Consider the following 57,671-nt stretch of genomic DNA (forward strand, 5'->3'; position numbering starts at 1 on the left):
AGAGGCTCACGAGATGGTATGCCAAGAAAAGACAGCGTGCAAGATGGATGGGCTCGCTTCAAGAAGTAAGATTTCTGGCCAGTCAATGTGGACTTAAAACGCTCTTGTGATCTGCATGCACATGAATGACGAACATCGGAAAGCCGTATGAGGGAAAACCTCACGTACGGTTTGATGAGGAGGGGCAGATTTCTCTGCCCTTTACTCTAGTAAGAGAGCCGTTTATCCTGGGTTGATAAGAATTTATAAATTATAAGTTTTCACAACTTACAGCTTCGCATCAACCTTGATAAACGCGCTGGTTCTTGTAAGACAAGGACGGCGTAGCCGTTTATCCTGTGCGGCAGTCAAGCGCTTTACCCTTTGAGCAAAAACTCGTTTCCGTCGTTATCCTTGAACTTCGCATAGGTACCCCACGACATCACGTTCGGCTTGTCCACAAACTCCACGCCGCCGGCGCTCATGCGCTCGTAGGTCCCTTGAATATCGTCGCACTCGAATACAATGGACGGCTTCAGCTCGTTCCAGTTCGGCATCATCGTCTTCGGGTAGAGGACCAGACGGGATTCGGCTCCTTGCGGACGCACTTCGATCCAGCGGGCGTTCGGGCCCATCGGATGATCCGCCGCCACCTCGAATCCCGCCTTTTCCGTCCAGAACGTCAAGGCGGCCTGCTGATCCTCGACATAGATTGCTACCGTTGCCATTTGCTTGATCATGATTCGGTCCCCTTTGCCAAAGTATTGAACAAATTGAATATAGCATATTGCCGCTGCCATTGTCATAGGTTCCCCGATCGTGCCGGATCCATGCGGAATGGAAGCAACGCGGGCATGGAGCGGGCGTTCGGGATACTTTTTTGGCGTGTTCATCGGAGGCATAATCTGCTATAATGGCAGGTGATACATATGTTCGCTTTCTTGGGGGACGGATGGGAAACCGGGAAGCCCCGAGGAATGGAAATGGGGAAGAAACGTGCGGATTTTGGGGATCGATCCGGGGTATGCCATTGTCGGCTTCGGCTTTATAGATAAACAAGGGCACAAGCTGGTGCCCGTTCAGTACGGCTGCATTCAAACCGAAGCCCATACGGAGGATGCGGTTCGGCTCAAGCTGATTTATGACGCCGTCGTGCAATTAATCGAAAAATACAAGCCCGACGCGGTGGCGATCGAGAAGCTGTTCTTCAACCGGAATGTCACGACGGCGCTGTCCGTCGGCCAGGCCAGAGGCGTGCTGATGCTGGCCGCCATCCAGCAAGGGCTGCCGATCGCGGAATATACGCCGCTTCAAGTGAAGCAGGCGATCGTGGGCTACGGCAAAGCGGAGAAGAAGCAGGTGCAGGAGATGGTGAAGATGTTCCTGCATTTGTCGGCGGTGCCGAAGCCGGATGACGTGGCGGATGCGCTGGCCGTGGCGATATGTCACGCGCATTCCTCCACCTTGCACAATAAATTGAACGGAGCGCTGAAGCGATGATCGACTTTTTGAGAGGTGCGGTGGCGCACCGGGAGATGGACTATGTGGTGCTGGACGTCCGGGGCGTAGGCTACCGGGTATTCTGCGCGAATCCGTTCGCGGTGCAGCCGAAGGACGGGGAAGAGACGACGCTGTACATCCATTACCACGTGCGCGAGGACGCGCATTTGCTGTACGGCTTTACGACGCGGGAGGAGCAGGCGTTATTCCGGCTGCTGCTTGATGTAAGCGGGATCGGACCGAAGGTGGCGATCGGGGTACTCGCCGGAGGCCGGCCGGAAGTGATCGCCGCCGCGATCCGGCAGGAGAATCTGGCCTTCCTGACGAAGCTGCCGGGCATCGGCAAGAAGACGGCGCAGCGGATGGTGCTCGACCTGAAGGACAAGCTGGGGGCGCTGCCTTCCTCGGATGATGGCGGGCTGAGCGGCTTTGAAGCGGCGGCCGGATGGGCCGCTCCGGGAGAGGACGCCTGGTCGGAAGCGAAGGCGGCGCTGATGGCGCTCGGCTACACGGAAGCGGAGGCGGACCGCGCCGGACAGGCGATCAAGCCGAAGCTCGCCGGGGGCGAGACCGTCGATGCGGTGACGAAGCTGGCGCTGCAGGCGCTTTTTGCGCAGTCGATGAGATAATACCGACAGGAAGGGGGAGCACGGCATCATGGACGACCGCATTATATCCGCTCAATTGATGATGGAGGACGAGGTGATCGAATTCAGCCTCCGTCCGCGGTATTTGGCCGAATACATCGGTCAGGCGCAGGCGAAGGAGAATCTCAAAATTTATATCGAAGCGGCCAAGATGCGCAAGGAAGCGCTGGATCATGTGCTGCTGTACGGGCCTCCGGGTCTCGGCAAAACGACGCTGTCGAACATTATCGCCAATGAGCTCGGCGTGAATTTGAGGACGACGTCGGGTCCGGCGATCGAACGGCCGGGAGACCTGGCCGCGATTCTGACGAATCTGCAGGAAGGCGACGTCCTGTTCATCGACGAGATACATCGCCTGCACCGGACGGTGGAGGAAGTGCTGTATCCGGCGATGGAGGACTACGCCCTCGATATTATTATCGGCAAAGGTCCAAGCGCCCGTTCGGTGCGCCTGGACCTGCCGCCGTTCACGCTGGTGGGCGCCACAACGCGCGTAGGGCTGTTGTCCGCGCCGCTGCGGGACCGGTTCGGCGTCGTCAGCCGGCTGGAGTATTATACGGTCGACGAGCTGTCTTATATCGTCAGCCGGACGGCCGATTTGTTGAATGTGCAGATCGTCGGCGAAGCGGCGCACGAGATCGGCCTTCGCTCGCGGGGAACGCCGCGCATCGCGAACCGGCTGCTGAAGCGTGTTCGCGATTTTGCCCAGGTGAAGGGCGACGGCGTCATCACGCTCGATATCGCGCGCATGGCGCTGGTCAGCATTCAGGTCGATCCGCTGGGCCTTGACGAGATCGACCATAAGATGCTGCGGGCGATCATCCAGAGTTTCCAGGGTGGACCGGTGGGTCTCGATACGATCGCCGCTTCCATCGGGGAAGAGAGCCAGACGATCGAGGACGTATACGAGCCGTACCTGCTGCAGATCGGTTTCCTGCAGCGGACGCCGCGAGGGCGGATGGCCACGCCGCAGGCGTACAAGCATTTGGGACTGCCTATGCCTCAGCGTCCATAAGGGGCGCCTGGGTCAGGCGTGCCGTTGACACCGCTATATGGACGTGGGCAGGGTGAAGCCATGTGGAAGAACCCTGCCGGCACTTGCTCATTAGAGCCATGAGGCGGCACATGCAGACGATTGCTCGGAGAGATAAACAGGGAGAAACATGCAGGCGATTGCCCGGAATAAAGATGAATCGACATCGCTAACTGGGAGCAAGCAGGGAAAGCCGCATCCCGCCATCCAACCGGATGCGGGCGGGATAAGCTGTTCGCTCCAGCGGACAACGGATATCTATACCGGGAGAGGGGACTCAAGGTTATGAACGATTTGACGAATCCGCCGGGACGGGGCGGCTGGAAGCTGATGGCCGCGCTCGGAGCGGCGCTGCTCGGCAGCAGCGTAACCGGGATCGCAGCCGGACCGGCATACGCCGCGGAAGCGGCGGTGCCGAAGCTGGATACGATCCGGGTGGCGCTGTTTCTCGAGACGGCCAAATACAGCGCGCCGGCAACGTCGGTGACGCTGTCGGCTGAGGCCGGTCTGGCCCTTGGGCTGCGCGAAGCGGGAGGCGTGAAGCCCGTTTACGCCGCAGGGCCGCAGGAGGCCGTCCGCGCTTATGCGGACGGCTATCAGGCGCTGCTGCTCGAAACGGGCGACGCTGCCGAAGCGAAGGCGCTCGCTCAGAAGCGGACGGCCGGCGGGGATGATGTTGCTGTCGTGCAGCGTACGAGGGCGGGCAAGCCGGCCTATCAAGTGCTCCTTGGTCCGTTCGCGACCAAGGAAGCGGCTGCCGCCAAGGCGGGAGCCGCGGCGGCTGTGCAGGGCCCGCTGCACCTGCTGGCGGGCCAATATGTGACCGCCGCGGAGGCGCAGACGCAGGCGGCCGCCATCGGCGCGGCCGGCTTCGACGCCGACGCGGCGGTGCTGGGCGGCGACGCAGGCGGCTACGCCGTGCTCGTCGGCGCCGCCGCCGACAGCGCCGCGCTGCAGGCGCTGCAGGGCCAGCTCGCCGCCGCGCTGCCGGCCACCGCGCCCCAGCCGCTCGCGGCCGCGCAGCCTTACGCGCTGCTGCGCTCGGAGCTGGCCGTCGCCGCCGACGGCAAGGCATCGCCGCAGCAGGCGGCTGCCTTTGGCGGCGGAACGGCGGCCAAGCTGTGGGCCGCCTCCGCAGGGGCGCGGGGCACGGTGACGGTGCAGGAGCGCTTCGGGCGCGCCTACCGCGGCGGCATCGAGCTGTCGACGCTCGGCGGCAAGCTGGCCGTCGTGAACGAGCTGCCGTTCGAGCAGTATCTCGTCTCGGTGCTCGGCTCCGAGCTGAGCAAGGAATGGCCGATGGAGGCGCTGAAGGCGCAGGCCGTGGCGGCCCGAACGTTCGCGCTGAAGCAGAGCGCATCCAAATATACGATCGCCCAGGTAACGGATACGACACTCGACCAAGCCTATAAAGGGATCGCCGTAGAATTCCCTCAAGCCCTGCAGGCGGTGCAGGCGACGGAAGGCGAAGTGCTGACGAACAAGGGCAGCCTGATCGATCCGTTGTTTTACTCGAATGCAGGAGGTGTGACCGCCGATTCCGCCGAAGTATGGGGCAATGACGTCCCTTATTTGAAAAGCATCGCCTCTCCTGATGACGGCGCGGCCGCCGGGAAGAAGCTTTGGTACCGGATCGTACTGCCGAACGGGAATACGGGGTTTATCCATTCCGATTACGCCCGCGATACGGGACAGAAAAATCCGGCCGGTCTTCCTTATTACGAATCGACCGGGACGGGCATCGCCGTCCGTTCCGCGCCCTATGTAGACAATGCGGCGAATCCGGCCTTATTCAAGGTCGATATCGGCGACCGGTTCGTGGTAATCGGCCGGGAAACGGAATCCAACGCTTACTCCTGGTACCGGGGACCCTTTGACGCGGCGAAGCTGAAAGACAAGATCACGGCCTCCCTTCCGGGCGCTCTTCCGGGGGGGCTCGATTCGCTCGAGGTGACGAAGCGGGGCCCTTCCGGCCGGGTTCTTGAGCTGAAGGCCGGCGGCCAGCCGCTGAAGACCGCTTACCCGGATTCCCTGCGTTCTTTGCTGGGAGGATTACCCAGCACCCGGTTTGAAATCGAAGATACGGGACGGTATACTATACTGGGAGCGGACGGGACGACCCGCAGCCAATCGGCCGGCTCTCCCGCCGTATACGTCACGGCGGCCGGCGCGACCCCCGGCCCGCAGGGCGGCGGCGCGCAATATGTGCTGGACGGAAGCGGGCAAGTGAGGCAAGTGACGAAGACGCCGCAGTTTATTTTCAGAGGCAAGGGCAACGGACACGGCGTAGGAATGTCCCAATGGGGCGCCAAAGGCTACGCCGAGCTCGGCTACGATTACAAGAAAATTTTGCTGACATACTATCAGGGGGTAACGATTACCTCTAAATAAAGGAATGAAGCCATAGCCATGCAAGTGGATTTGTTCGATTACCATCTGCCCGAGTCGCTGATCGCGCAGACGCCGCTGCCGGATCGTACGGCTTCGCGGCTTCTGACGCTGGACAAGCGCAGCGGGACCGTCCGCCATCATCAATTCGAACAGCTGGCGGATTATTTACAAGCCGGGGATGTGCTCGTGCTCAACGACACGCGCGTCATTCCAGCCCGGCTTTTTGGCGTGAAGGCGGACACGGGCGCCAAGGCCGAAGTGCTGCTGCTGAAGCAGCTTGAGTCCGACCGCTGGGAAGCGCTGGTTCGCCCCGGCAAGAAGCTGAAAGCAGGGGCCGTGCTGCATTTCGGCGAAGAAGGGCAGCCTCCGCTGCTCACCGCCACAGTCGAAACGGAAGGCGAGATGGGGGGCCGGACGCTGCGCTTTCATTATGAGGGCATCTTTAATGAAATTCTCGACCGGTTGGGCCATATGCCCCTGCCTCCTTACATCAAGGAGCAGCTGCCGGAGCGGGAGCGGTACCAGACGGTGTACGCGCGGCACGAAGGATCGGCTGCGGCGCCGACGGCCGGCCTTCATTTTACGAAGGAATATTTGCATAAGCTGGAACAAAAAGGTATACAATTAGCGTATGTTACCCTTCATGTCGGTCTCGGCACGTTCCGCCCGGTTTCGGCCGAAACGGTCGAAGCGCACGAGATGCATGAGGAATACTATGAGGTGCCGCAGGAAACCGCGGACAAAATTAATGAAACCCACCGCCGCGGAGGCCGTATTATAGCGGTGGGCACCACCTCGTGCCGGACGCTGGAGACGGCGGCCGGAGAAGACGGAACGCTGCATGCGGGGAGCGGCTGGACCGGCATTTTCATTTACCCGGGCTACCGTTTCCGTATCGTGGATTCGCTGCTGACAAACTTCCATCTGCCGAAATCGACGCTGCTCATGCTGATCAGCGCGCTGGCCTCGCGGGAGTATGTTCTCGCCGCTTATAAAGAAGCGGTGGAGAAGGAATACCGGTTCTTCAGCTTCGGCGACGCGATGTTCATTTACTGACGACCCACAAGACATACAACCGATTGTTTGGATAGAAAAGAGGAATTCTATTGGCTATCACCTATGAATATATTAAGACGTGCAAGCAATCCGGAGCGAGGCTCGGACGCGTACACACGCCGCACGGTACGATCGAGACACCGGCCTTCATGCCGGTAGGCACGCAGGCGACCGTGAAGACGATGAGCCCCGAGGAATTGAAGGCGATGGATGCGCATATCATCCTGAGTAACACCTACCATTTGTTCCTTCGTCCGGGTCATGATATCGTCAAGGGCGCCGGCGGCCTGCACAAGTTCATGAACTGGGACCGGCCGATTCTGACGGACAGCGGCGGCTTCCAAGTGTTCTCTCTGAGCGAGATGCGCAAAATTACGGAGGAAGGCGTGGAATTCCGCTCGCATTTGAACGGGGACAAGCTGTTCATCTCACCGGAAAAGTCGATCGAGATCCAGAATGCGCTGGGCGCCGATATCATTATGGCGTTCGACGAATGCCCGCCTTACCCGGCGGAGCACAGCTACGCGAAGCACTCACTGGAGCGGACGACCCGCTGGGCGGAACGGTGCCTGAAGGCGCATGCGCGTCCGGAAGAGCAGGGGCTCTTCGCGATCGTGCAAGGCGGCATGTATGAAGACCTGCGCAAGCAGAGCGCCGCTGAATTGACTTCCATGAATTTCCCGGGGTATGCTATTGGGGGACTCAGCGTAGGCGAACCGAAGCCTCTTATGTTCGAGGTGCTCGATTATACGGTACCGCTGCTTCCGGCGGACAAGCCGCGCTATTTGATGGGCGTAGGCTCTCCGGATGCACTGGTTGAAGGCGCTATCCGCGGCATCGATATGTTCGACTGCGTTCTGCCGACCCGGATCGCCCGCAACGGCACGGTCATGACCAGCCAAGGAAGAATGATCGCCCGCAACGCGAAGTATGCCGACGATTACGGCCCGCTGGATCCGGAATGCTCCTGTTATACATGCAGCAACTATTCCCGGGCGTATATCCGTCATCTGCTGAAGGCCGATGAAACCTTCGGCATCCGGCTTACGACTTATCATAACCTGCATTTCCTGCTGGAGCTCATGCGTCAGGTAAGGGAAGCGATCCGTCAGGACCGGCTGCTTGATTTCCGGGACGAGTTCTTCGAGCGCTACGGCATCGACGAGAACAGCAAAGGGTTCTAATGCATTAAGCAATAGATAACCGATTCATGATAAGGGGGAAGAATCCGATGTTTTTGGCCCAAGACGCAGCTGCGGCTGCACCGGCGGGAATCGAGAGCTATCTTGTCACCTACGGCCCGCTCGTATTAATGTTTGTCGTATTGTACTTCTTACTTATTCGTCCCCAGCAGAGGCGTCAGAAAACCCGCAACATGATGCTCGGCAACTTGAAAAAAGGGGATAAGGTCGTTACGATCGGCGGCCTGCACGGCACGATTCTCGAACTGAACGACGATACGGTTATTCTGCGCGTGAACGACGTAACGAAGCTGACCTTCGACCGCTCTGCCGTGAATACCGCAACTACCTCGGCACCGGCACCGGCGGAAGAGAAGAAATAAGCTGAAGTCTCCTAAAGACCAGGCGAACAGAGAGCAGCGCAAGCTCCTTCATGAAGAAGCTTGCGCTGCTCTTTCGTTTTCGAGGTCCTCATTTTTTCAAATTAACCCCGATGATCCCGCCCAGGGCGCCCATCACGAAAGCCAGACCCGCCAGCACGAGCATCTCCTTCGTGAACCCGTTGTCAAATGCGAGGAACCCGATCATCCAAATCGCGCCGGTGTACACGAGCCCGAGAAGCCCTCCGTGATACCAGCCTCGGCTGCTGCTCCGCTTGCCTGACATGATCCCGCCGAGAAGCATTGCGATGCCGTGGATGGTGAGCGTAGCCCCAAGCCAGGAGCTCTCGGGCCAGCTTGTGCCCAGCAGCAGCAGGGAAACGGCCAGCGTTCCGACCAGCGTGGACAGCCCCGCCGCGGCAAATCCGGACCATAGGGGAGATTGTTTCATCGAATCCACCTCCGAGCCAACCTTGGTATACCTCATTGTATGGGCCCGTACAAGAAAATAGTACAGGTTGCTCCCAACAATTCACCCGAATGACATTCGATCCCTATGGCCACAATAGAGGAGCGAACCATTCCCGGGGAGGACAATAACGATGGATATGGTCACCCTCTTTTTCCGTACCCTGTTGATTTATGCCGTCGTCTTCATCACGATGCGCGTCATGGGCAAACGGGAAATCGGCAAGCTGTCTGTCTTCGACCTGGTCATCTCGATCATGATCGCCGAAATCGCGGTTTTTGTGCTCGAAGATACGGGCAAGCCGCTGATGGAAGGTATTTTACCCATGTTCACGCTGGTGGGCATCCAGCTGCTCATTGCTTATATTTCACTGAAAAGCGAGCGCCTCCGCCGTTTCATCGAGGGCAGGCCCTCACCGCTCATCGAGAACGGCAAGCTGAACCGGGAGGAAATGAAGCGTCAGCGGTACAATCTCGACGATTTGCTTCTTCAGCTGAGAGAGAACCGGGTGCTGAATGTGGCCGACGTGGAATTCGCCATTCTGGAGCCTTCGGGGAAGCTGACGGTGGCCGAGCGCAAGCCGGTTAAAGAGCCGCCTGCGAAGGCGGCCGGGTTTCGGTATGAAGAGCTGCCGCTCCCCTTGATTATGGACGGCAAAGTACAGGATGAGAGCCTGCAGAAGCTGGGCAAGACCCGCTTCTGGCTCAAAAGCCAGCTGCAAGCCCACGGCATTAAGGACTTCAAGGAAGTGTTCTTCTGTTCCGTGGATCATCGGGGCAAGTGGTTTATCGATAAGAAGCGGTAGCTTCAGACGGCCGCCGGGTCATTTGACCAGGCTCTTGCCGAGCCAGAGCAGCCGGAACAGGTCGTTCTTGTCGAACAGCTTGAATAGGAGCGCCAGCGCCAAATAGACGGCCATGCCACCGACACACGAGGTCGCGAATCGCACCCAATCGCTGTCGATCCATACGTTAGAAATCAGGAGGCGGCTCATGATGCCGGTTCCCGCCATGCACAGGCCGACCTTGGCAAAATCGGACAGCTGCATGTGAAACTGAAGCAGCCGGACGATGCTGGTCCAGTGCAGCACGGTCACAAGCATAATATTGACGCTGATCGCCATGACCGCGCCGAGGATGCCGAACTCGGGACGGCTTGCCAGCAGCCAAATGAGCGTCAGCTTGACGCACGACCCGGCCAGCGTATTGACAAGGGCGCTGCCGGGTCTTTCGAGCGCCTGGAGGGCGGCCTGCAGCGGGGCCTGCAAATAAATAAACATGGCGGCCGGGGCCAACATGCGGAGCATGCTGCCGACGCCCGGCTGACCGTACAGATACCGGCAAATCGGCTCGGCCAGGACGAACATCAAGACGGCGAACGGCGCGCCCGTTACGAGCGCCAATTTCAAGGACTGATGCAGGCGGGCGTGAATCGTCTTGAGATCGTTCTTGGCAGCCGCTTCCGACAGCGACGGCACAAGAGATACGGCAAGCGAATAGGTGAGTGCGCCCGGCAAAAGGAGCACCGGTATGACCATGCCTTGAAGGGCGCCGTATTGCGCCGTCGCCAGGCCGGTGGCAATTCCCGCGGCGGCCAGGCTCTGTACGACTAGAATGGCCTCGAAGAAATAGGAAAACGAACCGACGAGCTTGCTGCCGGTAACCGGCAAAGCCAGGCCTAGCAGCTGCTTCAGCCCGCCGCCGTAAGCTAAACGGCCCGCGCCTCCTGTCTTTGCCGGTTTCCGGCGCGCAAGGCGATGGCGGTCCTGGCCGTAGAGCGAGACCAGAACGGCCATGGCTGCAATTTCGCCGATCAGGACCCCGACCATCGCCCCCGCCGCCGCGTATTCCAGCCCGTAAGGCAGCATCAGGTAAGCGAACGATAGCATCGTGAAGATGCGTACGATCGTCTCCAATACTTGGGAAACAGCGGTTGGGATCATGTTATGCCTGCCTTGGAAGTAACCACGGAAGACCGATGATACTCCGACGATCAGAATGATGGGGGTCATGCACACAATGGTCAGATAAACCCGCTGGTCGGTATACAACAGCTGAGTGATCCACCGGGCGCCGAGCAGGATGACGGCGGTGAATGCGAGGCTGAGCGAAGCCGACAAAGCCATGGCGATCCGGAAAATGCCGCGCACCCGCGCCTCGTTGCCCTCCGCTTCAGCGGCGGCCACGAGCTTCGCTACCGCGATGGGAATGCCTCCGGTGATCAGTGTAAGAATCACGATGAGGAACGGGTAGCCCATCTGGTATAACCCGACGCCTTCCGCCCCGATGATGCGGGGCAGGGTAATCCGCGGAATAAAGCCGAGAATGCGGTTGACGATGCCTGCGGCCAGCAGGATCAGCGTCCCCTTGATAAACGATTGTTTGGTCATTAGGGTTACCCTCTTTCCTTAAGAAAGCTCCGAGACTAAGGCGCGTACAAGTCCTATTCCATGGATATGCGGAACCTGTCCGAATGCATGCAATATTTTTGCGGCAGCAGGAAATAGGAGAGAAACAGCGAAATGATTAAGTGCGGAAAGCGCCAGACCGGAGGGATGAAGCATGGATCAAGAGGAGAAGAAGCAGCCGGAGCACCAGGGGCCCTTGGAGGAGCGGGAACAGCAGCCTCGGGAAACCTTCCGGCAGGACGGAATCAAGACAGCGGAGAGCGTGCCTTATATGGAGCGGTTTTACGAGTCTTCTTCCGAAGAGGCGATGGCGGTGGAAGCGAAGGACCTCGTTGCCCTGCCCGCGCCTGAATTGGAAATACCAGAAGCCCGGGAGACCGGGGAAGAAGGTCTTGTGGAGCTGAATCTGGGAGAGCTGGCCGCGGCTGCCGTACAAGACGAAGCGCCCCTGGAGCAGGAGGAGTCTCCGGAGAGTGCGTTGTCTGATGAAGAGCTGAGCGGGGTGCTCGAGGAACTTTGCCGGAGCAAGGCGGAGGAATTCCGGATGCTCGGCTATGAGCAAGTCATAGGCAAAGATATATGGGATTGCGTCAGCGATAAGTACAAAAAAACCGGAATTCCGCCGCTGCACCGGATCGTAAACGACATTTTGTCGCTGAAGGTGACGGGATTTATGAATTGGATGACGATGAGCATATACAAGGATGCCCGTTAGACGCTTCAAGTCGGACGGGCTCTTTTTTTTGTCTAAAAAGACCGGATTCTCCAAAAAGTCGCAAATTGACTCGATTTTCACAGGTGAGTATAATAGGAATATTGAGTATGGAAGGAGATCGTTATGGACATCAAAAGAATTGTCGCTTTTTTCGGCATCGTTGTGATTGTGTTCGCTTCGATCGCAGTGACAAGTCCGAACTTGGTTAAGAACATGAGACTCGGGCTCGATCTGAAAGGCGGCTTCGAAATCCTCTATGTGGCGACGCCGATCGAGGCCGGGAAGACGGTCACGAAGGATTCGCTAAAACAAACGGCAACCAGTCTGGAAGCTCGGGCCAACAAGCTCGGGATTGCCGAGCCCGACGTCACGACGGAGGGAACGGATCGCATCCGCGTAAGACTGGCGGGGGTCAGTAATGAAGAGGAAGTCAGGAAAGTCATCAGCAAGCCGGCGGAGCTCTCCTTCCGCGGACCTGACGGAACGAAAGAAATGATCGGCAGCGATTTCGTAGAGAATGCGGCCAAGGTTGGCTTCGACCAATCGAACCGGCCGATGATTTCCATCGAAGTAAAGGATAAGGAGAAGTTCAAGAATGTGACGCAGAAGCTGCTTCAGCAGCCGCTTGCGATTTACTTGGACGAGACCCAATTGTCCGCCCCGATTGTACAGCAGGTGCTGACAGACGGCAAAGCGACGATTACAGGCAATTATTCTTACGATGAAGCCAAGAAATTGGCCGATACGATCAACCTGGGCGCACTGCCGCTCAATTTGACCGAGAAATATGTACAAAGCGTTGGAGCTACGCTAGGTCAACTGTCTTTGCAGGAAACGGTGAAAGCCGGTCTGATCGGTTCGATCCTGATCCTGATCTTTATGCTGGCTTTGTACCGTATTCCGGGCGTTGTCGCTTCCATTACGATTATCACGTACGGCTGGCTGCTCCTGGTCGTATTCGATTGGATTCATGCGGCGCTGACCCTTCCGGGGATCGCGGCGTTTATTCTCGGGATCGGGATGGCGGTCGACGCCAATATCATTACCTATGAACGGATCAAGGAAGAGATCCGCAGCGGCAAGAGCATTCTCTCCTCCCTGCGTTCGGGGTCCAAGCACTCGTTCCGTACGATCATGGACGCCAATATAACGAACGTTATTGCGGGCTTCGTACTCTACTATATCGGCAACGGCGCGATTCGCGGCTTTGCCCTGATCAATATGCTCAGCATCGGACTCAGTATCATTACCAACGTATTCCTGGCTCGCCTGCTCATTCACTTGCTCGTTCGCGGCAACCTGTTTAAGAAGCCGGCTTATTTCGGAGTGAAGGAGGCGGAAATCCGTGAGCTCTAAGCCGCGTTTCGATTTCATTAAGCATCGTAAGAAATTTTACTTGGGTTCTTTGATCATCCTGGTTCTTGGCCTCGTCATGCTGCTCATCAGCGGCATGAATTACGGCGTCGACTTCAGAGCCGGCACCTCGATGGATATTACCGTCGGACAAGCGATCGACAAGGCGAAGGCCGACCAGGTCTTCAAAAGCGTCAATGCGGAGCCGGCCGTTATGACGATTGGCGGGACGAACAATGACCGGCTGTCCGTCCGGTTCAATGATATTTTGAAGGACGATTCCATCAAGAAAATCAAAGATGGCTTCGTCGCGGCCTACGGGGACAAAGTATCTCAAGAAGTTAACACGGTCACGCCGGATATGGCCATCGAGCAGAGGAACAAAGCGATTCTTGCCATCGGCATCGCGAGCCTTGCGATTTGCCTCTATGTCACGATCCGTTTTGAATGGCGTTATGCCGTGGCTTCGATCGTTGCCATTCTGCACGACGCTTTTATGGTTATCGCCTTCTTCACGATCTTCCGGTTCGAAGTGAACCTGCCGTTTATGGCGGCGATCCTGACCACGATCGGTTATTCGATCAACGATAAGATCGTTATCTTCGACCGCGTACGTGAAAATATGCGGTTTGCGAAGCTGAAGACGCCGGAGGATCTGGCCAAGCTGCTGAACGACAGTATCTGGCAGACGATGCATCGGAACATCAATACCGTGCTCACGGTCTTGATTGCGGCACTCTGTCTTCTGATCTTCGGCAGCCAGTCCATCAAGCTGTTCGCCCTGGCGAAGCTGATCGGTTTGTCCAGCGGCGCGTACTCTTCCATCTGTATCGCTGCGGGACTGTTCTACTTCTTCAAACGCAAGTCGCTTCAAGCGGCCAAGAAGAAAGCAGCCGCGTAAAGTTCATAGCATCCGGCCGCGCGAAACGGCAGTTTCCGCGGCCTTTCTCAATTGATAAAACTACCTTGATAAACGTGCCGGTTACTGGTCCGTGAAAGGACCTGGGCCCGTTTATTCCGGGTTCACTAGGGGTTGCTTATGTTAAGCCATCCTGATCTCATGGAGGAGTGGCCTCATGACGGATAGCCACCGTTACAAGAAAGCGGAATTTGCCGCCAGGATCGGTATTGCGGGAAACCTCGCATTGGCTTTGCTGAAAGGAATCATCGGCTATGCTGCCGGAAGTAAGGCGCTGCTCGCGGACAGCCTTCATACGGCATCAGAGGCGGCTGCCTCACTTGCCGGAGGAGCGGGTCACCGGGAGCTGAAGGTGCAGCCGGGCCGCATTCCGGGTAACCCGGAGTTAACCAAGGCGATCGTTCTTTCAACGATATGGCTTGTTCTCGGCCTGGAGATCGGCTTGTCTTCCGTTAAGTCCATCGTGTACGGCGTAACGGCGCCCCCAGTAAAGGCGGCATTCATTGCTGTTATCCTATCGATCGTATTGAAGGAAGCACTGTTCAGAGCCTTATACCGTAACCGGGATATGGCTTCGAGCGGCAGCTCCGCGGAGCGTCGTTCGGGCATCTATTCTTCCTTGACGGCATTAGCCGGTACGGGAGGAGCTATGCTGGGGGACTACCTCCATATGCCTTTCCTGTATTATCTGGATCCGATAGCCGGCGCGGTCGTTTCGCTCCTCGTCTTGAGATGGGGCTATCGACTTATCTCGGAATCGATACATAGCCCTGCGAACCGTCCGCTGCACCAAAAGGAGTCGGACGATTTGCTGGACACCGTACAGCGGATTAAAGGCGTTATTGCCGTGGATGAGCTCCGGGCGCGTGAGCAGGGCCATTATGTGATCGTGGATATCAAGCTCAGCGTCAATCCGCGGATTAGCGTACAGGATGGCCATGATATTGCCAAGACGGTCAAACAAACGCTTATGAAAAGGTTTACCCATGTATCGGACGTATTCATCCACGTTCATCCTTACGATCCGGGCTATCCTTACAAGAGCGAGGATCCGGAGCACGACGACCTGCCTACGGTGCTCCATTAATGAAGGGAAGGAAGTGCTGGCATGCTTCAAGCAAAGGCAAGATGGAACATCGGCCAGCCGGACGAGCAAGCGGCTAATCGGCTGGCGGAGGCGTTAAGCCTTCCTCCGCTGCTCGCCCGGCTGCTGGTTGCCCGGGGCATCACCGACATCGAACATGCCGCCAGTTTTTTACACGGAGGAACGGATCAAACCCACGATCCGTTCCTTTTAGATGGAATGGACCGGGCGGTTGAACGCATCCGGCGTGCGCTTGAGCACGGGGAGCGAATCCGCGTATATGGAGATTACGACGCCGACGGCGTCAGCAGTACGACGTTGATGGTTCATCTGCTCAGGATGCTCGGCGCATCATTCGACTATTACATACCGCACCGGGTGCATGAAGGGTACGGGCTTAACTGCCCGGCGCTCGATGCAGCCCGGGAACGGAACGTTTCTCTGATCATCACCGTCGATACCGGAATCAGCGCAGTGGATGAAATCGCGTATGCGAACTCGCTTGGCCTGGATGTCATCGTGACCGACCACCATGAGCCTCCGGAGTCGCTGCCAGGCGCTTATGCCCTCATCAATCCCAAGAAGCCCGGCTGTCCTTATCCGTACAAGCATTTGGCCGGCGTCGGCGTCGCTTTGAAGCTTGCTCAAGCGCTTCTGGGCCGCTGGCCGGATGAGCTGCTCGAGTTCGCCGCGATCGGAACCGTAGCCGATTTGATGCTGCTGACGGGAGAGAACCGCCTGATTGTGAAGCAAGGGCTGGAGCGGATGCGTTCGACCTCCAATGAGGGCATCAAGGCGCTTCTGGAAGTATCCGGCATAGCCGTGAAGGAAGTGAATGCTTCGCATATCGGTTTTTCCCTCGCTCCCAGGATCAATGCGAGCGGAAGGCTGCTTAGCGCGGATTCGGCGGTTCGTCTGCTGACAACGGACAGCGGGCAGGAAGCCGAGCAGCTCGCATCCGAGCTCGACTTGCTGAATAAAGAGCGGCAGCGGATCGTCGAGGAGATGACGAAGCAGGCGACGGCGATGGTCGAAGCCCGCATGGAGGACGGAGGCCTGCCGGAAGCGATCGTCTTGGCTCACGAAGAGTGGAATGTCGGCGTGATCGGAATCGTCGCTTCCAAGCTCGTCGACCGCTTCTACAGGCCGACCGTTATCCTTGGGATCGATAAAGAAACGAACATGGCCAAAGGGTCGGCGAGGTCCATCAACGGCTTCGACATGTATAAGGCCTTGTGCCACTGTCAAGACCTGATGGATCATTACGGAGGCCATCAGATGGCGGCGGGAATGTCGCTGCACCGGGATCGACTTGCCGAGCTGCAGGAGCGGATGTGCAGGCTGGCGGCGGAGTGGCTCGGACCGGAAGACTGGATTCCGATGATCCAAGCCGACATGCGATGCGATTGGGGCGATGTCGGTCTGGAAAGCATCCGGCAGCTTGAGCTGCTGGGGCCGTTCGGGTCGGGCAATCCCTCGCCGAAATTCGTATTCAGCGGCTTGTCCCTGAAGGAGCTGCGAACGATGGGCAAGGAGCAGCAGCATCTCAAGCTGAGCTTGAAAGGCGGAGCCGACGAAGCCGCGGCTGCAGTGGATGCTGTTGGCTTCAATAAGGGAGCCTTGGCCGAATGGATCTCGCCTCATGCCGCCCTCGATGTGCTGGGCGAGCTGTCCCTTAATGAATGGAACGGGGTTAGACGCCCGCAAATTATGATGCAGGATTTGAAAATATCGGAGATTCAGCTGTTCGATTGGCGCGGCACCCCGCGGCCGGACCGGAAGCTGCTGGAGCTTGCGGGCCGTCTTGCAGACCATGCGGGAGCCTCAGCCGAGCCTGCCGCGGTGATGTTCTTCTCGGGAGACGAGCCTAAGGCCCTCGCGAATCCGGCGATGCCCGTCGGCTTGTGGCGTTCGGATCCCTTGGGAATGCCGCAGCCGCTGAATGCGTGGGCCCGGGAGCATGCGTGGGAGAAGGCCAGAACGGTGTTCATGTATTACCTTCCCGACAGCTTCACTCAGCTCGACGGCGTCATGGCGCAAGCGGCCGGAGTCGAGCGGATCTACGCTGCGTTTGGCGGTACGGAAGTAGACAAGATGGCCGGCCGGCTGCCGGACCGCGATCAATTTAAGAGCGTATACGGCCTGATTGCCGCTTTGCGGCAGGGCGCAATGCCATTTGAAGGTCCCGAGGGCTTCCTCGGGTGGGTCGTCCGGCGTACGGGGCTTGATCCGGTCTCGGCCGCTTTTATCGTACGCGTGTTTGAGGAGCTTGGCTTTATCCGGCGTCATGACCCAGGTTATGTGCTTGTCCCGGATGCGCCGAAGAAGGATTTGGCGGTCTCCGCTTTGTACCAGGCCCGCAAAGGAAGGCCCGGGGTAGAGCAGGAGCTTCTGTATTCCACAGCCAAGGAATTGGCCAAGAGACTTATTGAACCGAAACATCGGAATCTATCATTTTTGGAGGAAATCCTATGAATTTCAAAGAACATATCCGTGTGATTGAGGATTTTCCTGGGCCGGGCATCAGCTTTAAAGATATTACGACTTTGCTGAAGGACGGACCGGCCTACAAGGCTGTTATTCAAGAACTGGCCAAACGCCTGGCGGGCAAAAAGATCGATTGCATCGCAGGTCCCGAAGCCCGCGGTTTTGTTATCGGTGCGCCGCTTGCCTATGAGCTCGGCGTCGGGTTTATCCCGATCCGCAAGAGCGGCAAACTGCCCGGCGAGACGATTGAAGCCGACTACGCGCTAGAGTATGGCAAGGATAAGCTTGCGATGCACAAGGACGCCATCCAACCCGGCCAAAAGGTGCTGATCGCCGACGACCTGCTCGCTACGGGCGGGACGATCTCGACCTCGATCCATTTGGTCGAGCAGCTGGGCGGGGAAGTGGTGGGCGCGGCCTTCCTGATCGAGCTGCTGGAGCTCAACGGACGGGAGAAGCTCGGCGGAGCCGAGGTCATCTCGCTGGTCCAATACTGATATCGAAAGAACGCCCTCCCCACTGTCGGCTGACGGTGGAGAGGGCGTTTTTTTACGGGCGATGAACGGTTTTGACATGGTCGATGTGCATGAAAGAGGATGCGCCGGTAGAATTCACGATTTCGATCAGCGGGGAATCCGCGGTCTTCAGCAGTCCGATCGTTTCTGCGTTCTCGCCGAGGTTTAAAACGACAAACTCGCCTTCAAGCTTTTTGAGCTGCTGCTCCATATTGCGTGCCAGCGAAATCGGGTTCGGATAGAGGGGGAAAGCACTTGGATTCATGGAATACGGGGTCGTATTCGGTTCGTAAGGAATCAGGTATTTGAGATGGCGCATGGACACAAGCAGGAAATGATGGAGCGGGGAATGGAATACGAAGAAATCGTTCATGATACTGGCAACATAACCATGAATGGATTTATTTCCCGTTATGAATAGCTCCGTGAACATGCCTTTGGCGTTCATTAACACCTTGCGGTAGGAAAGATCCGACTTCGGCTCCCATACTGCGGCAGCGGCAGCCTCCGATTCGGCTTCGGGCTTCTTGGAAATGGAAATCTGCTGCAGATGGAGAATCGGAATGTAAATGAACTGCAGATCGTCTTGGATGACGAGGATGTCGCTGCCGAGCTCAAGAAGCTTTCCGCGCAAAGGGTCTTTTTTTCCCGAAACGGTGAGCTCGACTTGTTGGTTCAGAAAGGCTTGGATCGTTTTCAAGGGGTTCACCTCCTCAAAGTTTTCCGGAGGAAAACTTCTTCGTAAGCATAAACTTGGGTTTTGCATAGAGTTTTCCGAATGACAGCATCTTTGTAAGCGTTTTACCAATAACATCCGTTATAAAAATAACCGTCATCAAAAGACGGTTAAGGTTAAGCTCCCGGGCCTGCGTGGATTGGCATGACCCGGTTGCTCAAGCGGTGAGGAGACCGCATGTATACTTGAGGGTAGCTGGAAGCAGCAGGAGACGCGGAACGAAAGCTAAGCGGGAGTCTGCCGGTGCAGCGGATCACTCTTATCGGTTGCGTGTGCCGCGGGCGGAGTTCGAGTTCCGGGTATTCGTCCGGTTGTTAGCTCCCGATTTCTTCGTGTTGCGATTGCCCCTGGTAGCGTTCGTGTTTTGCATGCCGCTGCGATTGCCGCGGGAAGCGTTTGATCGGTTGTTTTTATTCGAACGGTTATTTTTGTTCGATCGGTTGTTTTTGTTCGATTTATTATTTTGGTTCGACCGATTGTTTTTATTGGACCGGTTGCTGCCGCTTTTGTTGTTGTCATTGTTGCCGCGGCTGCCGTTGTTGTTGCCCTTGCTGCCATTGTTGTTGTTGCCCTTGCTGCCGTTGTTGTTATTGTTGTTGCCGCCGCTTTTATTGCCCTTGCTGCCCGAGGTTATGGATATGCTCTTGATGTGGAACAGCGGAATGCGGACCACTTGATTTTTGACGACGAGAAGGACAAAAGCGTTGTTGGTGTCGGAGATGACGCCCTCCAATTTTTCCGGGCCCCCGCGGTTGATTTGCACGAATGTGTGACGAAGCTCCTGCAGTACTCCGTTAAAGGTAGTTGCCGCAACCGGAACCATCATTCCTGTGGAAACGGAGCTTCTTTGTCCCTGCAGTTCGGTGATGCTTTTGATGTGAGCCGCTACGACGAAGATCAGGGTACCGCTGCTTCTCAGCACCAGAAAGTCGGAACGAATAGCAACGAGCGTACCGGTGATCGAATCCGGTCCTCCGCGGTTGATTCTTACCTGAGTACCGATTAGGTTTTGAAGCTGGCCATTTTGAGACACTGAACATTCTCCTCTCTTAGATAGGTAACGTGTGTTTCTAGCAATTACAAACCGCGGCAGCGATGAATGCCGGACCCGAAATTTTTCATCTCTTTATAGCAAACGCTGGCTTGAAATGAGGCTTAGGCTTTTTCCCCCTTTCATTTGCGGTGAGTGGCGGTTTGTAATAGTAGGATATGTGGTAGCTAGCAAAACGTATGGATTGGAATCTAGTGATCTCTTAAATTCCACGCTTGTCTCGGCGGAAGACGTGAACAGGCGGAGGCCGAAGTTCACGGTCCTTTTCCCCTAGCAGGGCGGAGCTTGCTTCTACTAGAAAACGATGCGGCGCATGCCATGGAGCGGCAGACGCCGTGTCCGCTCATTGCCCCCGGACATAAGGTAAAGTAGCACAAGAAGCCTGATCTTGACGGATAGGCTTCTTACGTTTTCCGGGAGATGATAGGGAGGGGATCGGCTTGGCGGAGCTGCCGGTAAGGCATATCGTGATAGGAACGGAAGCGCTGCGAACGCTTCAGAACAATGTATGGAGCGAACGGTACGTCCAGGCATGGCTGGCGGGAAGCGGGGGCGGACGCGTGCCGGTCCGGATCCGTTACAGGGGAGGGCATACGCGGGAATACCCGAAGAAATCGTACGAAGTCGTCCGGGGAGGCAGGACCTATCATTACAACGCCGAATACGACGATCCGTCGATGATCCGCAACGCGCTGTCCTTTCAATTCTTCCGGTGGATCGGCGTTCCGAGCCCTCGGACTAAGCATTGTCTCCTGTATCTGAACGGTGAAAGCCTGGGGGTTTATCTTGAAATCGAAGGCGTGGAGGACGCCTTCTTCCGCAAGAGAGGCATCGGCGCCGGCCCGCTGTTCTATGCTGTAAACGACGATGCCAATTTCAGCCTGGTTAAGGGAGATTCGAATCGGCGCAAGGCATCCCTGCTGGCCGGCTACCAGCAAATGAAAGGGACGGTAAAGGACCGCGAACGGCTGAGGCTGTTCATCAGCCGGATCAATACGCTGCGTTCCAAGCAGCTCGGGATGTACATCCGGCAACAGCTCGATGTCGACAACTACCTGCGCTGGCTGGCGGGGGCGGTGCTCACGGGCAACTACGACGGCTTCGATCAGAACTACGCCATTTACCGGCATAAGACGAAGCTGAAATACCGCATGATTCCATGGGATTACGAAGGAACGTGGGGGCGGAACTGCTACGGCAAGCCTTGCGGGAGCGACCTGGTAAGGATTCAGGGCTATAACAAGCTGACCTCTAAGGTTCTCGCATTCAAGGTCGCACGGAGCCGGTATAAAACGCTGCTGATGCAGTTTCTGGGGACGTCGTTTACCGTGGAGCGGATCGTCCCGGTGGCGGAGAGGATGCACGAATCGATTCGTCCGCATATCATCCGAGACGGCGCCCGCAAGTGGTCCGTATCGGACTTTGACGGGGAGACCCGTTTTATCCGGAATTATATTCAGGAACGCAGACAGCTGGTGCAGGAGGCCCTCCGCAATCTGTAAAGTGCCAGCAAATGGATCGGCTTCCATCCCGAAGCTCGTTTCGTGTCGGTTTGTCCCGTATATTCTTGACGTATGGCACGATTCAAGGGCATAATGGATTAAAATCGATTTAAGGGAATGGATGGACGGATGGAGATCGAGCAGCTTCTTGAGAAGGCATCCAAATATATAAAAGAAAGCGACCTCGGCCGGATCAAGGAAGCTTACGATTTTGCGGACCGGGCCCATTACGGTCAAGTCCGGAAGTCCGGCGAGCCTTATATCCTGCATCCGCTTGCGGTCGCGGACATTCTCGTCAACATGCAGATGGATACGACGTCCATCATTGCGGCGCTGCTCCACGACGTCGTTGAGGATACGACGGTATCCCTCGATACTGTGAAGGAGAAATTCGGTCCGACTTGCGCGATGATCGTGGACGGCCTCACCAAGCTCGAGAAGATCAAGTTCAAGAGCAAGGAAGAGCACCAGAACGAGAACTACCGCAAAATGTTCGTCGCTATGGCTCAGGACATCCGCGTCATTCTGATCAAGCTCGCGGACCGGCTGCACAACATGCGCACGCTCAAGCACCAGTCCGAGGAGGCGCAGCGCCGCATCGCGGACGAAACGCTGGAGATTTTCTGTCCGATCGCCCACCGGCTCGGGATCTCGGCCATCAAATGGGAGATGGAAGACATCGCCCTGCGCTATCTCAATCCGCAGCAGTATTACCGCATCGTGAACCTGATGCAGAAGAAGCGGACGGAACGGGAGCAGTATATTAACGACGTCATTGCGACCGTCCGCGAGAAGCTCCAGGAGATGGGCATCGACGGGGACATCTCCGGCCGGCCCAAGCACATTTACAGCATTTATAAGAAGATGACGGTGAAGAGCAAGCAGTTCAATGAAATATACGATCTGCTCGCTCTGCGCATCATTGTCGATAATATTAAGGACTGTTACGCCACGCTGGGCATCATTCACACGCTGTGGAAGCCGATGCCGGGACGGTTCAAGGATTACATCGCCATGCCGAAGCCGAACATGTACCAGTCGCTCCATACGACGGTCATCGGCCCCAAGGGCGAGCCGCTCGAGGTGCAGATCCGCACGTTCGACATGCACCGCACATCCGAGTACGGGGTGGCGGCGCATTGGGCGTATAAGGACGGCACGGGAACGCCGTCCGGCATGTACGATGACAAGATGCAGTTTATCCGCGAAATTCTGGAGCTTCAGAACGAAGCGCAGAACGCGCAGGAATTCGTGGAATCGCTCAAGATGGATTTCTTCGCCGACCTTGTCTTCGTCTTTACGCCCAAAGGAGAAGTTATCGAGCTGCCGGCAGGCTCCGTGCCGCTGGACTTCGCCTACCGCATTCACACCGAGGTGGGCAACCGGACGATCGGCGCCAAGGTCAACGGCCGGATCGTGCCGCTCGACCATAAGCTGAAGACGGGCGATATCGTCGAGATCCTGACCTCCAAGCATTCTTACGGTCCGAGCCAGGACTGGGTCAAGATCGCGCAGTCCTCGCATGCCCGAACGAAGATCCGGCAATGGTTCAAGAAGGAGAAGCGCGAAGAGAACGTCCTGAAGGGCCGCGAGGGGATTGAGCGCGAGCTGAAGCGTCTCGGCTATGACGCCTCTTCCCTTATGAAGGACGACGAGATGCTTGAGGTTGCGCGGAAATTCAACTTCAACGAGATCGAGGATATGCTGTCGGCCGTCGGTTTCGGCGGCATTACGGCGGCGCAGATCGTTACGCGTCTGACGGAGAAGCTTCGAAGGGAAGCGGAGGAGGCGCAGCAGCAAGCGCTTCAGCTGACGAACGAAGTCAAGGAAATGAAATCGGCGTCCGCCGATAAGGACCGCAAGGGCCGTCCGACAAACGGTGTACGCGTGAAGGGCGTGGATAACCTGCTTGTCCGCTTCGCCCGCTGCTGCAATCCGGTCCCCGGCGATACGATCGTCGGCTATATTACGCGGGGGCGGGGCGTATCCGTCCACCGCGCGGACTGTACGAACATTCCTTCTCCGGAATGCAGCGAAGAAGGAAACCGCGTGATCGAAGTGGAATGGGCGGACAACGTGGAAGCCAATTACAACGTCGAAATCGAAATTACGGGACACGACCGTCACGGGCTGCTGAACGAAGTGCTCCAGGCGGTCTCCGAGAGCAAGACGATCATTTCGACCGTATCGGGCCGTTCGGACAAGAACAAGCTGGCGATGATTCACATGACGATCCTGATCCGCAACATCGATCATTTGCATTCGGTGGTGGAGAGGATCAAGCGAGTCAAGGACGTTTATTCGGTGCAGCGGATCATGCAGACGTAAAACGGCAACGCACGGGAATTTGTTAATTAGTTTGTATAGAAACGGGGTTAATAGGAATCCGATGAAGGTTGTGCTTCAGCGCAGCAAATCAGCGCAGGTTACGGTAGATGGCGTGACAGTAGGCAGAATTGAGCACGGTTTCGTTCTCTTCGTCGGCGTAACGCACGAGGATACGGAGCAGGATGCACGGTATTTGGCGGATAAGATCGCGGGACTGCGTGTGTTCGAGGATGACCAGGGCAAAATGAACTTGTCCATCCTTGAGACCGGCGGACAAGTTCTGTCCGTATCGCAGTTCACGCTGTACGGAGACTGCCGCAAGGGCAAGCGGCCGAACTTTATGGCTGCGGCGCGGCCGGAGCAGGCCGAACCGCTCTACGAGCGGTTCAATGCGATGCTGCGGGAGCAGGGGCTCCGCGTCGAAACGGGCCGGTTCGGCGCCATGATGGACGTCTCGCTCGTCAACGACGGGCCGGTGACGCTCATTCTGGAGAGCCGCGGCAGCGGCAGCTAAGGTTTCAGGGATACAGGCGCCGCTTCCTGGGAAAACTGTGGATAACGACCCCATGGTTTCGACCAGAAAAAGGAGCCTTGTCCTGCATGTACCGATCGCCTAAAGAGCAGTATGTAACGCTTCCGGAGCAGCAGCTCCTCGGCAGCAGCGTGGCGGAGGCCGCCGCATTCGTACCGCCCGCATGGGAGGACGGCGAGTGGACCTCCTCCTATTCATCGGCCAGCGAGCAGTTCAAGCGAACGCCGCGGAAGCCGTCCCGATAACCGGAACAGACCGTTCTCGATAGCAAGCGAGAGCGGTCTGTTTGTTTCTTCGGGAGGGGAAATGTGCTACACTATTGCTAGTTTTGAAGTCATTGCGAAGGGTGGAGGGAAAGAAATCCGATGAGAATCGCCGTGGAACGAGCCGGCTTTGAGGCGCAGGCCAATGAGCTGTTTCATATAGTGAAGTTGTTTTTTGAAGAGGTTGAGCTGCTGGATGAGCCCGCCGTAGAGGCGGAGCTTCGGGTACGTGCCGAGGTTCGGGACCTTGAAGACGGACAGCGTCTGGAGTCGCATGTTCGTCTGACCGTGCAGGAGACGGGGGAAGTGTACGAGAGCCGTCACGACCGGGCGATGGATCTGAAGGAGGGCGGACGCAAACGTACCGTGAAACGCGGCGTCGAGTTCGGTTTGCTGCAGGTGCTGCGCGAATATACCGGCATGGAGCAGGCGTGGGGGATTCTGACCGGCGTGCGCCCGACGAAGCTGATGCACAACATGATGATGAAGCGGGATCTGGAGAGCTGCAAGCAGGTGCTGCGCGACGAGTATCTGGTGACGGAGCCGAAGGTGGAGCTTCTTGCGGGGATTGCGGAGCGCCAGCTGCGGGTCATTCCGGATTTGTTTCATCTGGACCGCGAGGTCAGCGTTTATATCGGCATTCCATTCTGTCCGACCAAGTGCGCTTACTGCACGTTTCCCGCTTACGACATCCGGGGCAACGGAGCGGTGGACGGGTTCCTTGAGGGGCTGCATTACGAGATCCGGGAAATGGGCCGTTGGATGCGGGAGACCGGCGTCAGCATTACTACCATTTATTGGGGTGGGGGCACGCCGACGAGCATCACCGCAGAGCAAATGGAGGCGCTGTTCGTTACGTTGCACGAGTCGTTCCCGGCGATGGACCGGGTGCGCGAGCTGACGGTGGAGGCGGGACGGCCGGATACGATTACGGAAGACAAAATCCGCGTCATGCAGCGCTGGAACGTAGACCGCATCAGCATCAACCCGCAGAGCTTCACGCAAGCGACGCTGGACACGATCGGGCGCCATCATACGGTGACGGAGACGCTGGAGAAGTTCAAGCTTGCGCGCGAGATGGGCATGAATAACATCAATATGGACCTCATCATCGGGCTGCCGAACGAGGGTATGAAGGAGCTGCAGCTGACGCTGGATCGGACGGCGGAGCTGATGCCCGAATCGCTGACCGTACACACGCTTTCCTTTAAACGGGCCTCGCGTATGACCAAGAACAAGGATGATTACGAGGTGGCGGAGCGCGAAGAAATAATGGAGATGATCCGGACGGCGGCCGATTGGACGGAGAAGATGGGCTACGTGCCCTATTACATGTACCGCCAGAAAAACATTCTCGGCAATCAGGAAAATGTCGGCTACTCGCTCGAAGGCTATGAGAGCTTGTATAACATCCTCATGATGGAAGAGCGCCAGACGATTATCGGGCTCGGCTGCGGCGCCGTCAGTAAGATCAATTATCCGAAGGTGGAGCAGGAGGACGGCTACGAGCAGCGAATCGAGCGGTTCCCGAACCCGAAGGACCCGGCGCTGTACAATCAGTCGTACAAGGAATACATCGATAAGAAAATCCGGCTCCTGAACGAGGCCTATCTGGCTCCGGCCGAAGCTTAACTATTCATTCGTTTATATTATTCATGGGGCAAGAGGTGCAGCAAATGGCTTACGGTCGTTCCCGGAACGGGAAAGGATACTTGGTACTGATTTTACTGGCGGTGCTGGTCGTTATCGTCGCCGGAGGGCTTTACGTATGGAAAAAAGGGAAGATCGCCGCACCCGGCGCCGCCGGTCCTGCCGCGCTTAAGCCGCTGGAGAAGGTGGCGACGGTGCAGACACCGAAGGACCGTTACGACGTGATCGTGGTCGGAACTGATCCCGAAGGCGTAGCCGCCGCCGTATCGGCTGCAAGGAACGGCCAGAAGACGCTGCTCGTCGACGGACGCGGACGCGAGATCCTGGGCGGTCTCATGACGCTCGGCTGGCTGAACAGCCTGGACATGAATTATGAGCCTGACCGCGGGCAGCCGAAGCGGGAGGTTCTCAACAAAGGCATCTTCAGCGAATGGCACGGCAAGATCGAGGGCGACTCGTTCGACGTGACGACGGCGGCCAATGCGTTCAACGAGATGGTCGCGAAGGAAAAGAACATCGATGTGCTGTTGAAGACAAGCTCCATGGCCCCGCTTGTAGAGAAAGCGGGGGACCTCTCGGCGGTGACCGGCTTAAAGGTCACATTGGCGGACGGAAGCTCGAGGACGATTGCGGCAGGGGCCGTCATCGACGCGACGCAGGATGCGGACATCGCGGCTGCGGCCGGCGTGCCTTATACGACCGGAAGGGAAGACATCGGCGACAAGAAGGCGCGGATGGCGGTCACGCTCGTTTTTCGCCTGAAGAATGTGACGCCGGACGTCTGGAAGCAGATCCAGCAGCGGCTGGAGAACGACAATGACGACAGCACCGGCTCCAACGCTATGAGCGCCTGGGGCTACAAGGACATGAAGGATTACCCGCCGGTGAACAAAGAGCGGGTCGCGATGCGGGGGCTGAATATCGGGCGCCAGAACGACAATTCGATTCTGATCAATGCGCTGCAAATCTTCGGCGTGGACGGGCTCGACGAGAAGTCCCGGGAGGAAGCGTTCCAGCTGGGCAAGGCCGAGCTTCCGCATATCGTCGATTACATGAAGAAGAAATATCCGGAGTTCGCGGGGGTCGAGCTGGATGCCACCGCGCCTGAGCTCTATGTGCGGGAAACGCGCCACATCCAGGGCGAATACCGCCTCAGCATCCTCGATGTGCTGGAGAACCGCGACCAGTGGGACCGCATCGCCTTCGGCGAATATCCGGTCGATATCCAGCGGCTGTCTCCGGCGGATACGGGCGCAGTCGTGACCGATCCGGAGCAGTATGCGGTTCCGTTCCGCAGCCTCGTTCCGGTGAAGACGGACGGTCTGCTCGTGGTAGGGCGCGCGGCCAGCTACGATACGCTTCCGCACGGGTCGGCGCGAGTCATTCCCGTTGGCATGGCCGAGGGGGAAGCGGCGGGCGCTGCGGTGAAGCTGGCGGCGGAGAAGCATATGAGCCTGCGGGAGCTGTCCGCATCGAAGGAGCAAATCGCGGTGCTGCAGGAACGGCTGAACAAACAGGGCATGGTGCTGAAGCCGTTCAGCCTGGATCCGCAGCCGTTCATGAAGCATCCGGCGTACGAAGGGCTGAAGACGGCCGTATCGCTTGGTTTGGCCTCGGGAGGCTACAAAAACGATTTCAGCCTGGATGCCAAATCGAACCAGCAGCGCGTGATCAATTTGCTGGAGGGCTTCCGCAAGTTTAATCCGGATGCGATGCCGGGGAAGCCTGCGGACGCGCTGGCGAAGGGCGGAGCCGATCCGAAGACGCAGCCGGTTACACTGGAGCAGGCGGCGGCCATGACGTGCAAGCTGCTGAACGTTCCCGCCGGGGAAGGCGGCGCCGCAGCGGCGCTCACGGGCGGAGGCTACTGGAAGCAGGAGACGCTTGGCAAGCTGAAGAATCAACAGGAGCTGACCAACGGCGATACGTATTTGCTGCTGAACGATGTGGTCCAGAAGCTGAAGGCTGTGTCCGTTTCGCATCAACCTTGATAAACGTGCTGGTCCTTGTAAGACAAGGACGGCGCAGCCGTTCAGACTGACGAGAAACCCGGATATGCAGGAAAAATGCAAAGTATAGGTGGGGTATCCCCTGTAGGAGCGATAGCGTCCGCCTTTGTTATCGGGAAATTACCGCTGAATAGCGAATACATTGAATATTTTCCGATAACAACAGCGGCCGGAAGGGGATACCCCACCAGGGTACCAAAGCAAATTTCTCTACTTCATGGGTTTCTCTACTGCCTGGACGGCGCAGCCGTTTATCCTGGAAATGATGCAACCGCTCGAAATATAGGCTTTTTTTGCTTGACTTTGGTAAAGTAGCAGTTTAGAATGGTGAATAATTGGTTACATTAGTTGACAATGATCCGAAGATGGGACAAAGTACTTCGAACCTTGCATAATCAGAGAGGGAAGCCACGGGCTGCAAGCTTCCTATGCGAATCGGACGAACAGACCTCCCGGAGGACGAACGGGGAACGCCGGCATGGCCGGATCAGTAGCCGTTACGCGCGTTGCGGGCGTTATTCGCGGAGTGTGATGGAAGAGCATCGTCAAGTTCGGCGGGAAACAAAGCCGGGCGGGACAGCCGACTCCTCCATCGAATCGTGGGTGGTACCGCGGGAATCCGGATATGGATCTCTCGTCCCTGAGCTTGGCTCTGGGGCGGGAGATTTTTTAGTTGATAAGACTTTATAAGTTTCCGTAACTTTGCTTCGCATCAACCTTGGTAAACGCGCTGGTCCTCGTATTACAAGGACGGCGCAGCCGTTTATCTTGGGCTTTACCTTAGTCAACGAAGGATGCAGAAAGGAGCTTGATTTATACATGAGTATTCAAAAGCCGAAGGGCACGCAGGACCTGCTGCCCGGCGAGATCGAGAAATGGCAGTACCTTGAAGGCAAGGCCAGGGAGCTGTGCCGCCGCTTCAATTACCGCGAAATCCGCACGCCGATCTTCGAGCACACGGAGCTGTTCCAGCGGGGCGTCGGCGAGACGACCGATATCGTGGAGAAGGAAATGTACACGTTCCTCGACAAAGGCGACCGCAGCATCTCCTTGCGGCCGGAGGGCACCGCAGGCGTTGTCCGCGCTTACGTGGAGAATAAGCTGTACGGCGAGCCCGACGTCAGCAAGCTGTACTACATCGGACCGATGTTCCGGTACGAGCAGCCGCAGGCGGGGCGCTACCGCCAGTTCCACCAATTCGGCATCGAAGCGTTCGGCGCCGTCGATCCGAGCCTGGACGCGGAGGTAATCGCTCTAGGGTATACGTTCTATAAGGAGATCGGCCTGCGGGACGTGACCGTCGAGGTAAACTCCGTAGGCAATCCAGCGGTACGGGCGGCTTACCGCGAGCAGATCCAGGCATTCTTCGCCCCTGTGAAAGATAAGCTGTGCAAGGACTGCCAATCCCGGTTCGACCGGAATCCGATGCGGATTCTCGATTGCAAGATCGATCAGAAGTACGGGGAAGGCGCTCCGACCATTCTGGAGTTTCTGGATGAAGAGTGCTCGACCCACTTCGCGGCGGTGCAGCAGCACCTCGAAGCGATGGGCATTCCATACCGCATCAATCCCCGGCTTGTCCGCGGACTGGACTATTATACGCATACCGCTTTCGAATACAAAGCGGCAGGCATCGGCGCCATCGATACGATCGGCGGCGGGGGCAGGTATAACGGGTTAGTCGGCCAAATCGGAGGCAACGACCAGCCGGGCGTCGGCCTTGGCCTCGGCCTCGAGCGCATTCTTCTCGTGCTGCAGGCGCAGGGCGTGGAGATTCCGGCAGCGAAGCCGCTGGACGTGTATTTGATCGGGCTCGGCGAAGCGGCGGAGAAGGAATGCGTCAGGCTGCTGCAGGAGCTTCGCGCCCAGGGGCTTTCCGCGGAGAAGGATTACCAGGGCCGCAAGATCAAGGCCCAGATGAAGTCGGCCGACCGCTTCAACGCGGCTTATGTCGCGATTCTCGGCGACGACGAGCTCGCCCGCGGCGAAATTACCGTGAAAGCGATGGCCACCGGGGATCAAGAAACCGTCCCGCTCGCCGCGTTCGCCGATACGCTGCGCAGCCGGGTTCAATAATTTCACGAAAATAAATTTATTCATAGTGGAGGTAGTCATATCATGCTGTTGAAAACTCATCCTTGCGGATCCCTGACGAAAGCAAACGTAGGCGAGACCGTCACCCTGAACGGCTGGGTACAGCGCCGCCGCGACCTCGGGGGCGTGCTCTTCATCGATCTGCGCGACCGCAGCGGTCTGGTGCAAATCGTATTCAACCCGGAATTTTCTCAAGAAGCGCATGCGATCGCCGATCGTGCCCGCAACGAGTACGTGCTTGCCGTTAAAGGCAAAGTGGTTGAGCGCGACGCGGAAACCGTGAACCCGAACCTCGCCACCGGCGAGATCGAGGTGCGCATCACCGAGATCGAAATCATGAACGCCGCCAAGAACCCGCCGTTCTTCATCGAAGACGGCATCGAAATCGACGAATCGCTGCGTCTGAAATACCGTTATCTGGACCTTCGCCGTCCGGAAATGCAGCGTACGTTGATGCTGCGCTCCAAAGCCGCGAAAGTATTCCGCGACTACCTCGACGAGAACGGCTTCATCGATGTGGAGACGCCGATCCTGACCAAGAGCACGCCGGAAGGCGCGCGCGATTACCTCGTGCCGAGCCGCGTGCATCCGGGCGAATTTTTCGCGCTGCCGCAGTCGCCGCAAATCTTCAAGCAGCTGCTGATGGTCAGCGGGCTTGAGCGTTACTACCAAATCGCCCGCTGCTTCCGCGACGAGGACCTGCGCGCCGACCGTCAGCCGGAGTTCACTCAAGTCGACATCGAGACGTCGTTCCTCTCCCAAGATCAGCTGCTGGACCTGATGGAGAAGCTGGTAGTCCGCTTGTTCAAGGAAACGGCCGGTGCGGACATTCCTACGCCGTTCCAACGCATCAGCTATGCCGACGCGATGGGCAAATACGGCTCCGATAAGCCGGACCTACGCTTCGGCCTCGAGCTGAAGGACGTATCCGACATCGTATCGGAGTCCGGCGTGCAGGTGTTCGCGAGCGTGATCAAGAAAGGCGGCCAAGTCAAGGCGCTGAACGCCAAAGGCTGCGCCGCATGGAGCCGCAAGGAGATCGACGACCTCGGCGTGTTCGCCGCCCGTTACGGCGCGAAGGGCCTCGCCTGGATCACCTACAAGGAAGGCGAGCTGAAAGGGCCGATCGTCAAGTTCTTCAACGAGCAGGAGCTGGAGGCGCTCAAAGTGCGTCTGGAAGCTGAAGAAGGCGACTTGGTGCTGTTTTCTGCCGACACCAAGAAGGTCGTGGCGGACGTGCTCGGCAACCTGCGCCTGAAGATCGGCCGCGACCTGGGCCTGATCGACGAGAGCCAGTTCAAATTCGCTTGGGTCGTTGACTTCCCGCTGCTCAGCTACGACGAGGAAGAGAAGCGCTATGTGGCGGAGCACCATCCTTTCACCCGTCCGAAGGAAGAGGACCTGCACTTCTTCGATACCGATCCGGGCCAAATCCGCGCCCAAGCGTATGACCTCGTGCTGAACGGCTACGAAGTGGGCGGCGGCTCGATGCGAATTTACAAGCGTGAGGTGCAGGAGAAAATGTTCTCCGCACTCGGTTTCTCTCCGGAAGAAGCTAACGATAAATTCGGCTTCCTGCTGGAAGCCTTCGAATACGGCACGCCTCCGCACGGCGGGATTGCGTTCGGCTTCGACCGTTTGGTCATGCTGATCGCGGGACGTACGAACCTGCGCGAGACCATCGCGTTCCCTAAGACGGCGAGCGCAACCGACCTGCTCATGGACGCTCCGGGTACCGTGGACGACAAGCAGCTGGAGCAGCTGTCCATCCGTATCGCGCTGAAGCAGCCGGCCAAATCTTAAGCGAGCGAGGAGACGTTTCATCATGCTGAACCAGTTTTCCCGAACGGAGCTGGCGATCGGACCGGAAGGCCTCGAGGTGATGAAGAACAGCACGGTAGCCGTGCTGGGCATCGGCGGGGTCGGTTCGATCGCCGCCGAGGCGCTAGCGCGTACGGGCGTCGGCCGCATCGTGATGATCGACAAGGACGTCGTCGACATTACGAACGTGAACCGGCAGATTCACGCCCTGACCACGACGGTCGGGCAGCCGAAGGCCGAGCTGATGCGCGACCGCATCCTGCAGATCAATCCCGAGTGCGACGCGATCGCGCTGCGGATGTTCTATACCGAGGAGACGTACGAGCAGCTGTTCGAGTATCCGCTGGATTACGTGCTCGACGCTTCGGATACGATTTCGTACAAGATTCATCTGATCAAGGAATGCCGCCGCCGTAAAATTCCGCTCATCTCAAGCATGGGCGCGGCCAACAAGATGGACCCGACGCGGTTCCAGGTGGCGGACATCTCTAAGACGTCGGTCGATCCGCTGGCCCGCGTCATCCGGCAAAAGCTGCGGAAGGAAGGCATTACGAAGGGCGTGAAGGTCGTCTTCTCCACGGAGGAGCCGGCCAAGCCGAGAGCCGACGTCACGCAGAAGATCGTGCCGGAGAATGCTCCGGAGATCCGCAAGGCGCAGCAGCCGCCGGCCAGCAACGCCTTCGTTCCGCCGGTGGCGGGGCTCATTGCGGTCAGCGTCGTCGTCAAGGACCTGCTGAAGAAAGCCGGGCTCCCATAAAGAGCGCAGGAAGCATCCGGGGAGGCCTCCCTCTCCGGATGCTTTTCTATTTCCCCGCGGTTGTTTTATAATAGAACACATCAACTTTCAAGTAGAATGCGAGGCCCTGTGATGGACTTATTTTCAATGGCGGCCGAGCGCAGCCCGGAAGGCAAGCTGCTGGCCGACCGGATGCGCCCGGTCACGCTGGATGAATATATCGGACAAGAACAAATCGTAGGCCCCGGCAAGCTGCTGCGCCGCGCGATCGAAGCGGACCAGGTCACGTCGATCCTGTTGTACGGTCCTCCGGGGACAGGGAAGACGACGCTCGCCAATATCATCTCGCACCGGACCTCCGGCATTTTCGTGAAGCTGAACGCCGTCGACGCGAGCGTGAAGGATGTGCGGGACGTCATTGAGCAGGCGAAGCAGAACCGCGCGCTGTACGGCAAGAAGACGATTCTGTTCCTCGACGAGGTGCACCGCTTCAACACGTCAAGACAGGACGCGCTGCTGCCTGCGGTCGAGCAGGGCATCATCATCTTCATCGGCGCAACGACGGAAAATCCGTTTCACCATGTGAACGGAGCCCTCTTGTCGCGCTCGACGCTGTTCCAGCTGCAGCCGCTGACGTACGAGCATTCGCTGATCGCGATGCATCGCGCGCTGGCGGACAAGGAGCGCGGGCTAGGCTTCCTGCCGCTCGAGGTGGAGGCGGCGGCGCTGGAGCATCTGGCGCGCATGGCCGGAGGCGACATCCGCCGGGCGCTGAACGCACTGGAGCTTGCCGCCCTGACGACGCCGCCGGAGCGGGACGGGACCGTGCGCATTACGATGGAGGTAGCGGAGGAGTCGATCCGCCGTCCCATTGTAAAAGCGGACGAGTCCACTCAGTACGACGTGCTGTCGGCGTTTCACAAGAGTCTGCGGGGCTCGAGCGATGCGGCGCTCTTTTGGTTCATCTATGCCGTGGAGAAGCTCGGCATGGACCCGATGACGTTCCTGCGGCGGCTGATCGTCATGTGCAGCGAAGATATCGGTCTTGCCAACCCGCAGGCGATGGTGCAGGCGGTCACCGCCATGGACGCTTACCACAAGATCGGCTGGCCCGAGGCGCAGTACGGCATCGCCCAGGCGATCCTGTTCGCGGTCGAGAGCCCCAAATCGAACGCCATTCCCCTGGCGCTCGGCCGGGTGTCGGAGACGATCGAACGGCTGCGTTCGGCCGAGGTGCCCTTGCACCTGCGGGATACCCATTATAAAGGGGCGGAGCAGCTAGGCCACAAGGGATATTTGTATCCGCACAATTTTCCGGGCCATTATGTGGAGCAGCAGTATTTGCCTGACCCGGTGCGGCACGCTCACTTCTATGACGCCTCCGAGCAGGGGATGGAGGACAAGATCCGGCAGAACCAGGAACGGCGTCGCCGGAAGCCCTAAGGCTGGGGGGATAGCCGTGCCTTTAGGGCTCCGTAAAGGAATAAAGGATCATGTGACGGAAGGGCATTGATGATCCTTGCCCAAACCCATCTTCGATGAAAGATGGGCTTCTTTTTTATGTCGCGATTCGCCGGGAAGGATAGACATTATTCGCATGGTAGCATATGATCTTTATATGAGTATGTGTTCATATATAGTAAGCGGGGGATAAGATGAAACCGACGGACCACGTGTTTTTGCCGGAGGAGACTGTAGAGCAGGTTTCCCTTATTTTCAAGGCGGTGTCCGATCCGTCCCGAATTAAAATCCTGTTTCTTTTATCGCAGGAGGAATGCTCCGTCAATCATCTGGCGGAGGTGCTGGACATCTCGCAGTCGGCGGTCTCCCATCAGCTGGGATATCTTCGCCAGCTGAGGCTTGTCAAATTTCGCAGGGAGGGACAAACCTTGATCTATTCCTGCAGCGACGATCATGTCATAACGCTTCTGCTGCAGGCGATCGCCCATGCGAAGCATGAAGGAGGCCGACCCCGATGAGCTGCGGGAAGGATTGCAATCACCGGCACGAGCACGCGAACGAACATGAGCGTAATGACGGCGGTCACCGTTCGCACGAACGGGGTCACGATCGCCATGACGGCTCTATGACATCAAATCAGCAAAGCCACCATCACCACCATCAGCATGACCATCATCACGGACATCATCATGGGCACCATCACCACCATGGCCATGCCCACGGGCATGACGGCAACAAGAAGGGACTGACGATCGCACTAGCGATTACGATGGGAATCCTGCTTGTCGAGTTCTTTGGTGGCCTGTGGACCGATAGTCTGGCGTTACTGTCCGACAGCGGCCATATGCTGAGTGACGCGGGCTCCCTGGCCCTAAGCCTCGCAGCCTTCTGGTTTGCGGCGAGGCCTGCATCTCCCGGCAAGACGTACGGATTCCACCGCTTCGAGATTTTGGCGGCGCTGTTTAACGGCGCGCTGCTGTTCGTCGTAGCGGGCTGGATCGTGTGGGAGGCGGCGCAGCGGCTGATGGCCCCTCCGGAGGTGCACAGCGGGCCGATGATGGTCATTGCCTTCATCGGCTTAGCCGCCAATCTCCTCAGCGCCTGGTCTTTAATGAAGCAAGGCGACGTTCACGGCAACCTGAATCTCCGCAGCGCTTACCTGCACGTGATTGGAGACGCACTCGGATCGGTAGGGGCGATTGCGGCGGGGCTGGTCATGTATTTCTTCGGCTGGTATGCAGCCGATCCGATCATCAGCGTGATCGTCGCGTTACTGATTCTGAGAAGCGCCTGGGGCGTTCTGTCTCACTCGATCCACATTCTGATGGAGGGAACCCCTTCCGCTGTCGATCAGCTTGAGGTCAAATCGGTCATGGAGCAAATCTCGGGCGTCATCGACGTGCACGATTTGCATATTTGGACGATTACCTCGGGCATGGACTCGCTTAGCTGCCACCTGCTGGTGGAAGAAGATCAGGACGGGCAGCGTATTCTGCAGGAGGCGATTCAGCGGATCGAGGAACGCTTCCGGATCCGGCATTCGACCATCCAGATTGAGACTTCCGCCATCCGGCATGCTGAACTTCATTAAGAAAAACGGCTAGCGGCCTCTCCTTCAGGAAGGGCCGTTCTTTTTTTTCGGGCGCTCCAGGGTGCCCATATTAACGACAAAATGAAAAAGTTGCCCTTGACAAAACTTTTTGCAGATATACAATAAAAGTAGGCACAAATTCGGCCATCATGCATACATTTAAGGTTATAAGGAGATAAACCGGGTTATTCAAGAGAAAGTCTCTCTTTTTTTACCCAAAAGTTGACTTAGGGCAAAATTTTTTGCTTGACCCATCTATAAAAAATAATGTTATCAAGAGGTGAATTCCTATGAGTGATCAAGCTACTTCCCTTGCTGCGGAACAAGGGTGGCGCAATACCAGCAAGCAGCCTTCATTGCCTGAGGTGTACGGCTCGCTGCGCGTGCCCAAGAAGGGCTCCTGGATCAAGAAATTTCTGGCCTTTGCCGGCCCCGGCTATCTCGTGGCGGTTGGTTATATGGACCCCGGGAACTGGGCTACGGATTTGGCGGGCGGCTCTAGGTTCGGCTACACCTTGCTGTCCGTGATCCTGTTCTCCAACTTGATGGCTATGCTGCTTCAAGCGCTTGCGGGCAAGCTCGGAATCGTAACCGGACGCGATCTCGCGCAGGCCTGCCGGGACCATTACAGCAAGCCCGTCGTCATCGGGCTGTGGGTGCTCTGCGAGCTCGCGATCGCCGCGTGCGACTTGGCCGAGGTGATCGGATCGGCCATTGCGCTGAAATTACTGTTCGGCATCCCCCTGATTTACGGGGTCATCATTACGGCGCTCGACGTGCTGGTTGTGCTGCTGCTTCAAAACCGCGGCTTCCGCTTCATCGAAGCGCTCGTCATTACGCTCATCGGGACGATTGGCGTTTGCTTCTTTATCGACATCATTTTGGCGAAGCCGGAGATCGGCGGCGTACTCAAGGGCTTCATTCCGAGACCGGAAATTGTGACGAACCCGGAAATGCTCTACATTTCCATCGGCATTCTCGGCGCAACGGTGATGCCTCACAATCTGTACCTGCACTCGTCTATCGTGCAGACCCGTCAAATCGAGCAAACTGAGCTCGGCAAACGGCAGGCGATCAAATACGCCACCTGGGACTCTTCGATCGCTTTATTCTTCGCGATGTTCATCAACGCGGCTATTCTCATCATCGCTTCCGCTACATTCCATCAAGCGGGCTACACGGAAGTCGCCGAGATCGAGGATGCCTTCCATCTGCTCGCCCCGCTGCTCGGTACGACCGCAGCCAGCGTATTGTTCGGCGTAGCGCTTCTGGCTTCAGGGCAGAACTCGACATTGACCGGCACACTGGCAGGCCAGATCGTGATGGAAGGTTTCCTGAACATCCGGCTCGCTCCTTGGCTCCGAAGATTAATTACACGGCTGATCGCCATCGTCCCTGCCGTGATCGTAACCGCGGTTTCGGGGGAAAAGGGTACCGCCGAGCTGCTCATTCTGAGCCAGGTGGTCCTGTCGCTGCAGCTGTCCTTTGCGGTGATTCCGCTGGTGAAATTCACAAGCGACAAGAACAAAATGGGCGAATTCGCCAATTCCCGCTTGATGAAAAATTCAGCCTGGACTGTGGCGGTAATCATTGCAGTCTTGAATGCCTATTTATTATTCCAAACTTTTACGGAGTGGATTCACTAAAGCTTCATGGGCACCCTGTTTCGCGGCCTACCGGCCGGGCAGGGTGTTTTTTTTGCGTTGCTAAGAATTTATAAGTTTTCGCAACTTATAGCTTCGCATCAACCTTGGTAAACGCGCCGGTCCTTGTAAAGACAAAGACGGCGTAGCCGTTTATCCTGGGCTGTCAACCGGAAACAAGCCGGAGCATAAGATGGAATAAGCTGCGGGGATTTGTCGTTCTACCGCCCCGCCCGGCTGTATAGTTTAATAATAAACCACCGGGCGTCCCCTCGGCAGCTGTGGCTGCCGGTTGCCCAATTGCAGGCTTAAGGGAGGTGTACCTGTTCATCCCACTCCGGTGAGCAGGTAATGCATTTGAGTAGTGATCCGCTGGCGCTCGCTCTATATATCGGTTTGGTACTGCTGCTTGTGTTTTTGAACGGGTTCTTCGTGGCGGCCGAATTCGCCATAGTGAAGGTGCAGCGCGCCCGCATCGATCTTCTCGTGAAGGAAGGAAAAAGGAACGCCCGCTTGGCGGTATCAATCGTAAGCCATCTGGATGCCTACTTGTCGGCTTGCCAGTTGGGCATTACCCTGGCCTCCTTGGGGCTGGGCTGGATTGGCGAACCGGCGGTGGCGCTGTTCTTGCACCCGCTGCTCGCGCCGCTCGGCCTGCCGGCGGCTGCGGTCGACGCGCTGGCGTTCACGGCGGCTTTTACAATCATCACGATGCTTCATATCACGCTAGGCGAGCAGTTCCCGAAGACTTACGCCATCCGCAAATCGGAGCAAGTGACGCTGCTGTCGTCGGGACCTCTGGTATGGTTTTATAAAGGCATGTATCCGCTCATCCTGCTTCTTAACGGGATGTCGGGTGCGCTCCTCCGTTTGACGGGGATCGAGCCTACGGCTGAGCACCGGTCCGCCCATACGGAGGATGAGATCCGGGTGCTGATGAAGGAAAGCAACCGCAGCGGGCTCATCGACAGCACGGAGCTGGCTCTCGTGGATAATATTTTCGATTTCACCGAAACGCATGCCCGCGAAATTATGATCCCCCGGACCGAGATGGTCTGCCTCTATACCCAAATGAGCTTTGAGGATAACAAAACGATTGCCATCAGCGAGATGCATACCCGGTACCCCGTATGCGACCCGGACAAAGACCGGATCATCGGCTTCGTACACATTAAGGATTTGCTGCGGTCCGATGAAGCGAACGATATCCGAAGCTACATCCGTCCGATCACGAAGGTACCGGAGTCCATGCAGATCAGCGCGCTGCTCAAGCTGATGCAAAAGAAAAGGGCGCAGATGGCGCTCCTCATCGACGAATACGGCGGCACCTCGGGGCTCGTCACGTTCGAGGATATTATCGAGGAGATCGTTGGAGAAATTCAGGACGAATTCGACGAGGAACGGCCCCGGATCGAGAAGCGTGAGGACGGCACCCATTCGATTGACGGCCGCCTCCTGATCGAAGAAGTGAACAGCTTCTTCGGAATGGATATCGCGTCGGACGATTACGATACGATCGGGGGATGGATCTACTCCCAGGCTGAGATTCCGCCGAAGAAGCATCAGCGGGTCCCCTATAACGACCTTTGCGAATTCGTGATCGAGGAGACGGACCAGCTGCGCATCACGAGGGTAACCGTCCGTCCGTTAAGCGACGGGGATAAGAAGCCGGCAGACGGCCTGGACGGGATGGAAGGGAGCTGACGGCAACGGTTCGTTCATAGAGTCCTGGCGGCAGGAAGCTGCGCCGGGGCTTATTTGCATTGCAGTGCAACACTGTTACGTAATACTGTCGATATATAGGCTTGCCAGTCAACGCTGCTTAACGTAACAATGTGCCATGAAAGACAAGCTTCTGGCGCTTATATGCCGGCATTGGGCATCTTCTCACTGGATCGTTGCATAAAAATAGCGAAACAAAGTTCGAGAATCACCCTTTACAACGTAACAGTGTTATGTTACACTGTGAAACAAGGGGGTGCAGGAATGGAGCAGCAGTTGATTTCCAAGAAAGATTTGCTGGAGCTGACCGGCATATCTTACGGACAATTGTATCGTTGGAAGCGGAAGAATCTCATTCCGGAGGAATGGTTTATCCGCAAGTCGACGTTTACCGGACAGGAGACCTTTTTTCCAAAGGAGCAGATTCTGGCCCGGATCGATAAGATTTTGAACATGAAGGACGATTTGTCGCTCGACGAGCTGGCGGATGTTTTCTCGCCCAATCTTGTAGAAGCGTCCATTCCGCGCGGCGATCTGGAGAAGCGGGGGCTGATCTCGCCGCAGTCGCTGCAGCTGTTCGAACAATACTACGGGGATACGGACGTTTATACCTTTGACATGATTCTTCACGTGTATCTGCTCGACAAGCTGCTGCGCACCGGCGAAATTACTCTGGAAGAAGGCAGAATTCTGCTGGAAACGCTGCAGGAGCATTATCCTAAGTTCAAGGGCATGCCGTGCGAGCTTGTTTTTTTTCGCAAGATGGGCGTCTCAGGCTTTCTGCTTAGCGGAAGTCCGAACGAGTTATATTTCGAGAAGCTGGTGCGCATGGTGGCACGGATTCCGATTGCGGCAAGCGTTGAAGAATTGAAAATGAAGCTATCTTAAACTGTATGGGAGGGAACAATATGGACAACAATAATCGCGGAGATTTGGTCATCTCGGGAAGCGGGAGCGCCTCGGGCGGACTGTATGCCAATGTGAAAATTAACGGAGAGGGCAAGGTTTACGGCGATCTACAGTGCAATCAGATGAAAACCAACGGGGCGAGCGAGGTTCGCGGAACCGTATCGTCCGAATCGATCATTGTAAACGGGACCGTCAAGATTCAGGGCAGGGTGGAGTCCGGTAAGATCAACATTCATGGGGAGCTGCGCAGCGGCGGTGATTTAACTTGCCGGGACGTGAAATGCCACGGATCGGCGCATGTGAAGGGACGTTTGACAGGAGAGCTGGTCGATCTGGAGGGAGAGCTCATCGTTCAGGACGACTGCGAGACGGAAACGTTCGCGGGAAAAGGCGCCTTCAAGATCGGAGGTCTGCTCAACGCGGGCGAGATCGACCTGATCTTGTACGGCCCGTCCCGGGCCCGGGATATCGGAGGTGAGCGCATTACCGTCCGCAAACGCGGATTATCCGCCATGCTGAACCCGTTTATCGCGCGCCTCGTACCGCATTTGGACGTGGATACGATTGAGGGGGATGAAATTCACCTCGAGAACACGAAGGCCAAGATTGTCCGCGGCAGCCGGGTGACGATCGGCGTCGGTTGCGAGATCGATCTGGTGGAATACAAAGAATCGTTCACGCCGCTTAAAGGAGGCAAGGTGCATGACAGCAGGCAAATCTAGCCGGAGCCGGCTCGGGTTCGTGGTGGCCGGGCTTCTGCTGGGGATTCTGATGTCCTCGATGGACAATACGATCGTCGCGACGGCGATGGGGACGATCGTAGCCGATCTGGGAGGGCTCGACAAGTTCGTCTGGGTTACCTCGGCTTACATGGTGGCGGAGATGGCCTCCATGCCGATCTTCGGCAAGCTGTCCGATATGTACGGGCGCAAGCGTTTCTTCATCTTCGGCATCCTGGTGTTTCTCATCGGCTCCGCCCTGTGCGGTACGGCTCACAGCATCACCCAGCTGAGCATATACCGGGCGATCCAGGGAATCGGCGGCGGCGCGCTTATGCCGATCGCCTTCACGATCATCTTCGACGTGTTCCCTCCCGAGACCCGCGGCAAGATGTCCGGTCTGTTCGGCGCCGTATTCGGCTTGTCGAGCATTTTCGGACCGCTGCTGGGAGCTTATATCACCGATTATATCGGCTGGCACTGGGTGTTCTACATCAATCTGCCGCTCGGCGTCGTGGCGCTCGGCTTGATTCTGTTCTTCTACAGCGAATCGATCCAGCACTCGCGTCAAAAGATCGACTGGACCGGTGCGTTCACGCTCGTCGGCGCCATCATCTGTCTCATGTTCGCCCTGGAGCTGGGAGGCAACAAATACGACTGGGGCTCCTCCGTTATTCTCGCTCTGTTCGCAGGCTTCGCGGTGCTGTTCGCGCTGTTCCTGTTCGCCGAAACGCGGGCGGAGGAACCCGTCGTCTCGTTCTCGATGTTTAAGAACCGGCTGTTTGCTTCCAGCACGCTGATCGGCTTCTTCTATGGTGCGGGGTTTATTGTAGCAACCGTGTATATTCCGATCTACATCCAAGGCGTGCTGGGCGGAACCGCCACGAACTCCGGCCTCATTCTTCTGCCGATGATGCTGGGAACGGTCGTATCGGCGCAAATCGGCGGCTTCCTGGCGGGCTCGGGCAAAATGAACTACCGCAGCATCATGATCATTTTCTCGCTGATTTTCCTCGCCGGAATGGCGCTGCTTACAACGCTAACGCCGGCGACGCCGCACTGGCTTGTGACGATGTACATGATTCTCGCGGGGCTTGGCGTGGGCGCTTCGTTCTCCGTGCTCGGCATGGCCTCCATTCAAAACTTCGATGTCCGCCAGCGCGGCTCGGCCAGTTCGACTTCGGCCTTCCTCCGGTCGCTTGGCATGACGCTCGGGATTACCATCTTCGGCATTATTCAGCGCAACCTGATGACGGGCAAGCTGGACAGCGTCTTCGCAGGTTTAAGCGGAGCGGGGCAAGGAATGAAGAACGCCGACCCGCGCGAGCTGCTATCGCCGGAAGCGCGGAAGGCGATCCCGGCGCCGGTATTGGATAAGATTACGGCGGCGCTGTCCTCCTCCATTTCCCAGACATTCCTGTGGGCGCTAGTACCTGCCGTGCTCACCGTCTTGTTCGTGCTGTGGATGGGGAAGGACCGGATGCCTCGTCCCGCAGCTTCGGGGGAGCCCGCTAAAGAACGGGCCGCTTCCCGGGTTCCTACACATTAATTAAAAAAACAGCGGATCTTGGCGGGAGCTATCGCTCCCGCCAAGATCCGCTGTTTTATTTTCTTAGTGATAAACGCGCTGGTCCTTGTAAGATCAAGGGCGGTGCAGCCGGTTATCCTTGTTGATGAATCCGATCGATTGTGGCTCCGCCGAGGCATACTTCTCCGTCATAGAAGACGACGGATTGTCCGGGCGTGATCGCCTTTTGCGGCTGATCGAACACCACTTCGCAGGTTCCGCCTTCGCCGAACGTTACCGTCACGCCTTGATCCGGCTGGCGGTAGCGGAATTTCGCCGTACAGTGGAGCGGGGCCGAAGGAACGCGGCCGCTGATCCAGTTCAGGTCGGTCGCGCTCAGGCTTGTGGTGTAAAGCGCCGGATGCTTTTCGCCCTGGACGACGTACAGGATGTTGCGCTCCAGGTCTTTGCCGGCCACGAACCAAGGCTCGCCGCTGCCGGAGCCTCCGATGCCGAGGCCTTGACGCTGGCCCAGCGTGTAGTACATCAGGCCGTCATGGCGGCCCTTCACTTCGCCCTCGAGCGTTTGCATCTCGCCCGGCTTCGCCGGCAGGTAGCTGCTCAGGAACTCCTTGAAGTTACGCTCGCCGATGAAGCAGACGCCGGTGCTGTCTTTCTTCTTGGCCGTAGCGAGACCGGCTTTCTCCGCGATGGCCCGAACTTCGGACTTCGGCAGATGGCCGATCGGGAACATCGCTTTGGAGAGCTGGCTCTGATTCAGCGCATTCAGGAAATACGTCTGATCCTTGTTGCCGTCCACGCCGCGCAGAAGCCGGAACAAACCGTTCGTATCCTTCTCCACCCGGGCGTAATGCCCGGTTGCCAGGTAATCCGCTCCGAGCTCCATCGCCTTCTGCAGGAATTCGCCGAACTTGATTTCCCGGTTGCACATGACATCGGGGTTCGGAGTCCGGCCTTTGCGGTATTCATCCAGGAAGTAGGTGAATACCTTGTCCATGTATTGTTTCTCAAAATTTACCGTATAATAGGGAATACCGATTTGATCGCAAACCCGGCGCACGTCTTCCGTATCTTCCTCTGCGGTGCAATGGCCGAATTCGTCGGTATCGTCCCAGTTCTTCATAAATACGCCTATGACCTCGTAGCCTTGTTCCTTTAACAGCAACGCCGAAACCGAAGAATCGACGCCGCCGGACATGCCGAGGACGACGCGCGGTTGACCAGTCATGATTCGCATACCTCTCTTTGCCTGCACTCCTGCCCTAAGCAGGGGACCCTAATTAATAATAAGCGCCTAGACGTATTATACAATAGAATTGCCCAAAGAATAAAATATTTCAATAATATGTCACGGTTTTTCTCCCAAGATAGAAGGTTTTATGTTACCATAGAAATGATACGATAATGTATGTAATGTAAACGAGGTGCTATTTCTTGAAAATTTCAACCAAAGGCCGCTACGGGCTGACCATCATGATGGAGCTGGCGACGAAGTTCGGTGAAGGCCCTACCTCGCTCAAGAGCATTGCCGAGAAGCATCAGCTCTCCGAGCATTATCTCGAGCAGCTTGTGGCTCCGCTTCGCAATGCCGGCTTGGTGAAGAGCATTCGCGGCGCTTATGGCGGATATATTTTGTCGAAGGAGCCTGAACAGATTTCCGCCGGGGATATTATCCGCGTGCTGGAAGGTCCGATCAGTCCGGTCGATTTTACCGAGGAAGACGACCCTGCAAAGAGGCACCTGTGGATTCGCATCCGCGACAGCATTGCCGACGTGCTGGATTCGACGACGCTGGGCGATTTGATCAATTACAAGGACGAAGGCAGCGAAAACAGCTACATGTTCTATATTTAAATAATCCGGCGGCTCCGGCCGCCATGCAGATGTGGTGAATCACCTTGAACACTATTTACTTGGATCATGCGGCCACGACGCCGGTGCTGCCGGAGGTCGTGCAGGCGATGCTTCCATATTGGACCGAGCATTACGGCAACGCCTCCAGCACCCATAGCGCCGGCCGGGCTGCCAAGGCCGCCTTGAACGCGTCCAGGGACGCAATAGCGGCTGCACTGGGCTGTCCGCCCTCGCAGCTCATATTCACGGGAGGCGGCACCGAGAGCGACAACATGGCGCTGTTCGGCGCAGCCGAAGCTTACCGCTCCCGCGGACAGCACATCATTACTTCGCAGGCGGAACACCACGCCGTGCTTCATGCCTGCGAACGATTGGAACAGCTTGGCTTCGATGTGACCTACCTGCCCGTAGATGGATACGGTCAAATCTCCTTATCCGACCTCGAGAAGGCTATCCGCCCCGATACCATCCTGATCAGCATCATGCATGGCAACAACGAAGTAGGCACGCTGCAGCCGATCGAAGCGATCGGGAACATCGCGCGCGCCAAAGGCATTTGCTTTCATGTCGATGCCGTTCAGTCGCTCGGCCACGTACCGATCGATCTGGGCAGGCTTCCTGTCGATCTAATGAGTTTTTCCGCGCATAAAGTAGGCGGTCCCAAAGGGACCGGCGCGTTATATATAGCAAAGAGCATTCGTCTGACGCCGTTTTTGTACGGCGGCTCGCAGGAGCGGAAGCGTCGGTCCGGCACCGAGAATACGGCCGGTATCGCAGGCTTCGCCGAAGCGGTGAAACTTTTCACTCAGCGTGCGTATGATTTGCAACAAAACTTGGAAAAACTACGTCTTGAGATGGTAAACGGGCTTCAAGAACGGTTAGGCAAGGACGGTTTCGTCATCAACGGCCATCCGGAAGAGCGGCTTCCGCACATTCTGAACGTCAGCTTCCCGGGCATCTCGACCGAGACGATGCTGATGAATCTGGATTTGGCGGGCATTGCGGCCGCGAGCGGCTCCGCCTGCACCTCCGGATCCCTCGAAGTTTCGCACGTCCTTCGGGCGATGAACCTGCCCGAGGAGATCACGAGCTCCGCGATCCGGTTCAGCTTCGGCCGCACGAACGATGCCGGGCAAATCCGCACCGCCGTGCACACGATTGAAACCATCGTGCGCCGTCTACGTAATAAAAGTTAAGCAAATGTTTAATTAATGCTCTTATCAGAGCTTAGCGTAATAGGGATAAGGGTATGTATTGTAGAGTTTACGTGCCACATTTGAAATTCATTGATTACCTCAGCCAGTTCAAATCAGATCAATGGATTTCAAGAGGGGCCGGAGATACATAGCCCTTATCGCGGGATCGCGCTTAGCGCCAGCTTTTCGCATTAAAGAAACATTTGCCAAGGAGACCCATGAAAAGAGCACGTGACATCATAGGTTTACCGGTCTTATGCGTACAATCCGGCAAGCAGTCCGGAATCGTCAAGGATATGCTGATCGGCTCCGACTGGAACGCGGTTGCGCTGCTGCTGGAGACGAAGAGTTGGTTCTCCGAAGTAACCTGCATCGAATGGGACGACATTGTTGCGGTCGGCGACGATGCCGTCACAATAGACAGCGAAGAAGTCATCCGTCCGCTGGAAGCCTGCACGAAGGCAGGCGTCGGGCTGTTAAGCGGAGACAGCCAGGTGAGAGGTCTCCCGGTCATCACCGTGAACGGACAGCAGCTTGGTGTCATTGAGGACGTTTATTTAGACCCGGATAGGGGTAAACAGGTAATAGGCTATGAATTAACCGAGGGTTTCATTTCTGATTTGAAAGAAGGGCGCAAGTGGCTGCCCATGCCGGAGTCGGTTAGAGTCGGTGAGGATGCGGTGATTGTTCCCGTTCACGCGAGTGAAGCGTTGGAGGAAATCTTCGTACCAAAAGAAGAATAGGGTGATGCATGATGTTACGTTGTCCAAATTGCAATTCCAAAGATATCGGCAAAATCGGTTCCCATCAATTTTACTGCTGGGGCTGTTTTATCGAATTAACCGTGAACGGCGAGAAAATGTCCGTCTATCAAGTCGAAGAAGACGGTACGCTCAGTTCGCTGGACGACTTGTTTTTTGAAGAAGAAATGCCTCAAGTCCATGCCAACTAGAAAGGCTTGCGGCTGACGCAGCAGACGAAGCACACCGCCAGAGGATGACGCCGGGTAAGGGCGTCAGCTCCTCTGCGCGGTGTTTTTTTTAGTTGATAAGACTCCCATGCCGCTGTTGCGGCACCACTGATAAATGAAAATTTTGTCCATACTTCTACTATGGCTGGCGAAGGTAGGTCGTAAATTCTTGGTGCCACGAGCCCGTTGATAAGACGGACCACAAACGACCCGGTGCATCGCAGATTGTTGCTCCTTCGGGAAGCACGTAGGGCAGAATAACCCTTTTGGTAGTTTGCACCAGCCTTAATCAATCCAGTCTAAGGAGAAGCAAGTCATGGATGTATTAAATGAACGCTGTTGCGGTCTGGATGTTCATAAGAAGAGCATCACTGCCTGCATCATCACCCCTCAAAGAAAGGAGATTCGAACATTTGCTACAATGACTCGGAACCTGATTGAACTCGTGGACTGGGTCAAGCAAAACCGATGCACCCATGTCGCGATGGAAAGTACGGGAGACTACTGGAAACCAATATACAACCTGTTGGAATTAGAAGATCTCAAGCCGATGGTAGTCAATGCTCAGCACATCAAATCCGTTCCCGGACGTAAAACGGATGTTAAAGATGCCGAATGGATCGCCAAGTTAGTAAGACATGGTTTGGTGCAAGGAAGCTATATCCCGAATCGGGATCAAAGAGAGATGCGAGAGATTATTCGTTACCGGCGAAGCATCATTGAAGAGCGAACACGCGAAGTGAACCGGCTTCAAAAGGTACTGGAAGGCGGCAACATCAAGCTATCCTCTGTGGCTTCCAATGTAATCGGAGTTTCCGGACGAAACATGTTGGAAGCCATGATTACCGGTGAAACCGATGCTTCCGTCTTGGCCGATTTCGCTCAAAAGAAACTAAAGTTAAAGAAAGAACAGTTAAAACTGGCGTTGGAAGGGCGACTCGGAGCTCATCAACTGCTCATGATCGAGAAACAGCTAGCCCATATCGATTATGTGAACGAACTGATCACGGAATTGGATACAGAGATCGATAAACGCATGGTCCCTTTTGCGGAAGACCTGAAGTTATTGGATTCTATCCCCGGTGTCGGTAAACGAACTGCAGAACAAATCTTAGCAGAGATCGGTACGGACATGGCACGGTTTCCAACCCCCGGACATTTATGCTCATGGGCGGGAATGACTCCAGGTCATGACGAAAGCGCGGGGAAGAAAAAGTCGGCCAAAACGCGAAAGGGAAACAAAAAGTTGCGAAGCGCCCTAACTGAGGCGGCGCGAGCTGTAGCGCGAAAGAAAAACTCATACTTATCGGCTCAGTACCACCGAATCGCAGCGCGGCGAGGGAAGAATCGAGCGGCGATAGCCGTTGGTCATACCATACTAACCATCGTTCATATCTTGTTAACGCGAAGACAAGAATACCTCGAACTAGGATTCGATTACTTTGACCAACGAAAAAAAGAAATTTTGATAAAGAACTCAATCAAGAGACTGGAGTCATTGGGACTCCAAGTAAATATTCAAGATCAAACTGCTTAAACTTAATGACATTAAATAATTGTGTATTCGGGGGCTTAGTTTCTTATTGCCAAAAATAGAGCTTAGAGGGCTGTTTTTAATAACAAAACCCAGCATGAAATTTTCAAAAGCTTTGGCGTGCAGCAAGTTACGATTTTTATTTTCAGGGCAGAATTTATAAGTTTTCGTAGCTTATAGCTTCGCATCAACCTTGGTAAACGCGCTGGTCCTTGTAAGACAAGGACGGCGTAGCCGTTTATCCTGGTGCGTCCCGGCTGCCCCCGCTGCTCCGATAAATAGCGTATTCACGCCCCGTCCCGCTTATGTCATCTTTTTCCGGATGAAGCTTGGGGAAGGGTTAAGACGCCCAACTTGTACATATACTGTAAAGAGGCTTCGGCCGCTTGGGAGAATCGGGAGAAGGAGGACGACAAGCGTGGACCGTTTTACCAGAAATCATCTGTTCATCGGACTCGTTTATACCCTGCTGGTGCTGCTGCTTCTGTTCATGCTGCTTCAGATCCGGCCGATGCTGTCGGCGGTATATCATTTTCTGCAGGAGGTGCTGACGCCCTTCCTCATCGCCATGATCATTTCTTACGTGCTCAATCCCGTCGTCAGCCTGCTCGGGGCGAGGAAGGTGCCGCGTACCATCGCCGTCCTTACGATTTATGCCGTGTTCATCACTTCGTCCACGGTCGTGCTGATGAATATTATCCCGATGTTCATACGCCAGCTGCAGGAGGTCAACCAGCACATGCCGGATTTGGCCTTGAAGGCGCAGAGCCTGACCAGCGGAATGAATCAGGTGCAGTTCCTGCCGGACAGCGTGCGTTCGGGTATCGAGCAGTCCATCGCTAAGCTGGAGAGCAGCATCTCCGCCGCGATCGCGAACTATATCAACGGGATCGGCAGCACGATCAACACGATCTTCCTCATCTTCATCATTCCGTTTATCGCCTTTTATATGCTGAAGGATTTCCAGACCATTGAAAAATCCGCGCTGACCATCGTTCCCCGGGAGCACCGGAAGCCGATCGTGAAGATGCTGATGGATATCGATACGGCGCTCGGCAATTACATCCGCGGCCAATTTATCGTCTGCGTCATTATCGGACTGCTCGCGTATATCGGGTATTGGCTCATCGGGATGCCGTATGCGCTACTGCTCGCGAGCATCGTGGCGGTGTTCAATATCGTCCCTTATTTGGGACCCTTCCTGGGAGCGGCTCCCGCGCTGGTGGTGGCATCCATGGTATCGCTCAAAATGGTGCTGTTCGTCGCCATCGTCAACACCGCCTGCCAAATTCTTGAGGGCAACGTCATCTCTCCTCAAGTGGTCGGGCGTTCCCTGCAAATGCATCCGCTGATCATCATGTTCGCATTGATGGTGGGAGGAGAGCTTGCCGGCATCATAGGGTTGATCCTGGCCGTCCCCTTCTTTGCGGTGCTGAAGGTTATTGTTCAGCATGTGTTTATGTACTACATCCATCGAAGGCCCGTCGGATAATTTTTTTTCTCAAAATAATGAAACCGGTAAAGGAAAGCGACGTATCTAAGATGAGCAAACCATCGCTTAGTTACCCTGCCAACCGAATAGGAAGATACGGAGGAGCCTGTCACCAAGGGCTCCTTTTTGTCTTTTTTAGGGAAATCAGGGGGAGGAGAGAGAAACATGCAGCAGCAAGCATACTTGGCCATCGGAATGTTCTTGGCAGCGTACGGTTTCATTATTTCGGAAAAAATTCACCGTACCATCATCGCCATGATCGGCGGCATTCTGATGGTTGGTCTGGGTATCGTCAGCCAGGAGGCGGCGCTCCATCACATTGATTTCAATACGCTGGGGCTGCTCATCGGCATGATGATGATCGTGGGGGTAACCGCGGAGACGGGGCTGTTCAGCTTCATTGCCGTCTGGGCGGCCAAGAAGGCCGGAGGGCATCCGGTACGGATTATACTCGTGCTGGCCGTCGTCACGGCGATCGGTTCGGCCTTTCTAGACAACGTAACGACGGTGCTCCTGATGGTGCCCGTGACGTTCAGCATTACGCGTCAGCTGCGGGTGACGCCGGTTCCATTCCTCATCTCGCAGATCATGGCCTCCAATATCGGCGGAACGGCGACGCTGATCGGAGATCCGCCGAACATTATGATCGGCAGCGCGGTGAAGGAGCTGACCTTCATGGCGTTTATCGACAACCTGACCTTGATTTCGTTCGTTATCTTAGCGGCGACGCTGCCGTTCTTCATATTGGTGTACCGCAAACAGCTCGTTACGACCGAGGAGCAGCGGCTGAGCCTGATGTCGATGCAGGAAAAGGAAGAGATCCGCGATAAGGCTCTGCTCGTCAAATGCTTGATCGCGATGGGCATCACGATCATCGGATTTTTCCTGCATCAAGCGCTGCATCTAGAATCGGCTACTGTCGCCCTGGCCGGCGCGTTCCTTCTGATGCTCCTTACGGGAGAGCACACCTTGGAGCAGGCGTTCCACCGCGTGGAATGGACGACGATTTTCTTCTTCGTCGGCTTGTTCGTACTGGTGTCGGGTTTGGTGGAAACAGGGGTCATCGCGGCGCTGGCCGATACGGCCGTAGGGGTAACCGGCGGCAATACCGTGAAGGCCGCTTTCTTGATCCTTTGGCTGAGCGCCATCGCGTCAGCCTTCCTCGATAACATTCCGTTCGTGGCCACGATGATCCCGATGATTCAGGAGATGGGCCTTCGAGGCGTCACTAATCTCGAGCCGCTGTGGTGGAGCCTGGCGCTGGGCGCGTGTCTCGGCGGCAACGGCTCCCTGGTCGGCGCGAGCGCCAACCTGATCGTCGCGGGGCTTGCGGCCCGCGAAGGGTACCCGATTTCGTTCATGCGGTTCTTCAAAATGGCGTTTCCGCTCATGCTCCTGTCGGTCGTCATTGCAAGCGCCTATATATATGTGAGATATTTAATGTAAAAGAAGCGCTTGTCATAGAAGGAGGCGGCGAATGTGCTGCGCTATACGTTCGACGCGGAGCTGCTGGAGATCAGCGAGTGTCACAACGGGCAGGATATGGAATTCCGGATGAAGCTGAAGCGGCCGGACACGAAGGTGGAGCTGGCTGTGAAGCAAATCCGGGCCTATTTCGATCATAACGACCGATACACGGATGTGCTGTTCTATGCTCATCCCGAGTATGAGTACCAGTGGATTATCAGCGAGGAGTTCTATCCGGACTTCATGCTGCGGCTGTTCCGGCATCAGCTGCTGAAGGAGCTCCGGTGGGCCGAGATGTGAGCGGACCGGGACCTAAGCCAAGTTGACACGGAGAAGGGCGAAAGAGTATAATTTTACTCTAGGTGTATTTTATAGCACGAAAGTGTCGATGAAATTCAGTAGGTCATAGTCCATTAGCCAGAGAGAAGGCTCGGTCCCACAGATTCGCGGAGGCCGCTGCAAGAGCCTTTCTAGTGAAGGATGACCGAACGCTCATTTCGGAGCGCGGACGAACTCCGCCGGCCGGACCCGTTAACGTCCCTTGAAGGAGATTGAACGCCGGCCTTTGCAGATATCATGCCGGGCGGCGATCAGTAACCAGGGTGGTACCGCGATGAATTCGTCCCTGTTCGCAGGGGCGTTTTTTGTTTGTTTAGGAGTCATTCGCGCAAGCGGTTTAAAGTTTACGAATGCAGATGAAATCAAGGAGGTCCATTTCAATGAAAGCCAGTGAAATCCGTTCCAAATGGTTGAAGTTTTTTGAAAGCAAGGGACACAAGATCGAGCCGAGCGCTCCGCTTGTTCCGCACAACGATCCGTCGCTGCTCTGGATCAACGCCGGGATGGCGCCGCTAAAGCCGTATTTCGACGGCCGCGTCGCGCCGGACAATCCGCGGATCGCGAACTCGCAGAAGTGCATCCGCACCAACGACATCGAGAACGTCGGCAAGACGCGCCGGCACCATACGTTCTTCGAGATGCTGGGCAACTTCTCCATCGGCGACTATTTCAAGGAAGAAGCCATTACTTGGGCATGGGAATTCCTCTCGGGCAAGGAATGGATCGGCTTCGATCCGGAGCGCCTGTCGGTAACCGTTTACCCCGAGGATACCGAAGCGTTCGATTTCTGGAACAAAAAGATCGGCATTCCGGAGGAACGCATCTACAAATTGGACGAAAACTTCTGGGATATCGGCGAGGGCCCTTGCGGACCTTGTACCGAAATTTTCTATGACCGTGGCGAGAAGTACGGCGATCTAAGCGATCCCGAGTGCTGGCCGGGCGGCGAGAACGAGCGCTTCCTCGAGGTATGGAACCTCGTGTTCTCGCAGTTCAACCATAACAAAGACGGCAGCTATACGCCGCTTCCGAACAAGAACATCGATACTGGCGCGGGTCTGGAGCGCTTCGCTTCCATCCTGCAAGATGTCGATTCCAACTTCGATACCGACCTGTTCCAGCCGCTCATCCAAAAGACATGCGAGCTGGCCGGCGTGAAGTATAAGGAAAACAACGAAAACGATATCGCGCTTAAAGTGATCGCCGACCATATCCGTACGGTTGCTTTCTCCGTCGGCGACGGCGTCCTGCCTTCCAACGAAGGCCGGGGCTACGTCATCCGCCGTCTGCTCCGCCGCGCGGTGCGCTACGGAAAGGTGCTCGGCATGGATAAGCCGTTCCTGTACCAGCTGACGCCGATCGTCGGCGAAGTGATGGGCGTGTACTATCCGGAAGTGGTCGAGAAGCGCGAATTCATCGAGAAGGTCATCCGTACCGAAGAGGAGCGCTTCCACGAGACGCTGTCCGACGGTCTGGCGATTCTCGCCGAGCTCGTAGACAAAGCGGGCAAGGAAGGCTCGACGCAAATCGGCGGAGCGGACGCATTCCGCTTGTACGATACCTTCGGCTTCCCGTTCGATCTTACGGAGGATTTCGCGGCGGAGAAGGGGCTTACCGTCGACCGCGAGGGCTTCGACCAGGCGATGCAGGCGCAGCGGGACCGCGCACGCGCCGCACGTCAAGAGTCCGACAGCATGAAGGTGCAGGGCGGGCCGCTGGCCGACTTTACGGTTAAAAGCGATTTTGTTGGTTATACTGATCTGGTAACCAATGCTAAAATCATAGCTGTCGTACACGAGAATCAATTTGTGGATTTAGTCGGCATCGGCGAGACCTGCCAAATCATTCTCGACCAAACGCCTTTCTATGCCGAGAGCGGCGGTCAGGTCAGCGACCACGGGTACATCACCTCCGGAGATACCGTGCTGAAGGTGGAGGACGTGGGCAAAGCGCCTCACGGCCAGCACGTGCATACGGTCGTTGTTGAGGCGGGCGTGCTGCGCAAAGGCGACAGCGTGCAGGCTGCGGTTACGCAATCGGTGCGCGAGGACATTATCCGCAACCATACGGCGACGCACCTGCTCCATAAAGCGCTCAAGGAAGTGCTCGGCGAGCATGTCAATCAGGCCGGCTCCCAGGTGGCTCCGGAGCGTCTTCGCTTCGACTTCTCGCATTTCGGCACGATCAGTGCGGAAGAGCTGCAGGAGATCGAGAAGCGCGTCAACGAGCAGATTTGGAAAACCGTTCCGGTCGATATCTCTTTGAAACCGATCGCCGAAGCGAAAGCGATGGGCGCCATGGCGCTGTTCGGCGAGAAATACGGCGATATCGTGCGCGTCGTGCGCGTCGGCGGCTACAGCCTGGAGCTGTGCGGCGGCTGCCATGTGCAGAATACGAGCCAGATCGGTCTATTCAAGATCGTCTCGGAATCGGGCATCGGCTCCGGCGTGCGCCGGATCGAAGCTGTCACCGGACGCGGAGCTTATGAATATCTTGAAGATCAGCTTCAGCTGCTGCGTGACGCGGCGGGTCTCCTTAAGTCGAATATCGCCGATGTGCCGAAGCGGATTGAAGCGACCTTCGCTCAAGTGAAGGAGCTTTCCCGCGAGAACGAATCGCTGAAGGCGAAGCTGAGCGGAATCGAAGCCGGCTCTCTGACGGACCGGGTGAAGTCCGTTGACGGCGTACCGCTCTTGGCAGCTCAAGTGAATGCCGGGGATATGGAATCGCTGCGCAATATCGTCGACCAGATGAAATCGAAGCTCGGCTCGGCCGTCATCGTGCTTGGGGCGGCTGCGGAGGATAAGGTCAACCTGGTGGCTGCGGTTACGCCGGATTTGGTGGGCAAGGGCTATCATGCCGGCAAGCTGATCAAGGAAGTGGCGGCGCGCTGCGGAGGCAGCGGCGGCGGACGGCCGGATATGGCGCAAGCCGGAGGCAAAGAGCCCGCCAAGCTGCAGGAGGCGCTGGAAGCCGTGGAATCGCTCTTGCGCAGCCAAGTGACGGCTTAATCCAACCGATAAATCGTAAAAATTGTAAATAATATTTCGCTGTCAAGAGGAATTTTTCGACAAACGGCGAATATGGAACAGTAATGAATGATTACAGGGGGGTGTTTGGGATGAGTTCGATGGATAAAACGATGAAATTTAACGTTAAAGCGGAAGAGATCGAAACATCACCCAAGGAAGTCATTTTGGCCGTATATGACGCGCTTCAGGAGAAGGGCTACAACCCGATCAACCAGATCGTCGGCTACCTGCTGTCCGGAGATCCCGCGTACATTCCGCGCCATAACAACGCCAGAAGCATCATTCGCAAAAGAGAGCGTGACGAGCTGATCGAAGAGCTGGTGCGGTCCTACTTGCAGCAATATAAGTCATAATCGGACGGCTGCGGCTTTGGCGCAGCCGGGGGACGGCAGCATGCGGTTAATGGGATTGGACTACGGGGACAAGACGATCGGCGTCGCCGTCAGCGACGAGCTGGGCTGGACCGCGCAGGGACTGGAGGTCATCCGCCGCTCCACGCAGGAGCGGGACCTGGGCCGCCTGCGCGAGCTGATTCAGCAGTACACGGTGACGGAGATTGTCGTCGGCCTGCCGAAGAATATGAACAACACGATCGGCCCCCGTGGAGAAATATGTATCGCGTTTGCCGAAGGCTTGAAGGAAAGCCTGCAAATGCCGGTGCACTTGTGGGACGAACGGCTGACGACGGTTTCCGCCCAGCGGACGCTGCTCGAAGCCGACGTCAGCCGCAGGAAGCGCAAGCAGGTTATCGATAAGATGGCGGCTGCGCTCATTTTGCAAAACTATATGGATTCCAAATCGAAGAGGTGAAGAGCATGTCCGACAAGGATCAGAACCTGGAAAAGGACCAACTGCTGGAAGAAGAACCGGAGATCATTTTCATTCCGGACGAAGACGGGAACGAAGAAGAGTTCGAGGTTATTATGAAGTTTGAGGTGGATGGCTCCGACGCAAAGTACATGATGGTCGTTCCGGTCGATGCGGACGAGGAATCCGATGAAGTCTACGCCTTCCGCTATGAGGAAGATGGAGACGATCTGCAGCTCTTCACAATCGAAGACGAAGAGGAATGGAACATCGTGGAGGAAACCTTCAATACGCTGATGGACGAATTCGAAGAGGATGAGGAAGAGTCCAAGTAAGGAGGAGCCCCTTTTGGTTTCTATGAAAGATATAACACCGACGAATCAGTTGCGCGAGGCTTACGGAGATGATATCATTCTGTATGATGAGCGTGAGGAATCGGTCGTCTACCGGATCGTCTCCGAATTTCAGCTGGGGGATGTCGCCTATGCGATGCTGGAGAAGACAAAGCCCGGCAAGGAAGACGAGCCCGAGATTTACCGTGTAACGCGCAAGGCGGACGGTGAGCCGGAGCTTGAGACGATCGAGGACGACGAGGAATGGGAACAAATTTCCGAGCTCTTCGACGAACTGAGTTTTCCGACGGACGAATCGTTGTAGCTTACTACCTGAGTTTGTTTGATCTTGAGCGGAGATGATCCGCTCTTTTTCCGTTTGGTTAACGGGTATTTGCTGGATGCGATGGAAAGGGTGCGGGATGAAGCGCAGGCTCATTTGGACACTGGTTATACTAATACTTGCCGCCGCGGGAGCGGCCTCCGGCTTCTTGCTGTACATCGGCTCGTCGCTGAAGCCTATGCCGGCCTCGAAGGAAGCCAAACGGATTGTTTATCCAGCAGGAATGTCCACGACGGAGCTGTCTTCCTTATTGGAAGCGGAAGGTCTTATCCGCAGCGGATCGGTCTTTACTTGGTATCTAAAGTATAAGAAGCAGGGGGCACGCTTCCAAGCGGGCGAGTATGAAATGACGCCGGGCCTGACGCCCGATCAAATCATTGAGCGTCTCAATCAAGGACAGACGGTGAAAGAAGATACGCTGAAGCTTACCGTTCCGGAAGGATACACCGTCAGGCAAATCGCCGAGAAGCTGCAGTCGATCGGGATCGGTGCGGACGCCTTCCTGCAGGCGGCTCAGCAGTTCAAGGGGGCTCAGGGATCGGTAGCGGCGCAAATACCAGAGCAGCCGGCGATTCGGACACGGCTGGAGGGGTATCTCTTCCCCGACACGTACGAATGGAAGAAGGATGTGCGCCCCGAGGAAATCGTCGAGACGATGGCGGGGGAGCTGGACACCAAGCTGGCCCAGTTCCCGGATTGGCAGGCCGCCCTCCAGAAGCGGGGGCTAACGGTCCATCAACTGCTGACCGTCGCCTCTCTGATCGAGCGCGAGGTAGCGCTTGAGGAGGAACGCCCGCTTGTCAGCAGCGTGATCTATAACCGGCTGCAGAAGGGGATGCCGCTTCAGATCGACGCCACGGTGCAGTATTTGTTCGACAAGCCGAAGGAGCGGCTGCTCGAGAAGGATTTGCAGCTGGAAAGCCCCTATAATACGTACTTGCATCCAGGTCTGCCGCCTGGGCCGATCGCAAGTCCGAGCCTGGCCTCCATTCGCGCGGCGCTTTACCCGGTGGAAACGAAATATTTGTTCTACGTCACGAAGAAGGACGGCAGCAAAGGGCATCTGTTCGCCGAGACGTACGAGCAGCATCAGAAAAATATCGCCGACAGCAAGAAAGCGGCGACTCCATAAATCAGCAGATTGAAGCAGGTGAGCGAGGATGAAGAAACCGGAATTGTTGATTGCGGCCGGCTCGTTAGAGGAAATCCGGCGTTATATTGAGGCCGGCGCAGATGCGGTGGTCGTGGGCGAGCATCGGTTCGGCATGCGTCTGCCCGGGGAAGTGACGCTGGAGGAGCTGGCGAAGATCGTACCTTGGATTCACGAGCGGGGAGCGAAGGTATACGCCGCGGTGAACAACATTATGGACAATGAAATTCTGGGTGAGCTGGGAGATTATATCGCCGGGCTCCAGGGGCTAAAGATCGACGCGCTCGTATTCGGCGATCCGGCCGTGCTGATAGCGGTCCGCAGCTCGGCTCCCGGAATGCCCCTGCATTGGAATGCCGAAATGACCTCGACGAACTATGCGACGGCGCGCTATTGGCGCTCCAAGGGCTCCATGCGCATCGTGCTGGCCCGGGAGCTCAACCTGGAAGAGACGTTGGAGATCAAACGGCAGCTCGGGGACGACATGGAGGTTCAGGTACAGGTGCATGGCCTGACGAACATCTATCATTCGAAGCGCACCCTGCTGTCCAATTATAAGGATCATCAGGGCCGGCCGGCCGAAATGCCGGACGGCATCGGGACCGGTGTGGAGGATCAGCTGTTCCTGATCGAGCAGGAGCGCCAGAACGAACGTTATCCGGTATACGAAGACGCCAACGGAACGCACATAATGAGCTCCGACGACGTATGCATGCTGGACAGCGTGCATGAGCTGATCGAGGG

Annotated in this window: 52 protein-coding genes (1 of these 52 running past the window's edge); 46 read left to right on the forward strand and 6 right to left on the reverse strand. The window is 56.6% G+C overall.

From position 1 onward, the window contains the following. Positions 1-356: 356 nt before the first annotated feature. Complete coding sequence (locus O9H85_RS19705; RefSeq protein WP_269883314.1) at positions 357-719, reverse strand: VOC family protein; 363 nt, start codon at positions 717-719, stop codon at positions 357-359. A 256-nt stretch (positions 720-975) separates the two neighbouring features. Between O9H85_RS19705 and ruvC the strand changes: the two genes are divergently transcribed. The 7 genes from ruvC (at position 976) to yajC (ending at position 8,170) form a co-directional block, all read left to right on the forward strand. Further along, entirely contained in the window at positions 976-1,479 is a 504-nt protein-coding gene (gene ruvC, locus O9H85_RS19710) for a crossover junction endodeoxyribonuclease RuvC (RefSeq protein WP_269883136.1), read from the forward strand. Further along, complete coding sequence (gene ruvA / locus O9H85_RS19715; RefSeq protein WP_269883137.1) at positions 1,476-2,108, forward strand: Holliday junction branch migration protein RuvA; 633 nt, start codon at positions 1,476-1,478, stop codon at positions 2,106-2,108. Before ruvC ends, ruvA begins: the two co-directional genes overlap by 4 nt. A 28-nt stretch (positions 2,109-2,136) precedes the next feature. Then, complete coding sequence (gene ruvB / locus O9H85_RS19720; RefSeq protein ID WP_269883138.1) at positions 2,137-3,141, forward strand: Holliday junction branch migration DNA helicase RuvB; 1,005 nt, start codon at positions 2,137-2,139, stop codon at positions 3,139-3,141. A gap of 303 nt (positions 3,142-3,444) precedes the next feature. Then, the gene (locus O9H85_RS19725) at positions 3,445-5,550 is read left to right on the forward strand and encodes a SpoIID/LytB domain-containing protein (RefSeq protein WP_269883139.1); all 2,106 of its coding nucleotides are present in this window, start codon (positions 3,445-3,447) and stop codon (positions 5,548-5,550) included. A gap of 18 nt (positions 5,551-5,568) precedes the next feature. Then, complete coding sequence (gene queA / locus O9H85_RS19730; protein WP_269883140.1) at positions 5,569-6,606, forward strand: tRNA preQ1(34) S-adenosylmethionine ribosyltransferase-isomerase QueA; 1,038 nt, start codon at positions 5,569-5,571, stop codon at positions 6,604-6,606. A gap of 44 nt (positions 6,607-6,650) precedes the next feature. Further along, the gene (tgt, locus tag O9H85_RS19735; protein ID WP_269883315.1) at positions 6,651-7,790 is read left to right on the forward strand and encodes a tRNA guanosine(34) transglycosylase Tgt; all 1,140 of its coding nucleotides are present in this window, start codon (positions 6,651-6,653) and stop codon (positions 7,788-7,790) included. A 47-nt stretch (positions 7,791-7,837) separates the two neighbouring features. Further along, positions 7,838-8,170: a preprotein translocase subunit YajC gene (gene yajC / locus O9H85_RS19740; protein WP_269883141.1), complete on the forward strand. Its 333-nt coding sequence runs from the start codon at positions 7,838-7,840 to the stop codon at positions 8,168-8,170. Positions 8,171-8,258: 88 nt separating this feature from the next. Here yajC and O9H85_RS19745 read toward each other — a convergent pair whose 3' ends face one another. Continuing rightward, positions 8,259-8,618, reverse strand: coding sequence for a TIGR04086 family membrane protein (locus O9H85_RS19745; RefSeq protein ID WP_269883142.1), 360 nt, complete (start codon positions 8,616-8,618; stop codon positions 8,259-8,261). Positions 8,619-8,769: 151 nt separating this feature from the next. Here O9H85_RS19745 and O9H85_RS19750 point away from each other — a divergent pair, with 151 nt between their 5' ends. Further along, a complete protein-coding gene (locus O9H85_RS19750; RefSeq protein ID WP_269883143.1) occupies positions 8,770-9,441 on the forward strand; it encodes a DUF421 domain-containing protein in 672 nt (223 codons plus the stop codon). Between the two features lie 18 nt (positions 9,442-9,459). Here the strand turns inward: O9H85_RS19750 and spoVB are convergent, their stop codons facing one another. Continuing rightward, positions 9,460-11,025: a stage V sporulation protein B gene (gene spoVB, locus O9H85_RS19755; RefSeq protein ID WP_269883144.1), complete on the reverse strand. Its 1,566-nt coding sequence runs from the start codon at positions 11,023-11,025 to the stop codon at positions 9,460-9,462. Between the two features lie 172 nt (positions 11,026-11,197). On the opposite strand from spoVB, the gene O9H85_RS37485 reads away from it, so the two are divergent. The 6 genes from O9H85_RS37485 to O9H85_RS19785 all read left to right on the forward strand — a co-directional run bounded on the left by O9H85_RS37485 (position 11,198) and on the right by O9H85_RS19785 (position 18,098). Beyond that, entirely contained in the window at positions 11,198-11,758 is a 561-nt protein-coding gene (locus tag O9H85_RS37485) for a post-transcriptional regulator (RefSeq protein WP_333474229.1), read from the forward strand. 123 nt (positions 11,759-11,881) lie between these two features. After that, positions 11,882-13,114, forward strand: a complete 1,233-nt coding sequence (gene secD, locus O9H85_RS19765) for a protein translocase subunit SecD (protein WP_269883145.1) — start codon at positions 11,882-11,884, stop codon at positions 13,112-13,114. Then, a complete protein-coding gene (secF, locus tag O9H85_RS19770) occupies positions 13,104-14,012 on the forward strand; it encodes a protein translocase subunit SecF (RefSeq protein ID WP_269883147.1) in 909 nt (302 codons plus the stop codon). Before secD ends, secF begins: the two co-directional genes overlap by 11 nt. A 175-nt stretch (positions 14,013-14,187) precedes the next feature. Further along, positions 14,188-15,117: a cation diffusion facilitator family transporter gene (locus O9H85_RS19775; RefSeq protein WP_269883148.1), complete on the forward strand. Its 930-nt coding sequence runs from the start codon at positions 14,188-14,190 to the stop codon at positions 15,115-15,117. Between the two features lie 21 nt (positions 15,118-15,138). Continuing rightward, positions 15,139-17,589, forward strand: coding sequence for a single-stranded-DNA-specific exonuclease RecJ (gene recJ, locus O9H85_RS19780; RefSeq protein WP_269883149.1), 2,451 nt, complete (start codon positions 15,139-15,141; stop codon positions 17,587-17,589). Next, the gene (locus O9H85_RS19785; protein WP_269883150.1) at positions 17,586-18,098 is read left to right on the forward strand and encodes an adenine phosphoribosyltransferase; all 513 of its coding nucleotides are present in this window, start codon (positions 17,586-17,588) and stop codon (positions 18,096-18,098) included. The genes recJ and O9H85_RS19785 overlap by 4 nt, the downstream gene beginning before the upstream one ends. A 52-nt stretch (positions 18,099-18,150) precedes the next feature. Here O9H85_RS19785 and O9H85_RS19790 read toward each other — a convergent pair whose 3' ends face one another. Both O9H85_RS19790 and O9H85_RS19795 read right to left on the reverse strand, forming a co-directional pair. Continuing rightward, positions 18,151-18,825, reverse strand: a complete 675-nt coding sequence (locus tag O9H85_RS19790; RefSeq protein WP_409348171.1) for a DUF2642 domain-containing protein — start codon at positions 18,823-18,825, stop codon at positions 18,151-18,153. A gap of 286 nt (positions 18,826-19,111) precedes the next feature. Beyond that, a complete protein-coding gene (locus O9H85_RS19795; protein WP_269883152.1) occupies positions 19,112-19,885 on the reverse strand; it encodes a hypothetical protein in 774 nt (257 codons plus the stop codon). Positions 19,886-20,343: 458 nt separating this feature from the next. On the opposite strand from O9H85_RS19795, the gene O9H85_RS19800 reads away from it, so the two are divergent. The 17 genes from O9H85_RS19800 to O9H85_RS19880 all read left to right on the forward strand — a co-directional run bounded on the left by O9H85_RS19800 (position 20,344) and on the right by O9H85_RS19880 (position 42,432). Next, positions 20,344-21,405, forward strand: coding sequence for a CotH kinase family protein (locus tag O9H85_RS19800; protein WP_269883153.1), 1,062 nt, complete (start codon positions 20,344-20,346; stop codon positions 21,403-21,405). A 129-nt stretch (positions 21,406-21,534) separates the two neighbouring features. Beyond that, on the forward strand, positions 21,535-23,733 hold the full coding sequence (locus O9H85_RS19805) for a RelA/SpoT family protein (protein WP_269883154.1): 2,199 nt from the start codon (positions 21,535-21,537) through the stop codon (positions 23,731-23,733). Between the two features lie 61 nt (positions 23,734-23,794). Next, positions 23,795-24,247 (forward strand): D-aminoacyl-tRNA deacylase, encoded by a 453-nt coding sequence (gene dtd / locus O9H85_RS19810; RefSeq protein ID WP_269883155.1) that lies wholly within the window; start codon positions 23,795-23,797, stop codon positions 24,245-24,247. An 86-nt stretch (positions 24,248-24,333) separates the two neighbouring features. Continuing rightward, the gene (locus O9H85_RS19815; protein WP_269883156.1) at positions 24,334-24,510 is read left to right on the forward strand and encodes a hypothetical protein; all 177 of its coding nucleotides are present in this window, start codon (positions 24,334-24,336) and stop codon (positions 24,508-24,510) included. Positions 24,511-24,630: 120 nt separating this feature from the next. After that, complete coding sequence (locus tag O9H85_RS19820; protein WP_269883157.1) at positions 24,631-26,160, forward strand: coproporphyrinogen III oxidase; 1,530 nt, start codon at positions 24,631-24,633, stop codon at positions 26,158-26,160. Between the two features lie 44 nt (positions 26,161-26,204). Continuing rightward, on the forward strand, positions 26,205-28,169 hold the full coding sequence (locus O9H85_RS19825; protein ID WP_269883158.1) for an FAD-dependent oxidoreductase: 1,965 nt from the start codon (positions 26,205-26,207) through the stop codon (positions 28,167-28,169). 837 nt (positions 28,170-29,006) lie between these two features. Continuing rightward, entirely contained in the window at positions 29,007-30,263 is a 1,257-nt protein-coding gene (hisS, locus tag O9H85_RS19830) for a histidine--tRNA ligase (protein ID WP_269883159.1), read from the forward strand. Positions 30,264-30,305: 42 nt separating this feature from the next. Next, positions 30,306-32,084, forward strand: coding sequence for an aspartate--tRNA ligase (aspS, locus tag O9H85_RS19835; protein WP_269883160.1), 1,779 nt, complete (start codon positions 30,306-30,308; stop codon positions 32,082-32,084). A 22-nt stretch (positions 32,085-32,106) separates the two neighbouring features. After that, on the forward strand, positions 32,107-32,859 hold the full coding sequence (locus O9H85_RS19840; protein WP_269883161.1) for a tRNA threonylcarbamoyladenosine dehydratase: 753 nt from the start codon (positions 32,107-32,109) through the stop codon (positions 32,857-32,859). 111 nt (positions 32,860-32,970) lie between these two features. Beyond that, positions 32,971-34,281, forward strand: a complete 1,311-nt coding sequence (locus O9H85_RS19845) for a replication-associated recombination protein A (RefSeq protein WP_269883162.1) — start codon at positions 32,971-32,973, stop codon at positions 34,279-34,281. Between the two features lie 212 nt (positions 34,282-34,493). After that, the gene (locus O9H85_RS19850; protein ID WP_269883163.1) at positions 34,494-34,817 is read left to right on the forward strand and encodes an ArsR/SmtB family transcription factor; all 324 of its coding nucleotides are present in this window, start codon (positions 34,494-34,496) and stop codon (positions 34,815-34,817) included. 107 nt (positions 34,818-34,924) lie between these two features. Continuing rightward, positions 34,925-35,890, forward strand: a complete 966-nt coding sequence (locus O9H85_RS19855) for a cation diffusion facilitator family transporter (protein WP_269883317.1) — start codon at positions 34,925-34,927, stop codon at positions 35,888-35,890. Between the two features lie 290 nt (positions 35,891-36,180). Then, positions 36,181-37,536 (forward strand): Nramp family divalent metal transporter, encoded by a 1,356-nt coding sequence (locus O9H85_RS19860; RefSeq protein WP_269883164.1) that lies wholly within the window; start codon positions 36,181-36,183, stop codon positions 37,534-37,536. 354 nt (positions 37,537-37,890) lie between these two features. Next, positions 37,891-39,237: a hemolysin family protein gene (locus tag O9H85_RS19865; protein WP_269883165.1), complete on the forward strand. Its 1,347-nt coding sequence runs from the start codon at positions 37,891-37,893 to the stop codon at positions 39,235-39,237. Positions 39,238-39,519: 282 nt separating this feature from the next. Then, positions 39,520-40,143 carry a YhbD family protein gene (locus tag O9H85_RS19870; RefSeq protein WP_269883166.1) on the forward strand — a complete coding sequence of 208 codons (624 nt, stop codon included), beginning with the start codon at positions 39,520-39,522 and terminating at the stop codon, positions 40,141-40,143. A 20-nt stretch (positions 40,144-40,163) separates the two neighbouring features. Beyond that, positions 40,164-40,886: a polymer-forming cytoskeletal protein gene (locus O9H85_RS19875; protein ID WP_269883167.1), complete on the forward strand. Its 723-nt coding sequence runs from the start codon at positions 40,164-40,166 to the stop codon at positions 40,884-40,886. Further along, on the forward strand, positions 40,867-42,432 hold the full coding sequence (locus O9H85_RS19880; RefSeq protein WP_269883168.1) for an MDR family MFS transporter: 1,566 nt from the start codon (positions 40,867-40,869) through the stop codon (positions 42,430-42,432). The genes O9H85_RS19875 and O9H85_RS19880 overlap by 20 nt, the downstream gene beginning before the upstream one ends. Before the next feature lie 112 nt (positions 42,433-42,544). On the opposite strand, the gene mnmA is transcribed toward O9H85_RS19880, so the two are convergent. Continuing rightward, positions 42,545-43,639 (reverse strand): tRNA 2-thiouridine(34) synthase MnmA, encoded by a 1,095-nt coding sequence (gene mnmA, locus O9H85_RS19885; RefSeq protein WP_269883169.1) that lies wholly within the window; start codon positions 43,637-43,639, stop codon positions 42,545-42,547. Positions 43,640-43,845: 206 nt separating this feature from the next. Here mnmA and cymR point away from each other — a divergent pair, with 206 nt between their 5' ends. The 15 genes from cymR to O9H85_RS19960 form a co-directional block, all read left to right on the forward strand. After that, complete coding sequence (cymR, locus tag O9H85_RS19890; protein ID WP_269883170.1) at positions 43,846-44,265, forward strand: cysteine metabolism transcriptional regulator CymR; 420 nt, start codon at positions 43,846-43,848, stop codon at positions 44,263-44,265. Positions 44,266-44,309: 44 nt separating this feature from the next. Further along, a complete protein-coding gene (locus tag O9H85_RS19895) occupies positions 44,310-45,461 on the forward strand; it encodes a cysteine desulfurase family protein (protein WP_269883171.1) in 1,152 nt (383 codons plus the stop codon). A gap of 218 nt (positions 45,462-45,679) precedes the next feature. After that, positions 45,680-46,204, forward strand: coding sequence for a PRC-barrel domain-containing protein (locus tag O9H85_RS19900; protein WP_269883172.1), 525 nt, complete (start codon positions 45,680-45,682; stop codon positions 46,202-46,204). An 11-nt stretch (positions 46,205-46,215) separates the two neighbouring features. Further along, positions 46,216-46,413, forward strand: a complete 198-nt coding sequence (locus O9H85_RS19905) for a hypothetical protein (RefSeq protein ID WP_028549805.1) — start codon at positions 46,216-46,218, stop codon at positions 46,411-46,413. A gap of 334 nt (positions 46,414-46,747) precedes the next feature. Then, positions 46,748-47,968 (forward strand): IS110 family RNA-guided transposase, encoded by a 1,221-nt coding sequence (locus O9H85_RS19910; protein ID WP_269883173.1) that lies wholly within the window; start codon positions 46,748-46,750, stop codon positions 47,966-47,968. Between the two features lie 415 nt (positions 47,969-48,383). Further along, positions 48,384-49,457: an AI-2E family transporter gene (locus O9H85_RS19915; protein WP_269883174.1), complete on the forward strand. Its 1,074-nt coding sequence runs from the start codon at positions 48,384-48,386 to the stop codon at positions 49,455-49,457. Positions 49,458-49,622: 165 nt separating this feature from the next. After that, a complete protein-coding gene (locus O9H85_RS19920) occupies positions 49,623-50,903 on the forward strand; it encodes an ArsB/NhaD family transporter (RefSeq protein WP_269883175.1) in 1,281 nt (426 codons plus the stop codon). A gap of 33 nt (positions 50,904-50,936) precedes the next feature. Continuing rightward, entirely contained in the window at positions 50,937-51,224 is a 288-nt protein-coding gene (locus O9H85_RS19925; RefSeq protein ID WP_269883176.1) for a hypothetical protein, read from the forward strand. 419 nt (positions 51,225-51,643) lie between these two features. Further along, entirely contained in the window at positions 51,644-54,274 is a 2,631-nt protein-coding gene (gene alaS / locus O9H85_RS19930; RefSeq protein WP_269883177.1) for an alanine--tRNA ligase, read from the forward strand. A 110-nt stretch (positions 54,275-54,384) separates the two neighbouring features. After that, complete coding sequence (locus O9H85_RS19935) at positions 54,385-54,648, forward strand: IreB family regulatory phosphoprotein (RefSeq protein ID WP_010497096.1); 264 nt, start codon at positions 54,385-54,387, stop codon at positions 54,646-54,648. A 40-nt stretch (positions 54,649-54,688) separates the two neighbouring features. Next, positions 54,689-55,105 (forward strand): Holliday junction resolvase RuvX, encoded by a 417-nt coding sequence (ruvX, locus tag O9H85_RS19940; protein WP_269883178.1) that lies wholly within the window; start codon positions 54,689-54,691, stop codon positions 55,103-55,105. Between the two features lie 5 nt (positions 55,106-55,110). Next, positions 55,111-55,437, forward strand: a complete 327-nt coding sequence (locus O9H85_RS19945; protein WP_269883179.1) for a DUF1292 domain-containing protein — start codon at positions 55,111-55,113, stop codon at positions 55,435-55,437. A 22-nt stretch (positions 55,438-55,459) separates the two neighbouring features. Continuing rightward, entirely contained in the window at positions 55,460-55,759 is a 300-nt protein-coding gene (locus tag O9H85_RS19950) for a DUF1292 domain-containing protein (protein ID WP_269883318.1), read from the forward strand. A 97-nt stretch (positions 55,760-55,856) separates the two neighbouring features. Next, entirely contained in the window at positions 55,857-56,909 is a 1,053-nt protein-coding gene (gene mltG, locus O9H85_RS19955) for an endolytic transglycosylase MltG (RefSeq protein WP_269883180.1), read from the forward strand. Positions 56,910-56,937: 28 nt separating this feature from the next. Continuing rightward, positions 56,938-57,671: the 5' portion of a peptidase U32 family protein gene (locus tag O9H85_RS19960; protein ID WP_269883181.1), read on the forward strand. It continues 211 nt past the right edge of the window; the window shows 734 of its 945 coding nt (coding positions 1-734); its start codon is at positions 56,938-56,940; its stop codon lies beyond the right edge, outside the window.

This window comes from Paenibacillus gyeongsangnamensis (assembly GCF_027533625.1).
GTDB classification, from domain to species: Bacteria; Bacillota; Bacilli; order Paenibacillales; family NBRC-103111; genus Paenibacillus_G; species Paenibacillus_G gyeongsangnamensis.

Excerpts from the sequence above, each read along its gene's own strand:
- O9H85_RS19705 (WP_269883314.1), bottom strand. The coding sequence starts at position 719 with ATGATCAAGCAAATGGCAACGGTAGCAATCTATGTCGAGGATCAGCAG.
- O9H85_RS19745 (WP_269883142.1), bottom strand. The coding sequence starts at position 8,618 with ATGAAACAATCTCCCCTATGGTCCGGATTTGCCGCGGCGGGGCTGTCC.
- hisS (WP_269883159.1), top strand. The coding sequence starts at position 29,007 with ATGAGTATTCAAAAGCCGAAGGGCACGCAGGACCTGCTGCCCGGCGAG.
- O9H85_RS19845 (WP_269883162.1), top strand. The coding sequence starts at position 32,971 with ATGGACTTATTTTCAATGGCGGCCGAGCGCAGCCCGGAAGGCAAGCTG.
- ruvA (WP_269883137.1), top strand. The coding sequence starts at position 1,476 with ATGATCGACTTTTTGAGAGGTGCGGTGGCGCACCGGGAGATGGACTAT.
- O9H85_RS19825 (WP_269883158.1), top strand. The coding sequence starts at position 26,205 with ATGGCTTACGGTCGTTCCCGGAACGGGAAAGGATACTTGGTACTGATT.
- queA (WP_269883140.1), top strand. The coding sequence starts at position 5,569 with ATGCAAGTGGATTTGTTCGATTACCATCTGCCCGAGTCGCTGATCGCG.
- O9H85_RS19935 (WP_010497096.1), top strand. The coding sequence starts at position 54,385 with ATGAGTTCGATGGATAAAACGATGAAATTTAACGTTAAAGCGGAAGAG.
- ruvB (WP_269883138.1), top strand. The coding sequence starts at position 2,137 with ATGGACGACCGCATTATATCCGCTCAATTGATGATGGAGGACGAGGTG.
- secD (WP_269883145.1), top strand. The coding sequence starts at position 11,882 with ATGGACATCAAAAGAATTGTCGCTTTTTTCGGCATCGTTGTGATTGTG.
- aspS (WP_269883160.1), top strand. The coding sequence starts at position 30,306 with ATGCTGTTGAAAACTCATCCTTGCGGATCCCTGACGAAAGCAAACGTA.
- O9H85_RS19860 (WP_269883164.1), top strand. The coding sequence starts at position 36,181 with ATGAGTGATCAAGCTACTTCCCTTGCTGCGGAACAAGGGTGGCGCAAT.
- O9H85_RS37485 (WP_333474229.1), top strand. The coding sequence starts at position 11,198 with ATGGATCAAGAGGAGAAGAAGCAGCCGGAGCACCAGGGGCCCTTGGAG.
- O9H85_RS19785 (WP_269883150.1), top strand. The coding sequence starts at position 17,586 with ATGAATTTCAAAGAACATATCCGTGTGATTGAGGATTTTCCTGGGCCG.
- O9H85_RS19850 (WP_269883163.1), top strand. The coding sequence starts at position 34,494 with ATGAAACCGACGGACCACGTGTTTTTGCCGGAGGAGACTGTAGAGCAG.
- O9H85_RS19820 (WP_269883157.1), top strand. The coding sequence starts at position 24,631 with ATGAGAATCGCCGTGGAACGAGCCGGCTTTGAGGCGCAGGCCAATGAG.
- ruvX (WP_269883178.1), top strand. The coding sequence starts at position 54,689 with ATGCGGTTAATGGGATTGGACTACGGGGACAAGACGATCGGCGTCGCC.
- O9H85_RS19870 (WP_269883166.1), top strand. The coding sequence starts at position 39,520 with ATGGAGCAGCAGTTGATTTCCAAGAAAGATTTGCTGGAGCTGACCGGC.
- mnmA (WP_269883169.1), bottom strand. The coding sequence starts at position 43,639 with ATGACTGGTCAACCGCGCGTCGTCCTCGGCATGTCCGGCGGCGTCGAT.
- O9H85_RS19910 (WP_269883173.1), top strand. The coding sequence starts at position 46,748 with ATGGATGTATTAAATGAACGCTGTTGCGGTCTGGATGTTCATAAGAAG.
- O9H85_RS19920 (WP_269883175.1), top strand. The coding sequence starts at position 49,623 with ATGCAGCAGCAAGCATACTTGGCCATCGGAATGTTCTTGGCAGCGTAC.
- mltG (WP_269883180.1), top strand. The coding sequence starts at position 55,857 with ATGAAGCGCAGGCTCATTTGGACACTGGTTATACTAATACTTGCCGCC.
- O9H85_RS19880 (WP_269883168.1), top strand. The coding sequence starts at position 40,867 with ATGACAGCAGGCAAATCTAGCCGGAGCCGGCTCGGGTTCGTGGTGGCC.
- dtd (WP_269883155.1), top strand. The coding sequence starts at position 23,795 with ATGAAGGTTGTGCTTCAGCGCAGCAAATCAGCGCAGGTTACGGTAGAT.
- O9H85_RS19725 (WP_269883139.1), top strand. The coding sequence starts at position 3,445 with ATGAACGATTTGACGAATCCGCCGGGACGGGGCGGCTGGAAGCTGATG.
- yajC (WP_269883141.1), top strand. The coding sequence starts at position 7,838 with ATGTTTTTGGCCCAAGACGCAGCTGCGGCTGCACCGGCGGGAATCGAG.
- spoVB (WP_269883144.1), bottom strand. The coding sequence starts at position 11,025 with ATGACCAAACAATCGTTTATCAAGGGGACGCTGATCCTGCTGGCCGCA.
- O9H85_RS19945 (WP_269883179.1), top strand. The coding sequence starts at position 55,111 with ATGTCCGACAAGGATCAGAACCTGGAAAAGGACCAACTGCTGGAAGAA.
- O9H85_RS19805 (WP_269883154.1), top strand. The coding sequence starts at position 21,535 with ATGGAGATCGAGCAGCTTCTTGAGAAGGCATCCAAATATATAAAAGAA.
- O9H85_RS19775 (WP_269883148.1), top strand. The coding sequence starts at position 14,188 with ATGACGGATAGCCACCGTTACAAGAAAGCGGAATTTGCCGCCAGGATC.
- recJ (WP_269883149.1), top strand. The coding sequence starts at position 15,139 with ATGCTTCAAGCAAAGGCAAGATGGAACATCGGCCAGCCGGACGAGCAA.
- O9H85_RS19950 (WP_269883318.1), top strand. The coding sequence starts at position 55,460 with ATGAAAGATATAACACCGACGAATCAGTTGCGCGAGGCTTACGGAGAT.
- alaS (WP_269883177.1), top strand. The coding sequence starts at position 51,644 with ATGAAAGCCAGTGAAATCCGTTCCAAATGGTTGAAGTTTTTTGAAAGC.
- O9H85_RS19905 (WP_028549805.1), top strand. The coding sequence starts at position 46,216 with ATGTTACGTTGTCCAAATTGCAATTCCAAAGATATCGGCAAAATCGGT.
- O9H85_RS19855 (WP_269883317.1), top strand. The coding sequence starts at position 34,925 with ATGACATCAAATCAGCAAAGCCACCATCACCACCATCAGCATGACCAT.
- O9H85_RS19815 (WP_269883156.1), top strand. The coding sequence starts at position 24,334 with ATGTACCGATCGCCTAAAGAGCAGTATGTAACGCTTCCGGAGCAGCAG.
- O9H85_RS19875 (WP_269883167.1), top strand. The coding sequence starts at position 40,164 with ATGGACAACAATAATCGCGGAGATTTGGTCATCTCGGGAAGCGGGAGC.
- O9H85_RS19750 (WP_269883143.1), top strand. The coding sequence starts at position 8,770 with ATGGATATGGTCACCCTCTTTTTCCGTACCCTGTTGATTTATGCCGTC.
- O9H85_RS19900 (WP_269883172.1), top strand. The coding sequence starts at position 45,680 with ATGAAAAGAGCACGTGACATCATAGGTTTACCGGTCTTATGCGTACAA.
- O9H85_RS19840 (WP_269883161.1), top strand. The coding sequence starts at position 32,107 with ATGCTGAACCAGTTTTCCCGAACGGAGCTGGCGATCGGACCGGAAGGC.